At 72.2% G+C, this 57671-nt stretch carries 8 protein-coding genes (2 of these 8 only partly in view); 6 read left to right on the top strand and 2 right to left on the bottom strand.

Annotation, left to right across the window (positions count from 1 at the left end; translation table 11 throughout):
* The 6 genes from LZP97_RS12265 to LZP97_RS12240 form a co-directional block, all read left to right on the top strand.
* A protein-coding gene (locus LZP97_RS12265; RefSeq protein ID WP_234575031.1) for a non-ribosomal peptide synthase/polyketide synthase crosses the window boundary here: on the top strand, window positions 1-14583 show its 3' end. The gene continues 14964 nt to the left of window position 1, outside the view; only the last 14583 of its 29547 coding nucleotides appear in the window; the start codon falls outside the window, past its left edge; its stop codon occupies window positions 14581-14583.
* A 218-nt stretch (window positions 14584-14801) separates the two neighbouring features.
* Entirely contained in the window at window positions 14802-22190 is a 7389-nt protein-coding gene (locus LZP97_RS12260; protein ID WP_234575030.1) for a non-ribosomal peptide synthetase, read from the top strand.
* 216 nt (window positions 22191-22406) lie between these two features.
* A complete protein-coding gene (locus LZP97_RS12255) occupies window positions 22407-34502 on the top strand; it encodes a non-ribosomal peptide synthetase (RefSeq protein WP_048773492.1) in 12096 nt (4031 codons plus the stop codon).
* Window positions 34503-35098: 596 nt separating this feature from the next.
* The gene (locus tag LZP97_RS12250; RefSeq protein ID WP_412177618.1) at window positions 35099-40894 is read left to right on the top strand and encodes an amino acid adenylation domain-containing protein; all 5796 of its coding nucleotides are present in this window, start codon (window positions 35099-35101) and stop codon (window positions 40892-40894) included.
* Window positions 40895-41120: 226 nt separating this feature from the next.
* Window positions 41121-54779 (top strand): non-ribosomal peptide synthetase, encoded by a 13659-nt coding sequence (locus LZP97_RS12245; protein WP_048773489.1) that lies wholly within the window; start codon window positions 41121-41123, stop codon window positions 54777-54779.
* A 142-nt stretch (window positions 54780-54921) separates the two neighbouring features.
* Window positions 54922-55950, top strand: coding sequence for an alpha/beta hydrolase (locus LZP97_RS12240; RefSeq protein ID WP_010595609.1), 1029 nt, complete (start codon window positions 54922-54924; stop codon window positions 55948-55950).
* Window positions 55951-56032: 82 nt separating this feature from the next.
* Here the strand turns inward: LZP97_RS12240 and LZP97_RS12235 are convergent, their stop codons facing one another.
* On the bottom strand, window positions 56033-57016 hold the full coding sequence (locus LZP97_RS12235) for a lipase family alpha/beta hydrolase (protein ID WP_017681446.1): 984 nt from the start codon (window positions 57014-57016) through the stop codon (window positions 56033-56035).
* A 119-nt stretch (window positions 57017-57135) separates the two neighbouring features.
* Window positions 57136-57671 carry the 3' portion of an ABC transporter permease gene (locus LZP97_RS12230; protein WP_017681445.1) on the bottom strand. 322 nt of this gene lie beyond the right edge of the window, so only the last 536 of its 858 coding nucleotides appear in the window; its start codon lies beyond the right edge, outside the window — the gene reads right to left on this strand; it ends in the stop codon at window positions 57136-57138.

Genomic DNA, 57671 nt, shown 5'->3' with positions numbered 1-57671 from the left:
CTGACCGGCATGCTCGACGTGGACGCCATGCGGGCCGCGGTGCGCGACGTCGTCGCCCGGCACGAGGTGCTGCGCACCGTCTACCCGGAGTCCGACGGGCACGCCTACCAGGTGGTCCTGCCGGTCGCCGAGGCGGCACCCGACCTCACACCCGAACCGGTGTCCGAGGCCGACCTCGTCGCCCGGGTCACCGAGGTGGTCTCCGCGGGCTTCGACGTCACCGACGAGATCCCCTTGCGGGCCAGGCTCTTCCGCGTCGCCGACGACGATCATGTGCTGGTGTTCGTCGCGCACCACATCAGCGCCGACGGCTGGTCCATGGCACCGCTGACGCGCGATGTGATGATCGCGTACGTCGCGCGCGCGGCCGGGCACGAACCGAACCGGGCGCCGCTGCCGGTGCAGTACGCGGACTTCGCGCTGTGGCAGCGTCAGGTGCTGGGCGCGGAGGACGATCCGGACAGCCTCGTCTCCGCGCAGGCCGACTACTGGAAGCGGACGCTCGCCGGCCTGCCCGACGAGCTGAACCTGCCCACCGACCGGCCGCGACCGTCGGTGCAGGCCTTCGAGGGCGGCAAGATCGAGTTCCGCATCGATGCGGGCACCCATCGGCAGGCCGCCGACCTCGCCCGGCGCAGCGGCACGACGCTGTTCATGGTCATGCACACCGCCCTCGCGGTGTTCCTGGCGCGCATGTCCGCCGCCGACGACATCGCGATCGGCACGCCGATCGCCGGCCGCGGTGAGGCCGAACTCGACGAGATGGTCGGCATGTTCGTCAACACCCTGGTGTTGCGCAGCCACATCGACGCCGACGCCGGGTTCGCCGAGCATCTCGGGCGCATCCGCGAGAGCGATCTCGAGGCGTTCGCCCACGCGGACCTTCCGTTCGAACGGCTCGTCGAGATCCTCAACCCCGAGCGGTCCACGGCCCGGCACCCGCTGTTCCAGGTCGCCATGTCGTTCGAGAACCTGCCCGAGACCGGCCTCGAACTGCCCGACCTGAGCGTGTCCACGGTCCCGTTCGACGTCGACAGCGCCAAGTTCGACCTCGCGCTGACCCTGCGGGAGCACACCGCGGCGGACGGCGGGCCGGACGGGATCTCTGCCGAGTTCACCTACGCGCGGTCCCTGTTCGACGCCGACACCGTCGAGGGCTTCGCCGCTCGATTCGCGCACCTCCTCGACGCGGCCGTCGCCGACCCGGCACTGCCGGTCGGTGACCTGCCGCTGCTCGAGCCGCACGAACTCGAGCGGCTGACCCACGTGCGCGGTACCGACGTCGTCAGCGGCGGAACCCTCGCCGACCTCCTGACGGCCGGCGCGTCGCTCGACCCGGACGCGACCGCCGTGCGGTACGAGGGACGGTCGATCACCTACCGCGAGCTCGACGAGGACTCGTCCCGGCTCGCGCGGCTGCTGGTCGAGCGCGGCGTCGGCCCCGAGAACATCGTGGCCGTGGCGTTCCCGCGCTCCTACGACATGGTCCGGTCGGTGTGGGCGGTGGCCAAGGCCGGTGCCGCACACGTGCCGGTCGACCCGTCGTACCCGCCGGAGCGCGTGCGTTACATGCTCTCCGATTCCCGTGCCGCCCTGGGCATCACGAGAACCGCTCACCGGCCCGGCCTGCCCGACGACGCGGAGTGGCTGGTCGTCGACGAACCCGGCCTCGCCTCCGACGTCGCGACCCGGTCGGCGGCCCCGGTCACCGACGCCGACCGTGTCCGGCCGCTGCGCCCGCAGCACCCCGCCTACCTGATCTACACCTCGGGGTCGACGGGCCGGCCCAAGGGCGTCGTGGTCACCCACACCGGTCTCGGCGGCCTGCTGGACACGATCATCGACCTGTACGGCCTGACGTCCCGCTCCCGGTTCCTGCACATCATGTCGCCGAGCTTCGACCCATCGGTGATGGAGTGGATCGCGGCGTTCTCGCAGGGCGCGACGCTGGTCGTCGTGCCGTCGACGATCATCGGCGGCCCCGACCTCGCGGACCTGTTCCGCACCGAACGCCCCACCCACACCATCATCACCCCCGCGGTGATCGGCACCGTCGACCCCGACGGCCTCGACAGCCTCGAGGTGGTCGTCGTCGGCGGTGAGGCACTGCCGCCGGAGCTGGTGAACCGGTGGGCGCCCGGCCGCACGCTGCTCAACGGCTACGGCCCGACCGAGGCGACCGTCATCTCGACCTATGCGCACGTTCTGCCGGGAGACCCGATCACGATCGGCGGGCCCGTGCGCGGCACGACCGCCCTCGTCCTCGATTCCCGGCTGCGCCCCGTCCCCGTCGGCGTCGCGGGTGAGCTGTATCTGTCGGGTGCCGCCCTCGCCCGCGGCTACCACCGGCGTTCGGTGCTCACCTCGGAGCGGTTCGTCGCCGATCCGTTCGCGGCGGACGGTGCGCGGATGTACCGCACCGGCGACATGGTGCGCTGGCGTGTCATGGACGACGACCGGCTCGAGCTCGAGTTCGTCGGGCGCAGCGACTTCCAGGTCAAGGTGCGTGGATTCCGCATCGAGCTCGGCGAGATCGACTCGGCGCTGACGTCCCACGAAAGTGTGGAGTTCGCGGCCACGCTCGGCCGCACGACACCCTCCGGCGGCACCGTGCTCGTCTCGTACGTGCTGCCCAAGGCGGGCGCGACGGTCGACACCGCCGCGCTGACCGAGTTCGTCGGCCGGTCGCTGCCGGCGCACATGGTGCCGTCCGCGATCGTGGTGCTCGACAAGATCCCGCTGACCCCGGTCGGCAAGCTCGATCGCGACGCGCTGCCCGAGCCGGAGCTCGAGGAACGCGAATTCCGTTCCGCGAGTACCGACCTCGAGGAGATCATCGCCGAGGTGTTCGCCGAGGTGCTGCGCCTCGACCGGGTCGGCGTCGACGAGTCGTTCTTCGCGCTCGGCGGCGACAGCATCGTGTCGATCCAGCTGGTCTCGCGCGCCAAGGCCCGCGGTGTCGTGTTCACCCCCCGGGACGTGTTCGAGCGGCGATCCGTCGCCGGGCTCGCCGAGGTCGCGACCCGCACCACCGCGGGGGAGGGCCCGGGCGGTCTGAAGGAACTGCCCGGCGGCGGCGTCGGGGAGGTCCCGCTCACCCCGATCATGCGTGAGGTGCTCGGCTGGGGTGGCGGCTTCGACCGCTTCTCCCAGTCGGTGGCGGTGACGTTGCCGAAGGACATCGACCGGGACGTGCTGGTGCGCACCGTCGGCGCCGTCGTCGACCACCACGACGCGCTGCGGTCGATCCTCGAGCACGACGCCGACGGCGCCCCCGCGCTGCGGGTGCGGGCCGCCGGCACGGTCGACGCCGACGAACTCGTCACCCGCGTCGAGGTGCCCGCCGACATCGACGCCGCCGCGCTCACCGCGGTCGCGTCACGCGAGCTCGACGCCGCGCTCGACCGGCTCGCGCCCACCGAGGGACGCGTTCTGCGGTTCGTGTGGTTCGACTTCGGACCCGGCGACCGCGCCGGCGTGCTGCTCGTCGTCGCGCACCATCTCGTGGTCGACGGCGTCTCCTGGCGGATCCTGCTGCCCGACCTCGCCGTCGCGTGGGGTCAGACGGCCGCGGGACAGGACGTCGCGTTGCCGGCCGTGGGCACCTCGCTGCGCCGCTGGGCCCACGGTCTGGCGGACGCGGCGCGCGCGCCGGAACGCCGGGCGGAGCTCGAGCTGTGGCGGTCGGTGCTCGACGGACCCGATCCGCTGCTCGGCGCTCGTGCGTTCGACCCGGCGGTCGACGTCGCGTCGACCGTGCAACGGCTGGAGGTGACCGTCCCCGCGGCCGACACCGAGTCCCTGCTGACCTCGGTGCCCGCGCTGTTCCACGGCAGCGTCAACGACGGGCTCATCGCCGCTCTCGGCCTGGCCCTGATCCGGTGGCGACGCGACCGCGGCATCGACGCGACGTCCGCGCTGCTGAAGTTCGAGGGCCACGGCCGCGAGGAGACGGTGGTGCCGGGCGCGGACCTGTCGCGCACCGTCGGCTGGTTCACCAGCGCCCATCCGGTGCGGGTGGACCTGACCGGTATCGACGTCGACGACGCCTTCGCCGGTGGCACCGCCATGGGATCCGCCGTCAAGGCGGTCAAGGAACAGCTCCTGGCGATCCCGGACAGGGGCATGGGCTACGGCCTGCTGCGCCACCTCGACCCGGTCGGCTCGCAGGTCCTGTCCGGCTACACCACCCAGCCGCAGGTGAGCTTCAACTACCTCGGCCGGGTGTCGGCGGCGGACGTGCCCGAGGAACTCGCCGCGATCGGCTGGGTTCCGACGGACGCGCTCGGTGGGGTCGACGCCGCCCTCGACGCGGACATGCCCGCCAACGCCGTCGTCGACATCAACGCGATCGTGTCCGACGGTGCGGACGGACCGCAGCTCGCGGCCGGATTCGCCTACCCGACCGGACTTCTCGGCCCGGACGACGTCGAGTCCCTCGCCGCCTACTGGGTGGACGCGCTCGCGGCACTGGCCCGGTACGCGAGCGAGCCCGGCGCCGGCGGACTGACCCCGTCGGACGTGCCGCTCGTGTCGGTGACCCAGCAGGACCTCGAGGCGTGGGAGGCGCGCTTCCCGTCGGCGACCGACGTGTGGCCGCTGTCGCCGCTGCAGTCGGGCCTGCTCTTCCACGCCCTCATGGACGAATCCAGCGTGGACGTCTACACGATCCAGGCCGTGCTCGACCTCGACGGCGTGGTCGATCCGCAGCGGCTGCGCGGCGCGGCGCAGGCGCTGCTCGACCGGTACCCGAACCTGCGGACGGTGTTCGTCAACGACGCCGCCGGTGCCGCGGTGCAGGTGGTGCTGTCGGATGTGCGGGTGCCGTGGCGCGAGGCCGACCTGTCGCAGCTCGTCGCCGACGAGGGCGTGCGCGCGACGGTGCCGTTCTGGCGGGAGGAGCAGGCGCGCCGGTTCGCGATGGACGAGGCGCCGCTGATCCGGTTCGTCCTCGCGTCGCTCGGCGGGGGCCGCTACCAGCTCGGCGTGACCGTGCATCACATCCTCGTCGACGGCTGGTCGATGCCGCTGCTGATGCAGGACATGATGATGCTGTACGCCACCCGCGGGGACGAGTCGCCGCTGCCCCGGGCCCGCTCCTACCGGTCGTTCCTGGCGTGGGTCGCCGAGCGTGACCTCGACGCCTCCCGCGCCACGTGGGCGCGGGTGCTCGACGGGTTCGAGGAGCCGACGCTGCTCGCCCCGGCGACCGACCGGCACCCCGGTGCCGAGGGCGCCGACCGCGTACGGCTGCTGCTCGACGACGACCGCACGGCCGAGATCGCCTCGGCCGCAGCCCGGCTCGGGGTCACCGTCAACACCCTCGTCCAGGCGGCCTGGGGTGTGCTGCTCGGCCGGTCGACCGGACGCGACGACGTCGTCTTCGGCGCCACCGTGTCGGGCCGGCCGGCAGACCTGCCCGGTGTGGAGTCGATGGTGGGCCTGTTCATCAACACCCTGCCGGTGCGGGTGACGTTCGATCCGCAGGAGCCGATCGAGCGGTTCCTGCATCGTCTGCAGCGGGAACAGGCGGAGCTGCTCGAGCATCATCATCTGGGACTCACCGAGATCCAGCGGGTCGCCGGGCCGGCCGTCGCGTTCGACACCCTCACGGTGTTCGAGTCCTACCCGCTCGACGAGAAGGGGCTGGCCGAACAGGCGGCGTCGATCGACGGCATGTCGGTCACCGGTGTCGGCACGAACGACGCCACCCACTACCCGCTGAGCCTGTTCGTCCACGTCGGATCCGGCATGGAACTCGACCTGCGTTACCAGCGCCGGCTGTTCGACGCACGGCAGGTCGAGACGCTGCTGTCGCGGTTCGTGCGCGTCCTCGAGACGATCGCCGGGCAGCCGGCGCTGCCGGTCGGCGACGTCGAGCTGCTCGACCCGGCCGAACTCGAGCAGATCCTGCACGGGTGGAACGCCTCGGACCATGCTCTCGACGGCACCGAGTTGTTGCTGTCCCGGTTCGGGGCGCAGGTCCGGCGCACCCCGGATGCGGTGGCGCTGGCCTACGAGGGGGCCGAGCTGACGTACGCCGAGTTCGGCGCCCGTGTCAATCGGCTCGCGCGGCACCTGATCTCGCAGGGTGTGGGACCGGAGTCCCTGGTGGGCCTGGCGATCCGGCGGTCGTTCGACCTGCTGGTGGGCATGTACGCGATCGTCGAGGCCGGCGGCGCGTGGGTGCCGATCGATCCGGATCACCCGGTCGACCGCGTCCGGCACATCCTCGACACGGCCGATCCGGTGTGCATCGTCACGACCGCCCGCGACGAGTTCACCGTCCCCGACGGACTCACCGTCGACGCCGTCCTGGTCGACGAGCTGGACCTGTCGGCGATCTCGGATGCGCCCGTCACCGATCGGGACCGGCGGGCGCCGCTGCGCCCGGACAACACGGCCTACGCCATCTTCACGTCCGGTTCGACCGGCCGGCCCAAGGGCGTCGCCGTCACCCACCGCGCCATCGTCAACCAGACGGCGTGGATGCTCGACGAGTTCGAGATGACGGCGCGGGACGTCTACCTGCAGAAGACGGCCACGACGTTCGACGTGTCGCTGTGGGGCTTCTTCATGCCGCTGAGCGTGGGGGCGAAGCTGGTCGTGGCGACACCCGACGGGCATCGTGACCCCGTCTACGTGGCGGACGTCATCGCCCGCGAGAAGGTGACGATCACCGACTTCGTGCCGTCGATGCTCACGGTGTTCGCCGCCCACGTCGACCGCGAGTCGTGCACCACGCTGCGCCACATCTTCGTGATCGGCGAGGCACTGCCGCCGGAGACGATCGAGGGCGTGCGGCGCATCAGCACCGCCGCGATCGACAACCTCTACGGCCCGACCGAAGCGGCGGTGTCGGCGACGTTCTGGCAGGCACCGGCCGACGGACCGGTCGACGTGGTGCCGATCGGCGTCCCGGAGTGGAACGTGCGGGTGCTGGTCCTCGACGGCCGGCTGCGGCCGGTGCCGGTCGGTGTCCCGGGTGAGCTGTATCTGGCGGGCGTGCAGCTGGCACGCGGCTACGTCCGTCGCCCGGACCTGACCTCCGACAGGTTCGTCGCGAACCCGTTCGGGGCGCCGGGGGAGCGGATGTACCGCACCGGCGACCTGGTCACGTGGAACGAGGTGGGGGAGCTCGAGTACATCGGCCGCACCGATTTCCAGGTCAAGTTCCGCGGTCAGCGCATCGAGCTCGGCGAGATCGAGACGGCGTTGCTGGCGCACGAGTCGGTGAACCAGGCCGCGGTGCTGGTCGTGCCGACCCCGACCGGCGACCAGCTCGCCGGGTATGTGGTTCCCGCCCCGGGCCGCGAGGTGGATGCCGGCGAGGTGATCGAGTTCGTGTCGCGGACGCTGCCGTCGTACATGGTGCCGGCGGCGATCGTGGTGCTTGCGGAGTTCCCGCTGAACACCTCGGGCAAGCTCGATCGCAGGGCGCTGCCGGCACCGACGTTCGCCGCGCGTGAGTTCCGGGCACCGACGACCCCGATCGAGGAGATCGTCGCGGGCATCTTCGCCGAGGTGCTCGGCGTGGAACGGGTCGGTCTCGACGACGACTTCTTCGCGCTCGGCGGCAACTCCCTGATCGCCACCCAGTTGGTGGCGCGTCTGGGTGCGGCGCTGGATTCGCGGGTGCCGGTGCGGGTGCTGTTCGACGCCTCCACGGTCGAGGCGCTCGCGGCGCACGTCGAGCAGCACGCCGGCTCCGGCGGGTCGGTGCCGCTGGTGGCCGGGCCGCGGCCGGATCGGGTCCCGCTCTCGCTCGCGCAGCAGCGCATGTGGTTCCTCAACCGCTTCGATCCGGAGTCGGCGGCCTACAACCTGCCGGTGGCGCTGCGGCTGTCGGGCCGGTTGAACGTCGCCGCGCTGCAGGATGCGATCCGGGACGTGTTCGCCCGGCACGAGGTGCTGCGCACGGCGTACCCGGAGACCGAGGACGGCGCGGTCCAGGTCGTGCTGCCGGTGACGGCGGTGGTCCCGGACCTCACGCCGGTGGCCACCAGCTGGGACGAGGTGGCCGACCGGATCCGCGAGCTGGCCTACACGGGGTTCGACGTGACGTCGGAGGCCCCGATCCGGGTGCGGTTGTTCACCGTCGGCGAGGACGAGACGATCGTCGCGTTCGTCGTGCACCACATCTCGGCGGACGGCTCCTCGATGGGGCCGCTCACCCGCGATCTGGTGACGGCGTACGTGGCCCGGTCGACCGGCAACGCCCCGGACTGGATGCCGCTGCCCGTGCAGTTCGCCGACTACGCCCTGTGGCAGCGACGGGTGCTCGGCGACGAGAACGACCCGGCGTCGGTGGCCGCGAAGCAGGTGACGTACTGGAAGCAGGCCCTGGCGGATCTGCCGGACCAGCTGGATCTGCCGACCGACCGGCCGCGGCCGGCCGTGCAGTCCTTCGCGGGCGGCAAGATCGACTTCACGATCGATGCCGATCTGCACCGGAAGCTGGTCGAGCTGGCCCGCGGCCGGGGCGCGACGTTGTTCATGGCCGTGCATGCCGCGTTCGCGGTGCTGCTTGCGCGGCTGTCGGGCACCGAGGACATCGCGATCGGTACGCCGATCGCGGGTCGCGGTCAGCGTGAACTCGACGATCTGATCGGCATGTTCGTCAACACGCTGGTCTTCCGTACCCGGGTCGAGTCCGGTGCGTCCTTCGCGGACCTGCTCGATCAGGCGCGGGAGCGGGACCTGCAGGCCTTCGCACACGCCGACGTGCCGTTCGAGCGCCTGGTGGAGGTGCTCAACCCGGAGCGGTCGACGGCCCGGCACCCGCTGTTCCAGGTGGGCCTGTCGTTCCAGAACCTCGCGACGACGAGTCTCGAGTTGCCGGGACTGACCGTGTCCGGTGTGGACGCGGATCTGCAGACCTCGCAGTTCGACCTGCACCTGGTGGTCACCGACCGGTACGCCGACGACGGTGCTCCCGAGGGGATCACGAGCGTGCTCACGTACGCCACGGATCTGTTCGACGAGCCGACCGTCGTGGTGTTCGCCGAGCGGTTCGTGCGGGTGCTCGAGGCGGTCGTGGCGGATCCGTCGGTGGCGCTGGGGGATATCGAGATTCTCGAGGCGGCCGAGCGGGTGCGGGTGCTCGAGGCGTGGAACGAGACCGGTCACGAGGTGGATGCGTCGGCGACGTTGGTGGATCTGTTCGACGAGCAGGTGCGGCGGGCACCGCAGGCGCCGGCGTTGGTGTTCGAGGGGCAGGCGCTGAGTTACGGCGAGTTCGATGCGCGGGTCAATCGCCTTGCCCGGCACCTGATTTCTGTCGGGGTGGGGCCGGAGTCGACGGTGGCGCTGGCGATGCGCCGGTCGGTGGAGTTGCTGGTGGGGATGTACGCGGTGGCCAAGGCCGGCGGTGCGTATGTGCCGCTGGATCCGGATCAGCCGGCCGAGCGGACCGGGTACGTCCTCGAGGTGGCGGCGCCGGTGGTGGTGCTGACCACCGGGCGCGACGGGTTCGAGGTGCCGGGACAGACGATCCCGATGCTCAGCCTCGACACCCTCGACCTCGGTGAGCTGTCGGGTGCTCCGGTGGCCGATGCGGAGCGGCGGGCGCCGTTGCGGGCGTCGAACACGGCGTATGTGATCTTCACGTCGGGGTCGACGGGTCGGCCGAAGGGTGTGGCGGTGCCGCACGGGGCGGTCGTGAACCAGTTGGTGTGGAAGCGGGCGGAGTATGCGCTCGGTGCCGACGATGCGGTGCTGCTGAAGACGGCGGCGACGTTCGATCTGTCGGTGTGGGAGTTCTGGTCGGCGCTGGTCTGTGGTGGCCGGGTGGTGATCGCGGCGCCGGACGGGCACCGCGACCCGGGTTATCTGAACACCCTGATGGCCGAGCAGTCCGTGACGACGCTGCACGTGGTGCCCTCGATGCTCGAGACGCTCCTCGTCGACGGCGAGGACCGTCTCACCGCGTCGGTGCGACGGGTCCTCGCGATCGGTGAGGCGTTGCCGGCGGCGACGGCGGGTCGGTTCCTGGCGCACAACGCGGCCCGGTTGGACAATCTGTACGGTCCGACGGAGGCGGCGGTGTCGGTGACCTTCCACGAGGTCGACGACGCCGCGGGTGTGTCGGTGCCGATCGGTGTGCCGGAATGGAACTCGCGGGTGTTCGTGCTCGACGGGCGGCTGCGGCCGGTGCCGGTCGGGGTGTCCGGCGAGCTGTATCTGGCGGGTGCGCAGCTGGCCCGCGGTTATCACGGGCGGGCGGATCTGACGGCGGAGCGGTTCGTCGCGTCCCCGTTCGGTGCCGGTGAGCGGCTCTACCGCACCGGTGACCTGGTGCGGTGGGATGCGGCGGGCCGGCTCGAGTACGTGGGCCGCACGGATTTCCAGGTCAAGGTGCGTGGTTTCCGGATCGAGCTCGGCGAGATCGAGGCCGCGCTGCGCGGACTCGACGACGTGCGGGACGTGGCCGTCGTCGTCCGCGACGACGACCGGGTCGGACCCCAGGTGATCGCCTATGTCGTGCCGCAGCCCGGCGTCGTGCTCGACGTCGCCGACGTGAGCACCCGCCTCGGACGGGACCTGCCGTCGTACATGGTGCCGGCGGCGTTCGTGGTGCTCGAGGCGCTGCCGCTGAACGTCAACGGCAAGCTCGACCGCAAGGCGTTGCCCGCGCCGGTGTTCGAGGCGCGGGAGTTCCGGGCCCCGACCACCGTCACGGAGGAGGCCGTGGCGCGGGTGTTCGCCGAGGTCCTCGGTCTCGAGCAGGTCGGTCTCGACGACGACTTCTTCGCCCTCGGCGGCGACAGCATCGTCTCGATCCAGTTGGTCTCGCGCGCGAAGGCCCGCGGCGTGGTGTTCACCCCGCGGGACGTGTTCGAACGCAAGACCGTCGCGGGGCTGGCGGAGATCGCCACCCTCACCGGCGGTGCCGAGCGCACACTGACCGAACTGCCCGGCGGCGGCATCGGGGACGTCCCGTTGACTCCGGTGATGCGTGCAGCCCTCGAGGCTTCCGGCGACGTCGATCGGCTCGCCGTGTCGACGGCGGTGACCCTGCCCGCCGGCGTCGACGCCGACGCGCTGGCCGGTGCGGTCGGCGCGGTCGTCGATCACCACGACGCGCTACGCGCGATCGTCGAACACGACGCCGACGGTGCCGTCACCCTGCGGGTGCGGGCCCCCGGCACCGTCGACCCGGAAACCCTGCTGGCACAGGGGGAACCGGCGCCCGGCGTGCCCGACGACCTGCAGACCCGCGCCGAGCGGGCCCTCGCGGCGGCGGTCGAGCGACTCGACCCCGCCGCGGGCCGGATGGTGCAGTTCGTCCGCATCGACGACGGGCGCGGCGAGACGTTGCTGATCGTCGCCCACCGTTTCGTCGCCGACGACACGTCCCGGCGCATCCTGATCGCCGATCTGGCCGCCGCGTACGACGCTCTCGCGGCCGGGCAGCCCGTGGTGCTGCCGCCGGTCGGGACCTCCCTGCGCCGCTGGGCGCACGGGCTGGTCGAGGCGGCCGGCCGCACCGAGCGCCGAACGGAACTCGACCGGTGGCGGTCGATCCTGGACACGCCGGACTTCCCGATCGGGGACCGTCCGCTCGATCCCGCCGTCGATGTCGGCACCACGGTCGAGCACGTGCACACCACGGTGCCGGCTGCGGACGCGGAGGCACTGCTCGTCGCGGTGCCCGAGCGGTTCCACGGCACCGTCCGCGACGGTCTGGTCACCGCGCTGGGTCTGGCCCTGGTGCGGTGGCGCCGGGACCGGGGCATCGACGAGACGGCCACGCTGCTCGAGCTGGACGGGGACGGACGCGACTCCACGGTGGTCCCCGGAGCCGACCTGTCTCGGACCGTCGGATGCCTCACCATCTCCTTCCCGTTCCGTGCGGGATTCGGAGGGATCGACGTCGACGACGCGTTCTCCGGGGGACCGGCGATGGGCGCCGCCGTCAAGGCGGTCAAGGAACAGCTGCGGGCCCTGCCCGACGACGGTGCCGGCTTCGGTCTGCTGCGGTACCTCGACCCCGACTCCGCCGGGGATCTGAGCGCTCCGCGGCCGCAGGTCGCCCTCCACTTCGGCGAGCCGGTCGCGTCCGTCGAGGGCGGCGCGTGGTCCCCGACGGCGGCACCCGGCGACCGGACCGTCCGTCCCGCCGGGACGCCGGTCACCACGACCGTCGACGTCACCGCGACCGTCTCGTACGGACCGGACGGCAGGCGGCTCGAGGCGCACTTCGGCTTCCCCGCCGGGGTGGTCGAGCGCTCGGAGATCGAGGAGCTGGCCCAGCACTGGCACGAGGCGCTCTCGGCGCTGGCCCGCCACGTCCGCGGGCCGGGCGCCGGCGGCCTGACCCCGTCGGACGTGCCGCTCGTCCCGGTCGCCCAGCACGACCTCGACGTGTGGCAGTCGCGGTACCCCTCGGTGACCGACGTGTGGCCGCTGTCGCCGTTGCAGGCGGGACTGCACTTCCACGCGCTCATGACCGAGGCGAGCGTGGACGTCTACACGATGCAGGCGGTGCTCGAGCTCGGCGGGGCGGTGGATCCGCAGCGGCTGCGCGCCGCGGCGCAGGCACTGCTGGACCGGTACCCGAACCTGCGGACGGTGTTCGTCACCGACAGCGGCGACCCGGTGCAGCTGGTGCTGGGCGACGTCGAGGTGCAGTGGCGGCACGAGCACCTCGGCGACCTCGCCGAGGACGCCCGCGACGCCGAGCTGGCCCGCGTCCTGCGCGACGAGCAGGTCCGGCGCTTCGACCTCGGCCAGGCTCCGCTGATCCGGTTCCTGTTCGTCGACGTGGCCGAGGGTCGTTCGCTGCTCGCGGTGACGGTCCATCACATCCTGCTCGACGGCTGGTCCATGCCGGTCCTCATGCAGGACCTCATGGCGCTGTACGTCACACGCGGGGATGTCACCGCGCTTCCCGCCGCCCACTCCTACCGGGAGTTCCTCGAGTGGCTCACCGAACAGGACCGGGAGGCGTCGCTCGAGGTGTGGGCGAAGGCACTCGCCGGTGTCGAGGAACCGACGGTCCTCGCCCCGTCGGTGCGCCGACCGGACGCGGACGCCATCTCCTCGGTGCACGTGGTGTTCGACGAGGAACGTGCCGCGGCGGTGTCGGCCCTGGCTTCGAGCCTCGGCATCACCGTGAACACCCTGGTGCAGGCGGCCTGGGCGGTGCTCCTCGGCCGGATCGTGGGTCGTTCCGATGTGACCTTCGGTGCCACCGTCTCCGGCCGCCCGGCCGAGCTGCCCGGCGTCGAGTCGATGGTCGGTCTGTTCATCAACACCCTGCCGGTGCGGGTGGACACGGACGACGACGAGACGATCGCGCAGCTGCTGCGTCGCGTGCAGGCACAGCAGGCGGACCTGCTCGGCCACCACTACCTGGGTCTCACCGAGATCCAGCAGCGGGCCGGCGGCCGGATCGGCTTCGACACCCTGCTCGTGTTCGAGTCGTACCCGATCGACCGGGCTGCCCTGTCGGCGGCCGCGACGGACCTCGACGGGATGACCGTCAGGGACGTCCGGCTCGACGACGCGACGCACTACCCGCTGACCCTGCTCACCCTCGCGCAGTCGGAGATCGTGTTCACCTTCAAGTACCTCGAGCGGTACTTCGACGAGTCCGAGGTGAACGTGCTCTCGCAGCGGTTCGTGCGGGTCCTCGAGGCATTCGTGGCCGATCCGCAGGCCGTGGTGGGAGACATCGACCTCATGGACGCGGCGGAGCGGGCGCACCTCGTCGCCGAGGCCGAGCCCGCGGCGGCTCCGGTCACGAGCACCGGCCGCACGCTCGCCGCGGTGCTGGCGAACGTGGTCGAGGAGGATCCGGAGGCCCCGGCCGTCGCCGTCGACGGCACCGAGGTGCCGTACCGCGAACTGGACGCGCGGTCCTCGCGGCTGGCGCGGGTGCTCGTCGCGCGGGGTGTCGGTGCCGGCGACGTGGTCGCCGTCGCCGTCCCTCGGTCGGTCCGGTCCGTGGTGGCGCAGTGGGCGGTCGCCAAGACCGGGGCGGCCCTGCTGATGGTCGATCCCGCCGACCCGGCAGCCACGATGCCGGACCCGGCCCGGGTGACGCTGGGTCTGACGGTGACGGGCGTCACCGGCCTGCCCGCCGTCCCGTGGCTGCAGCTCGACGACGAGGAGCTGCGTGCCGAGCAGGCGGCGCAGGCCGCGCACCCGGTCTCCTACGCCGACCGGCTGCGCCCGGTCGAGCCCGAGAGCCCGGCCCTGGTGACCGCGACGCGCACGCTCACCCAGGCGGAGGTGATCGACCGGATCGGTGAGCTGCGCGAGCGGTACGGCCTGACGTACGAGTCGCGCAGCGCCGCGGTCGGCTCGCCGGCGGCGGAGGGCGGGGTCCTCGAGCCGCTGCTGGTCACGGCGACCGGCGCGACCGTCGTCGTGGTGCCGGAGGGCGCCGACTCGGGGGAGGCCCTCGACGCGGCCCTGTACGACGAGTGGGTCACCCACGCCCACCTGACCGCCGACGCGCTCGACACCCTCGAACCCGGGGGACTCGAGGATCTGGCGGTGGTGGTCGTCGTCGACCGCGCACCGGACGAGTTGCTCGAGCGGTGGCGCGCGGCACATCGGGTCGTCGTCGTCTGACGCCGTGCCGGCGTGGTGGGGCTCCCTTCGGTCGAGGGGAGCCCCACCACGTTCGGGCAGGTGGGGCCCGTAAAGGTAACGTCGCGGGCGTCTCGGTGGATGAACGGGTGGCGGCTACCGGCCGGTACGGTCCCGCCGAGGACGCCGGGCGCAGTGACTATGCTTGATCGTTCGCGCGTGCTGGCAACGGAATCGAAGCGAAGGATGTGGGCACCTACATGCGGTCTTCTCGACACGACGGCAGTCCGGGCGAGAGCGATCCGGCGATCGCTCCGGAGCCGTCCGCCGGGAGGCACCGCGAACGCCCTGCCCGCAGCCGCCGACCGGCGCCGGCCCGCCCCCAGCGCGGCGCGCGTGCCCGCACCCAGGTGGCACTGCTGCCCCAGCTGCTGGCGTCGACCGTGGAGGAACGCGGCGACCATCCGGCGGTCGTCACGCCCGGCGGAACGGGCCTCACGTACCGGGAGTTGGACGCGAGGTCGTCGCAGCTGGCGCGAGTGCTGATCGCCCGGGGCATCGGGCCCGGCGACGTGGTGGCCGTTGCCGTGCCGCGCTCGGTGGAGTCCGTCCTGTCCGTCTGGGCGGTCGCCAAGTCGGGCGCGACCTTCCTGCCCGTGGATCCGAAGTACCCCGCCGAGCGGGTTCAGCACATGGTGTCCGACTCGGGTGCGGCCGTCGGACTGACCCTGGCCGCCTTCGCCGGCGCTCTCCCGGGATCGACGCAGTGGACCGCGCTCGACGATCCCGCCGTGGCCGCCGACATCGCGTCCCGCCCCAGCCACCCGGTGTCGTACGCCGACCGGCTCCGCCCCCTGTCGGAGCTGCATCCGGCGTGGATGATCTACACCTCCGGGTCGACGGGCCTGCCCAAGGGCGTCTCCGTCCCGCACAGCGGCATCGGCTCGCTGATCACCGCGGAGCGTGAGCACTACCGGGTCACCGCGGACGCCCGGGTGCTGCACATCTGCTCGCCCAGCTTCGACGTGTCGATGCTCGAGCTGCTGGCCACCTTCGGCGCGGGCGCGACCCTCGTGGTCTCGCCGCCGACGATCGTCGGCGGCGCGGACCTCTCGGAGCTGCTCGCGGCCGAGCGCGTCACCCACACGTTCATCACCCCCGCCGCCCTCGGGTCGGTGGACCCTCGGGGACTCGACGACCTGCGCGTGGTCGTGGTGGCGGGGGAGAGCTTCGGACCCGATCTCGTCGAACGGTGGGCCGCACCCCACCGCGACTTCTTCAACGGCTACGGCCCGACCGAGGCGACCATCCTCGCGGTCAGCAGCGCCGCCCTGCACCCGGGTGAGCCGATCCGCATCGGCACCCCGATCCCCGGCGTGGGCGCCTACGTGCTCGACACCCACCTGCGGCCGGTCCCCGCCGGTGTCACCGGCGAGCTGTACCTGGCGGGCGCACAGCTCGCGCTCGGATACCACGCCCGGCCGGGTCTGACCGCCGACCGGTTCGTCGCCAACCCGTTCGCCGACGGCGGGGCGCGCATGTACCGCACCGGCGACCTCGTGCGCCGCGACGAGGGCGGTGCGATCGAGTACCTCGGCCGCTCCGACTTCCAGGTCAAGATCCGCGGCTACCGCATCGAACTCACCGAGATCGACGCGGTCCTCGTCCGGCACCCGGACGTCGAGTTCGCCACCACCGTGGGCCGCCCGCTGCCGTCCGGGGAGACCGCGCTCGTCTCCTACGTCGTACCGGCAGGTGCGGCCGCGGACCTCGACACCGGTGCGCTCGTCGAATTCGCGGCCGGCTTCCTGCCCGACTACATGCTGCCGGCGGCAGTCGTCCCCATCCCCGAGGTGCCGCTCAACCCCGTCGGCAAGCTCGACCGCGCGGCCCTTCCCGACCCCGTCTTCGCGGTCCGCGAGTACCGGGCGCCGCAGACCCCGACCGAGCAGGCCGTCGCCGACGTCTTCGCCGACGTCCTCGGCGTCGAGCGAGTCGGCCTCGACGATTCCTTCCTCGACCTCGGTGGCAACTCGCTCGTCGCCACCCGGCTCGTCGCCCGGCTCGGCGCCGTCCTCGACACCCGGGTGCCGGTGCCGCTGGTGTTCGAGGCCCCGACGGTGCAGGCGCTCGCCGACCGGCTCGAGGCGCAGGCCGGTTCCGGGGCCCTGCCGCTCGTCGCCCGCGACCGCCCCGAGCAGGTCCCGTTGTCGCTCGCCCAGCAGCGGATGTGGTTCCTGAACCGCTTCGCGCCCGAGTCGGCGGTCGACAACATCCCCGTCGCGATCCGGCTCGCGGGACACCTCGACGTCGATGCCCTGCAGGGGGCGGTCGCCGACCTCGTCGCCCGGCACGAGTCGCTGCGGACCGTGTATCCGGAGATCGACGGCGACGGCTACCAGGTGGTGCTGCCGGCGGCCGAGGCCGTCCCGGATCTCACGCCCGTCGACGTCGAGATCGAGGACGTTCCCGCCCGGGTCCTCGAACTGGTCGGCACCGGGTTCGACGTCACCGCCGCCGTGCCGTGGCGCGTCGCCCTGCTGCGGATCTCGGCCGAGGAGCACGTACTCGTCTTCGTCGTGCACCACATCTCCGGCGACGGCTTCTCCATGACGCCGCTGGCCCGTGACATCGTCGCCTCCTATCGGGCGCGTACCCGCAACGAGCCGAACCCGTTGCCGCCGTTGTCGGTTCAGTACGCCGACTATGCACTCTGGCAGCGGGAGGTGCTCGGTGACGAGGACGATCCCGAGTCGGTGCTGTCCCGGCAGCTCGCCTACTGGCGCGCGCAGCTCGCGGACCTGCCGGAGGAGCTCGGCCTCCCGGCCGATCGTCCCCGCCCCGCCGTCGCCTCCAATCGCGGTGCCGCCCTTCGCTTCCCGATCGACGAGGAAGTGCACGCCGCGCTCGCCGAGCTGGCCCGCACCCACAACGCGAGTGTGTTCATGGTGGTGCACACCGCGCTGGCCGTGCTGCTGGCCCGCCTGTCCGGCACCGACGACATCGCCGTCGGCACCCCCGTCGCGGGCCGCGGCGAGGCTGCTCTGGACGACGTGATCGGCATGTTCGTCAACACCCTGGTGCTGCGCACCGCCGTCGTGTCCGGTGAGTCGTTCGCCGACCTGCTCGCCCGGGTGCGGGGCACCGACCTCGAGGCATTCGCGAACGCAGACGTGCCGTTCGAATGCCTCGTCGAGGTGCTCGACCCGCCCCGCTCGCAGGCCCGGCACCCGCTGTTCCAGGTGATGCTCACGTTCCAGAACCTGCCGCAGTCCACCCTCGAGCTGCCGGATCTGCGCATCTCCGGCGTCGAATTCGACACGGCGATCGCGAAGTTCGACCTTCAGGTCACCGTCGCCGAGCAGGTCTCGGACCGCGACGCGCCGGGCGGGATGACGGTCGAACTCACCTACGCCACCGACCTTTTCGACGCCCCCACGATGACGTCCTTCGCCGACCGATTCACCCGGATCCTGCGGGGCGTCGCCACGTCCGCCGCCACCCCGATCGGCACGCTGCCGTTCCTCGGCGACGCCGAGGCCGAGCGGATCCTCACCGAGTGGAGCAGCCTCGGACCCGGCGCCCCGGTGCCTGCCGAGGCGACCCTCGTCGACCGCTTCGAGTCCGTCGTCCGCCGCAGCCCCGACGCCCCGGCCGTCACGTTCGCCGGACGCACCCTCACGTTCGCCGAGCTCGACGCGCGGGCCAACCGCCTGGCCCGGCGGCTCGTCGCGGCCGGAGCGGGCCCGGACGAGCTCGTGGCCGTCGCGCTGCCCCGGTCGGCCGACCTGATCGTGGCACTGCTGGCGGTACTCAAGTCGGGTGCCGCGTATCTGCCCATCGACACCACCTATCCCGCCGAGCGGCTGCGGTACATGCTCGAGGACTCCCGGCCGCGCTGCCTCCTCACCGACGCAGGCGGTGTCCTGCCGGACCTCGGCCTGCCACGGGTGCACGTCGAGGACGACGACCCGCACGCGCCGAGCGGGCCGGTCACCGACGCCGAGCGGATCGCGCCGCTGCGCGCGGACAACCGTGCGTACGTCATCTACACCTCCGGCTCGACGGGCCGCCCGAAAGGCGTCGCGGTCACCCACCGCAACGTGCTGACCCTGTTCGCCAACGCCGAACCGCTGTTCGGGTTCGGCTCCGACGACGTGTGGACGCTGTTCCACTCCTACGCGTTCGACTTCACGGTGTGGGAGCTGTGGGGACCGCTCCTGTACGGCGGCCGGCTCGTCGTCGTCGACTACCTCACGTCGCGCTCGCCCGAGCAGTTCCTCGAGCTGCTGCGGGCCGAGCGGGTCACCGTGCTGAACCAGACCCCCTCGGCGTTCCTCCAGCTCGACGAGGCCGACCGGGTGGCGTCGGTGGAGCGCCCCGACGCCGGTCCGCTCGCCCTGCGCTACGTCGTGTTCGGCGGCGAGGCCCTCGACCTCGGCAGGCTCGAGGGCTGGTACGGGCGCCGGCCCGTGGCCCCGACCCTGGTCAACATGTACGGCATCACCGAGACCACGGTCCACGTGTCGTTCCGGGCCCTCGACCGCGGCGACGCCCGCGCCGGTGCCGCCAGCCGGATCGGCCGCTCGCTGCCGGGTCTGCGGCTGCGGGTGCTCGACCGGCTGCTGCAGCCCGTCCCGGTGGGCGTGCCGGGCGAGGTGTACGTCTCGGGCGATCAGCTCTCGCGTGGCTACCTCGGTCGTCCGGGGCTGACCGCCGCCCGGTTCGTCGCCGACCCGTTCGGGTCGGGCCGGCTCTACCGCACCGGCGACGTCGCCCGGTGGAACGCCGACGGTGAGCTCGAGTACGCGGGGCGCAGCGACGCGCAGGTGCAGTTGCGGGGATTCCGCATCGAACTCGGCGAGGTCGAGGCGGCGCTGGTGCGTGCCGACGGGGTGGCCCAGGCGGTCGCGGTGGTCCGCGACGACGGTCTCGGCGATCGGCTGGTCGCATACGTGGTGCCCCGCGCCGGGGAGGACCTCGACGTGGCCCGCGTGCGCGAGCAGCTCGGCGCCTTCCTCACCGGCTACATGGTTCCGGACGTCGTGGTCGTTCTCGACGAGCTGCCCCTCACCGTCAACGGCAAGCTCGACCGGCGCGCCCTGCCGGTGCCCCGGGCGACCACCACCGCGGGCACGCGCCGCGAGCCGGTCACCGACGCCGAACACGTCGTCGCACAGGTCTTCGCCGACGTGCTCGGCGTCGAGGGAGCCGGGGCGGACGACTCGTTCTTCGACCTCGGCGGCAACTCGCTCATCGCGACGCGGGTGATCGCGCGGGTCAACGAGTCGCTGGGAACCGCCCTGGCGATCCGTGAGCTGTTCGAGGCGCCGACGGTGGCCGAACTCGCCGCCCGGGCCGACGCACACGCGGAATCGGTGGCCCGGCCCGCGCTGACCGCCGGGTCCCGCCCCGACCGGGTGCCGCTCTCCCTCGCCCAGCAGCGCATGTGGGTGCTCAACCAGCTCGACCCCGCCTCCGCGAGCTACAACATCCCGCTCGCGATCCGGCTGCGCGGCCGCCTCGACACCGCGGCGCTCACCGCGGCCGTGCGCGACGTGATCGACCGGCACGAGTCGCTGCGCACCCTGTACCCGCAGGACGAGACGGGGCCCTACCAGCGCATCCTCGACGCCGACGCCGTCGTGCCCGCGGTGGTGCCGGTCGAGGCCGCATCCGAGCAGGAGGCGCTCGCCGAGGTCGTCGCCCTCGCTGCCGAAGGGTTCGACGTCTCGTCGCAGGTGCCGGTGCGCGGCCGGATCGTCTCGGTCGGCGCCGACGACCACGTGCTCGCTCTCGTCGTCCACCACATCTCCGCCGACGGTGCGTCGCTGGCGCCGCTGGCGCGGGACCTGATGACCGCGTACGCGGCGCGGTTGTCCGGAGATGCTCCCGCCTGGGCGCCGCTCGAGGTGCAGTACGCCGACTATGCGCTCTGGCAACGCCGGGTCCTCGGCGACGCCGACGACGCGCAGTCCCCGGCCGGTGCCCAGCTCGCCTACTGGCGTTCCCGCCTGACGGGCGTGCCCGAGCTCCTCGATCTGCCCACGGACCGGCCGCGGCCGCCGCAGCCGTCGCTGCGCGGCGGCACGGTGGCCGTGCAGGTCGACGAGCAGATCCGGCAGCGGCTCGACGCGCTTGCGCTCGCGCACCGGGCGTCGCTGTTCATGGTGGTCCACGCGGCCCTCGCGGTGCTGCTGGCCCGCCTCAGCGGCACTCACGACATCGTCGTCGGCACGCCGGTCGCGGGCCGCGGCGACCGGCGCCTCGACGACCTGGTCGGGATGTTCGTCAACACCCTTGCGCTGCGTACGGACGTGGACCCGGCGGCGTCCTTCGCCGAGTTGCTCGACCGGGCCCGCGCGGTCGACCTCGAGGCGTTCGGTCACGCCGACGTGCCGTTCGAGCGGGTGGTCGACGACGTGGTCGCCGCGCGCTCCCCGGCCCGGCATCCGGTCTTCCAGACGGTGCTGTCGTTCCAGAACACCGAGGCAGCGCGGCTCGAACTGCCGGATCTCACCGTCGAGGCGCTCGACGGCGGCGAACTCGCCGCCAAGTTCGACCTGCAGGTGACGGTCGATCCGCGCGAGCACCCGGGCGGGACGGCCGCCGGCATGCACGTCGGGTTCACCTATGCCGTGGACCTGTTCGACGCCGGCACCGTCGCCACCTTCGCCGAACGTTTCCTGACCGTCCTGCGCGCCGTCGCGGAGAGCCCTCGGGCCGTGGTCGGAGACATCGACATCCGGACCGAGACCGAGCGCTCGGCGCCCGCCGACATCGAGCCCGAGCCGGTGGCGGCCCCCGACCGGGTCGAGCGGACCGTGCCGCAGGAGTGGCAGGTCGCGGTGGAGTCCGACCCGGAGGCCCCGGCGTTCGTCGCGGACGGTGCCGAGGTCACCTATCTCGAGCTCGAGCGCCGGTCGTCGCAGTGGGCCCGGTATCTCATCGCCCAGGGTGTCGGGCCCGGCGACGGTGTCGCGGTCGCCGCGCCGGCCGGGCCGGAACTGGTCATCGCGCTCTGGGCGATCACCAAGGCGGGCGCCGCGATCGTGCCTGCTGTCTCCGGCTCCACGGCCGCGCAGACACCCGGGCTCGGGTTGGCGACGCACGGGGCGGACGTCCGGCCCTCCGCCGCTGCGCGCTGGCTGTACCTCGACGAGCCGGCGACGGTGGCCACCGTGGCGGCGCTGTCCGCCCGTCCGGTCGACTACTCGGAGCGGGTCCGGGTCCTGCAGCCGCAGCACCCCGCGCTGTGGGTGGCCGGCCGTGTGGTCGACCACGGCGAACTGGTCGCCCTCGCCCGCGGCGGAGGGGCGGCGGGGAAGCTGGACTACGAGTCACGGTTGCTGGTGTGCGACGGTACGGCGGAGCAGTGGCGCGTCTTCGCGATCCTGGCGGCCGGGATCGCCGGTGCGGTGGTGGTGGTGCCAGAGCCGGACGCCGACCTCGCCGCCGTGGTGACCGACGAGTGGGTGACCCACGCGTTCGTCGCGTCGTCGCAGGTAGAAGCATTGAACGACGCGCCGGCCGAGGACCTTCGGGTCGTGGTCGTCACCGACCGCGACGAGGTTCCCGCGGGGTCCGCCGCAGCGGGTGACGAGTGGGCGACAGTGGCCGCCGTCGACCCGTGGAGTATGCGGAACTGAATACCGGCCGGTAGATTGCCTGCGGGCGGGACGAGTTCTCCATTCTCTTCCCGCGCGTGGAAGGAGCTGTTCCGTAGTGCAACGCAGGAGCCCGGTCCGGGCAGAGCGAGGTCCGGGCGCGTGAGGCGGGAGTCGGGGGTGCGGCGCCGGGAACCAGGCCGTTCGCGTAGCCGGGCCGCGCGCGTGGCACCGCTGCCGACTCTGCTGACGTCTGCGGTGGAACAGCGCGGCGACCACCCGGCGGTGGTGTGCGCCGCCGGGGGCGGCTCCCTGTCGTACCGGGAACTGGACGAGACGTCGTCGCGGTGGGCACGGTGGCTGATCGGTCGCGGCGTCGGGCCGGGGGATGCGGTCGCGGTGGCGATACCTCGTTCCCTGGAGTCGGTGCTCGCGCTGTGGGCGGTGGCGAAGTCGGGGGCGACGTTCGTCCCCGTCGATCCGCGCTACCCGTTCGAGCGGGTGGAGTTCATGCTGGCCGACTCCGGCGCGGCCCTGTGCCTGACGGTGAACGACTTCTCCGCCGCCGTGCCCGCCGGGGTCGAACAGGTGCGGCTCGACGACGCGGCGACGGCCGGGCAGGTCCGACAGTTGCCCGGGCATCCGATCTCGTACGCCGACCGGACACGCGCGCTCGAGGGCCTCGACATCGCGTGGATGATCTACACGTCCGGCTCCACGGGCCGCCCCAAGGGGGTGGCGGTCACGCACGCCGGCATCGCCGGCGTGATCTCCGCCGAGCGCGGGCACTACGAGGTCGATGCGGACGCGCGGGTGCTGCACGTGTGCTCGCCGAGCTTCGACGTCTCCCTGCTCGAGTTGCTGACCGGATTCTCCGCGGGTGCGACGGTCGTGGTGGCGCCGGCATCGGTGGGCGGCGGCGCCGACCTGGCCGACGTCCTGGCTGCCGCTGCGGTGACGCACGTGTTCATCACCCCGGCGGCGCTGAGCTCGGTGGATCCCGCGGGGCTGACGGACCTGCGGGTCGTGGTGGCAGCCGGGGAGGCGTTCGGACCGGAACTGGTGAACCGCTGGTCGGCTCCCGGCCGGCGGTTCTTCAACGCGTACGGGCCTACGGAGGCGACGATCCTGGCCACCAGCAGCGCGCCGCTGGTGACCGGCGAGCCGATCACGATCGGCACCCCGATCCCGGGTGTGGGAGCGTACGTCCTCGACGGCCGGTTGCGGCCGGTGCCGCCGGGGGTGGTCGGTGAGCTGTATCTGGCCGGCGCTCAGGTCGCGCGCGGCTACCACCGTCGACCGGGGCTGACGGCGGAGCGGTTCGTGGCCGATCCGTTCGGGTCGGATCCGGGAACCCGGATGTACCGGACGGGGGACCTGGTCCGCCGCGCGGCCGACGGTCCGATCGAGTACCTCGGGCGCAGCGATTTCCAGGTCAAGATCCGCGGGTTCCGGGTGGAACTGGGAGAGATCGACGCCGCGCTGACGGCGCGGCCCGACATCGAGTTCGCGGCGACCCTCGGGAAGGTGCTGCCGTCCGGGGAGGCGGCACTGGTCTCGTACGTGCTGCCGGCGGCCGGAACCCGGCTGGAGGTGCCGGCGGTGCTCGCCGGGCTGGCCGAGACGTTGCCCGCCCACATGGTGCCTGCCCTGGTGACGGTGCTCGACGCGGTGCCGCTCACGCCGGTGGGCAAGCTCGATCGGGCGGCGCTGCCCGAACCGGTGTTCGCCCAACGGGAATACCGGGCGCCGCGCACCCCGGTCGAGGAGACCGTCGCGTCGGTGTTCGCCGAGGTGCTCGGCCGCGAGCGCGTCGGACTGGACGATTCCTTCCTCGAGCTGGGTGGGAATTCCCTGCTGGCGACCCGGTTGGTGGCGCGCCTGGGCGCCGCCCTGGAGACCCGGGTGCCGGTGCCGGTGGTGTTCGCGGCGCCGACCGTGGCCGCGTTGGCGGCGCACCTGGAGTCGGGTAGCCTTGCGGCCCAGTCGGTTCCGTTGACGCCGCGGGAGCGTCCGGACCACGTGCCGCTGTCGTTCGCGCAGCAGCGGATGTGGTTCCTCAATCGGTTCGATCCGACCTCCGCGGCCGACAACATCCCGGTGGCGATCCGGCTGACGGGCCGACTCGACGTCGGTGCCCTGCGAGAGTCCGTGTACGACATCGCAACCCGGCACGAGGTCCTGCGGACCCGGTATCCGGAGCGGGACGGGCTGCCGTACCAGGCGATCGTTCCCGTCGCCGGGTACACGCCCGACTGGGTGTCGGAGTCGGTGCGGCCGACGGATCTGGCGGACCGGATCGCCGACGCGGTGGCCACCGGTTTCGACGTGACCGCCGAAGTGCCGTTCCGGGTGCGGCTGTTCCGCGTCGCGGACGACGAGCACGTGCTCGTGTTCGTGGCACACCACATCAGCGCCGACGGTTGGTCGATGGCGCCGCTGACCCGAGATCTGATGACCGCGTATGCCGCGCGTGCCGCCGGCGGGGAACCCGGATGGGAGCCGCTGCCGCTGCAGTACGCGGACTTCGCGCTGTGGCAGCGCGAGGCGCTCGGATCGGAGGGGGACGCCGGCAGTCCACTCGCGGCGCAGGCGCGGTACTGGCAGCGGGTCCTCGCGGATCTGCCCGAGGAGTTGCACCTGCCGACCGACCGCGCCCGCCCCCCGGTGCAGTCCTTCGCCGGCGGCCGGATCGCCTTCGCCATCGATGCTCCGACGCATCGGCGGGCCGCGGAACTGGCGCGGCAGAACGGGTCGACCCTGTTCATGGTCCTGCACACCGCACTCGCGGTGTTCCTCGCCCGGATGTCGTCGTCGCACGACATCGCCGTGGGTACCGCGGTCGCCGGCCGCGGTGACGCCGCGCTGGACGAGATGGTCGGCATGTTCGTCAACACCCTGGTGTTGCGGACCCGGATCGATCCCGGTTCCGGGTTCGCGGACCACCTCGCACGAGTCCGCGACAGCGACCTCGAGGCGTTCGCCCACGCGGAGATCCCCTTCGAGCGGGTGGTGGAACTGCTCGCGCCGGAGCGTTCGACCGCGCGGCACCCGCTGTTCCAGGTGGCCCTCGCACTCGAGAACCTGCCCCCGGCGGGGCTCGAGCTGCCGGGCCTGAGCCTGGCGGCGGTGCCGTTCGAGGTGACCACCGCGAAGTTCGACCTGTCGCTGACCCTGCGCGAGCACACGGACCTCGACGGGGAACCGGCGGGAATGTCGGCGGAGCTCGTCTTCGCCCGGGATCTGTTCGACGACGAGACGGTGGCCGGATTCGCGCGACGGTTCGTGCGGTTGCTGGCCGGCGCCGTGGCGGAGCCGGCCGTGCCGGTCGGCGACCTCGCGCTCCTCACCGGCGACGAGGCCGCCCGGCTCACGCGGGTCCCGGACGCCGCGCCGGGCGGTGCCCGCACGCTTGCCGAGATCCTGACGGCGGCGGTCTCCCGCAACCCCGAGGCGCCGGCCGTCCGGTACCGGGACCGGACGATCACCTACCGCGAACTCGACGAGTCGTCGTCGCGGCTCGCGCGGGAGCTGGCCGCACGCGGCATCGGCCCCGACGACGTCGTGGCCCTGGCGTTCCCGCGTTCGTACGAGATGGTGCTCGGGGTGTGGGCGGTCGCGAAGGCCGGCGCCGCGCACCTTCCGGTGGACCCGTCCTATCCGGTGGACCGGGTCCGGTACATGCTCGCCGATTCCGGTGCGGCGGTGTGCCTCACCTCCGGCGAATACGCCTCCGCGCTGCCCGGATCCGCGGTCCGGCTGGAACTGGACGATCCCGAGTTCGCGCGGGCCGTCGCGGCACGATCCGCCGCCGGGGTGCCCGAGCGCGTACGGCCGCTGTCGGCGCAGCACGCGGCATACGTCATCTACACGTCGGGGTCGACCGGGCAGCCCAAGGGAGTGGTGGTCACCCACGCCGGCCTCGACCCGCTCCTCGAGACCGCCGTGACCCTGTACGGCGTGACGTCGCGGGCGCGCTTCCTGCACGTGTGCTCGCCGAGTTTCGACCCGTCGGTGCTCGAATGGATGGTCGCGTTCTCCCAGGGTGCGACGCTGGTCGTGGTGCCGTCCACGATCGTCGGCGGGCCGGAACTGGCGGAACTGATCCGGGCCGAACGGGTCAGCCACACCATCATCACCCCGGCCGTCCTCGGGACGGTCGATCCGTCGGGCCTCGAGAGCCTCGAGGCCGTATCGGTCGGCGGGGACGTGACCTCGCCGCACCTGCTGGCACGGTGGGCGCCGGGGCGGAAGTACTTCAACGGCTACGGGCCGACCGAGACGACGATCATCTCCTCGTTCGCGCGGCTGCAGCCCGGGCGTCCGGTGACCGTCGGCCGGCCCGTCCCGGGAGTGTCCGCACTGGTGCTCGACTCCCGGCTGCGGCCGGTGCCGACCGGCGTCGTGGGCGAGCTGTACCTGGCCGGGACTGCTCTCGCTCGGGGATACCACCGGCGCAGCGGCCTGTCGGCCGCGCGGTTCGTGGCGAATCCGTTCGGGACGCCGGGCACCCGGATGTACCGGACCGGTGACCTGGTGCGATGGCGCGGCACCGGTGCGGTCGCCGAGCTGGAATACCTCGGGCGCGGCGACTCCCAGGTCAAGCTGCGTGGATTCCGGGTCGAACTCGGCGAGATCGACGCCGCGCTCGAGCGGCATCCGTCGGTCGCGCAGGCGGCGACGGTGCTGCACCCCGATCCGCACGGCGGGGACAGGCTGGTCGGTTACGTCGTCGGCGCCGCCGGCGCCGTGCCCGACCCTGCACACCTGCGCGAGTTGCTCGCCGGGAAGCTGCCGCACCACATGGTGCCCGGCCGTGTCGTCGTGCTCGACGCCCTGCCCCTCACCGGCGGAGGCAAGCTGGACAAGCGGGCACTGCCGGTGCCGCAGCCCGAGTCGACCGAGTACTGCGCCCCGGCGACGGACGACGAGCAGGCGGTCGCAGACGTGTACGGCGCCGTGCTCGGGCTCGAGCGGGTCGGCCGCGCCGACGACTTCTTCGCGCTCGGCGGCAACTCGCTGCTCGCGATGCAGGTCGTCGCGCGGCTCGATGCCGCCCTCGGCGTCCGGGTGCCGGTGCGGACGTTGTTCGAGGCGCCCACGGTGTCGGCCCTGGCGGCGCGGATGGGGGACCCCATCGCCGTCCCGTCCCGGACGCCCCTGCGGCGCCGGCAGCGCCCCGAGCGGATTCCGCTGTCGCTCGCGCAGCGGCGGATGTGGTTCTTCAACCGGTTCGACCCGGACTCCGCCGCCTTCAACATCCCGCTCGTGCTGCGACTGACCGGCGAGCTGGACGTGCCCGCCCTGCAGGCGGCACTGCGCGACCTGCTCGCCCGGCACGAGGCGCTGCGCACCGTCTTCCCCGACTCCGATGCCGGACCGTTCCAGGTGATCGTGCCGGTCGAGGACGTACCGGTCGATCCGGCGCCGCAGGACGTGACCGAGGACGAGCTGCCCTCGCGGATCGCCGCACTCGTCTCCCGCGGCTTCGACGTCACCGCCGCGGTACCCGTCCGGGCGGCCCTGCTGCGCCTCACCGACCGGGACCACGTGCTGGTCGTCGTCGTCCACCACATCGCCGGCGACGGCGGATCCCGGGCCCCGATGGCCCGGGACCTGGCCACCGCGTACCTGGCCCGGAGAGCGGGCGACGAGCCGGCGTGGGAACCCCTGCCCGTCCAGTACGCCGACTACGCACTGTGGCAACAGGATGTGCTGGGATCCGAGGACGACCCCGACTCGCTGCTCTCGCGTCAGATGCACTACTGGACCACGGCGCTGGCGGGCCTGCCGGACCTGCTGGAGCTGCCGACCGACCGCCCGCGGCCCGCCGTGCAGACCGGACGCGGCGCGAGCGTCGACTTCACACTGGACGAGTCGTCGGCCGCCCGGCTCGATCGGCTCTCGCGGGACCACGGGGTGACGTTCTTCATGCTCGTGCACGCCGCGCTCGCGGTCCTGCTGGCCCGCCTGTCCGGTACCGACGACATCCCCGTCGGGGCACAGGTCGCCGGCCGCGGCGAGGAGGCACTGGACGATCTCGTGGGGATGTTCGGCAACACCCTCGTGCTGCGTACCCGGATCGACCCGGACGCCACCTTCGCCGAGATCCTCGCCGCCGTGCGAGAGGTCGACCTCGCCGCGTTCGGCAACCCCGACGTTCCGCTCGAACGTCTCGTGGAGGTCCTCGATCCCGTCCGGTCCACCGCGCATTCGGCGCTGTTCCAGGTGCTGCTCGTGGTGCACAACTTCGCCCGCTCCGAGATCGCACTGCCGGACCTGCAGATCGCGCCGGTCGGAACGCCCCCGGGCGGCGCCAAACTCGACCTCGAGCTCCACCTGACCGAGATGCGCGACGAGCAGGGTCGCCGCGAGGGGATAGCCGGGTCCGTCGTCTACGCCTGTGACCTGTTCGACGAGGGCACCGTGCGGACGTTCGCTGCGAGGCTCGTGTCGATCCTGGAGGTGGCGGCGGCCGATCCGGGCGTTGCGGTCGGCGGCATCGACCTGTGCACGGCGGAGGAACGCGCCCGGCTCGACGAGCTGAACCGGACGGCTGCGCCGCTCGGCGACCGGTCGGTCCTGGACGCGTTCACCCGGCAGGCGCGGCGCACCCCGGACGCGACGGCAGTCGTCTTCGAGGACACCGCGCTGACCTACGCGCAGTTCGCCTCCCGGGTGGACCGGCTCGCACGGCGTCTCGTCGCGTGCGGCGTCGGTCCCGAGCGCCTGGTCGGTGTCCACATGAGCCGATCGGTCGAGATGATGGTCGGCATCTATGCGGTGCTCCGGGCCGGTGGCGGGTACGTGCCGCTCGACCCGGAGCATCCCGCCGAGCGAACGGCGTACGTCCTCGACACCGCCGAGCCGGTGCTGGTACTGACCACGACGCACGACCGGGGCACGCTCCCCGGATCCGTCCCGGTGCTCGTGGTCGACGAATCGGACGTCGCACCGACGCCGGTCACCGAGTTCGCCGACCACGAGCGGCTGGCGCCGCCGCACGAGGCGCACGTCGCCTACGTGCTCTACACCTCCGGGTCGACGGGCCGGCCCAAGGGGGTAGCCGTCACCCACGGCGCCGTCGTCAACCAGATGACCTGGATGCGCGAACGCTACGACTTCGGCGTCGGGGACACGGCTCTGCAGAAGACCCCTGTCACGTTCGACGCGTCGGTGTGGGAGCTGTTCTTCCCGTTGCAGGTCGGTGCACGCCTCGTGATCGCGGCACCGGGAGGCCATCGCGACCCGGACTACCTGGCCCGTCTCTCGCGGCAGTGGGCCGTCGGCATCCTCGAGTTCGTCCCGACGATGCTCGCCCTGTTCCTCGCGGATCCCGACCTCGAACTTCCGGCGACGCTCAGGTATCTGTCCGTCGGTGGCGAGGCGCTGCCCGCCGAGCTCGCGGCACGATTCGCGGAACGCTCGGATGCGCTGCTGGACAACACGTACGGTCCGACCGAGGCGACCGTCACCGCGACCGTGCTGCGGTGCGACGGACGTCGCGGCGATGCCGGCACCGTTCCGATCGGCCACCCGATCCGCAACACCACCGCCTACGTTCTCGACGGGCGGCTGAACCCGGTGCCGATCGGGGTGCCGGGGGAGCTGTATCTCGGTGGGGTGCAACTTGCCCGTGGCTACCACGGCCGACCGGATCTGTCCGCGGAACGGTTCGTCGCGCACCCCGGCGGGGCGCGGATGTACCGCACCGGCGACCGGGTCCGATGGTTGCCGGACGGAACCCTCGAATTCCTGGGCCGCAACGACTTCCAGGTGAAGGTGCGCGGCCTGCGAATCGAGCTGGGGGAGATCGAGGCGGCACTCCTGGCGCAGCCGGAGATCGCGCAGGCCGCCGTGACCGTCCACGACGGGACCCACGGTGCGCAGCTCACCGCGTACGTCGTGCCGGCGGACGGTGCCGCGGTCGACGGTGCCACCGTTCGTGCGGCCGTGGGACGCGTGCTGCCGCGGTACATGGTGCCCGACGTGGTGACCGTGCTCGGGACGCTCCCGCTCACCACCTCCGGGAAGGTGGATCGCCGAGCCCTGCCCGAACCCGTCCCGGCCGTCCGGGAGTTCCGCCCGCCCGCCACCGCGGTCGAAAGGACCGTCGCCTCGGTGATCGGGGAGGTGCTCGGCGCGGAGCGACTCGGTCTCGACGACGACTTCTTCGCGCTCGGCGGGAATTCGCTGATCGCCACGCGCGTCGTCGCCCGGCTCGGGGCGGCGCTGCACGCGTCGGTCCCCGTGCGCGTGATCTTCGAGGCGTCGACGATCGAGTCGCTGGCGGCAGCCGTGGAACGCCGCATCGGGTCCGGCGGCTCGCCCGCCCTGGCCGCCCGGCCGCGTCCGGAACGGATTCCGCTGTCGCCCGCCCAGCAGCGGATGTGGTTCCTCAGCCGGTTCGAGGCGACCGCCGCGGCCTACAACATTCCGATGGCTGTGCGGCTGACCGGGCGACTCGATCGGGCGGCGCTGCAGTCGGCGATCGCCGACGTCGTCGCCCGCCACGAGGTCCTCCGGACCTTCTACCCCGAGGTCGACGGGGTGCCGGTCCAGCAGATACTGCCCGCCGGCGCCGGTGCGCCCGCCCTGGACCCGACGGACGTCGACGAACCGGCACTCCGCGCCGCCGTCCGGTCGGCGGCGGCGACCCGGTTCGATGTCACCAGGTCCGTGCCGGTCCTCGTGCGGCTGTTCCGGTTGTCCCCGGCCGAACACGTCCTGCTCGTCGTGGTGCACCACATCGCAGCGGACGGATACTCCGTGGCGCCGCTCGTCCGTGATCTGGCCCACGCGTACAGCGCGCGCCAGGCGGGCCGCGAACCTGCGTGGCAGCCACTTCCCGTGCAGTACGCGGACTACACCCTGTGGCAGCGGGACCTGTTGGGCAGCGAAACCGACCCGGCGTCGCGTGTCTCCCGCCAGCTCGCCTTCTGGGCCGACGAACTGGCCGGTCTGCCCGACCAGTTGCCGGTGCCCACGACCCGGCCGCGGCCCCCGGTTCAGTCCTACCGGGGCGACCGGGTTCCCGTCACGATCGACGCGGACCTGCACGGCAGGGTGGCGGCACTCGCGGCGGCAACGAGGACGACGCCGTTCACCGTCGTGCACGCCGCCTTCGCGGTGCTGCTGGCCCGGCTGTCCGGCACCGAGGACGTCGCCGTGGGCACCCCGGTGGCCGGCCGAGGCGAGGCAGCCCTCGACGACCTGATCGGGATGTTCGTGAACACCCTCGTGTTCCGGACGCGGGTCGACCCGGCCGCCTCCTTCACTTCGCTGCTCGCGCAGGCCCGGGAGAAGAACCTCCAGGCCCTGGCCCACGCGGACGTCCCGTTCGAACAGCTCGTCGAGGCGCTGGCGCCGGCCCGGTCCATGGCGCGGCATCCGCTGTTCCAGGTGGGCCTGTCGTTCCAGAACCTCGGAGCGGTCGATTTCGAACTCCCCGGCCTGACGGCGGCCCGGGTCGACGTCACAGGGGAGATCGCCCAGTTCGACCTGCACCTGATCGTCGGTGACAGCTACGCGGCGGACGGGACGCCGGCGGGGATCGGCGGGCATCTGTCGTACGCCACCGATCTCTTCGACGGCCACGCGGCGGCGTCCGTCGCGGACCGGTTCGTCCGGATCCTGGGCGAACTGGTCTCGGCTCCCGACCGCGCGGTCGGCGACGCCGATCTCCTCGTCGACGGGGAACGACAGGCGCTGCTCGAGGCCGCGAACGACACCCGCGTCGACAGTCCGGGCGGCGACCGTGCGGGCGGCGACTGTGCGGTCGGCGACTGCTTGCCCGATCTGCTCCGGCGCCAGGTACGCGAACGCCCGGACGAGGTCGCGCTCGTCGGGGACGGGGTGCAGTTGACGTACGGTGAGCTCGGCGACCGCGTCGCCCGGCTGGCCCGCGCGCTGGTGGCGGTGGGTGTCGGGCCGGAGGTCCGGGTCGGTCTGCTGATTCCCGGATCGGTGGAGCTCGTCGTCGCGATGTACGCGGTGTCCGCCGCCGGGGGCGCGTACGTTCCGCTCGATCCGTCGCTTCCGGCCGCACGGCTGGTGCGCATGGTCGCGGCGGCGCGGCCGGCGACGGTGCTCGTGTCCGCGGCATCCGCCGGCGTCGCGAGCGAGGTGGTGCCGGAGCCGGTCCGGGTTCTCGATGTCTCGAGGGTGGATCTGTCGCAGCACTCGGCGGCCCCGGTGACCGACGCGGACAGGACTGCGCCGCTGCATCCCGCGAACCTCGCCTACATCTTGTTCACGTCGGGATCGACGGGTGTGCCCAAGGGCGTGGCGGTGGACCACGGCGCGGTGGTCAACCAGTTGCGTTGGCTGCATGCGGAGTTCGAGTTCGGTCCGGGGGAGGTGACGGTACAGCGGACCGTGGCCACGTTCGACCTGTCGGTGTGGGAGTTCTGGGGCGCCACGACATGCGGCGGCCGGCTGGTGGTTGCCGATCCCGAGTCCCGCCGCGATCCGGACCGCCTGCTCGCGCTCGTCGAACGCGAAGCCGTCACGACGCTGTACCTGGTTCCATCCCTGCTGAGCGCCCTGATCTCTGGTGCAGGCGGAGAGCTGCCCACCTCGGTGCGACGGGTGCTCTCGATCGGGGAGACGCTCCCGGGGGCTGTCGCCGGGGCGTGCCGCCGGTCGAGCCGGGCGGAACTCGTCAACCTGTACGGACCCACCGAGGCGGCCGTGTCGGTCACGGCGCACCGGGTCACGGCGGCGGACGCCGACCAGGTGCCGATCGGGGTGCCCGAGTGGAACACCCGCGTCTATGTACTCGACCGGCGGCTGCGCCCCGTGCCCACCGGAGTGACCGGTGAGCTCTATCTGGCGGGCCGGCAGCTCGCGCGGGGATACAGCGGAAGCCCCGGGGTGACCGCGGACCGGTTCGTTGCCGACCCCTTCGGGGCCGGGGGACGGCTGTACCGCACCGGCGATCTGGCCCGGTGGACCGCTGAGGGAGTCCTCGAGCACGTCGGGCGTGGCGACTCCCAGGTCAAGCTTCGCGGATTCCGGATCGAGCTCGGCGACATCGAGGCCGCGCTGCTGCGCCTGCCCATCGTGTCGGCCGCGGTCGCGACGGTGCATCAGGACGCGGCGACCGGCGCGCGGATCGTCGCGTATGTCGTTGCTGCACAGAACGAATCGGACTTCGATGCGACGTCCCTACGCAGCGAGCTCGCGGACGAACTGCCGAACTACATGGTGCCGGCTTCGATCGTGCGCCTGGACCGGCTCCCCGTCGGGGCGACGGGCAAGGTCGATCGTGGCGCGCTGCCCGTGCCGATGCCCGCGCGGGCGTCCTACCGGGCTGCGGCGACGCCGGTCGAGCGCGCGGTTGCGCAGGTGTTCGCGGACGTCCTCGCCGCGGACCGGGTCGGATCCGACGACGACTTCTTCGTTCTCGGCGGGTCGTCCCTCGTGGCCGTGCGGGTGACCCGTGAGCTCACCCGCCGACTCGATCGTCCGATCCCGCTCGAATGGGTGTTCGCTCATCCGGCGGTGGCCGACCTGGCGGCCCGGATCGAGCGGTCGGCGGACGAGGAGCCGGCGGCAAGCGGAGGCTCCGACTCGGCCCTGGCCGTGCTGCTGCCGCTGCGCGAGGGCGACGAGGGGCGCGATCCGGTGTTCTTCGTGCACCCGGTGATCGGGCTCGCCTGGAGTTTCGCATCGCTCGCCCGGTACGTCGAGCCGGGCCGCCCGGTCTACGGATTGCAGTCCCCGGCACTGTCGGGCGAGTCGGATCTCCCCGATTCGATCGCGTCCTGGGCGGGCCGGTACGTCTCGGAGGTCCGGCGGGTCCACCCGGACGGTCCCTTCCATCTGGTGGGGTGGTCCCTCGGCGGAGTGATCGCGCACGAGATGGCGGTCCAGCTCCAGCGGGCCGGACTCGAGGTCGGTTCGCTCGTGCTCCTCGACTCCTCCCTGCCCGACGCCGTGCGCTCCTCGGTCGATCCGGTCTCGGTGGCGGCAGTGGCCCTGAATGCGAGCCACGGTGGCGGACCCGGTGGGGTCGAGGACGGTCTCGAGGTGCTCGCCGACGACATCGACCCGGATCTGTCGGCGTCCGTCCTGACGAGCATCGAGCGCTCGTTCGATGCGCTCGAGGGGCATGTTCCGGGCCGGTACGAGGGGCGCATGCTGTTCGTCGGCGCCGCGTCGCAGGCCGGGCCGGACGCGGACTCGGGCCGGGACTGGGCGCCCTACGTCGCGGACGAGGTGCATCGGCACGACCTTTCCGTCTCGCACTGGGAGATGACCGGGCCGAGGGCGTGTACTCGTCTCGGACCGCTGTTGGCAGGCTGGACGTCGGACGGTTCCTGCCCGGAATGCGGGTGTGCCGCGCGCTGACTCGTAGGGGTGCGGCATTCCGCGGGCGTGGCCTGCGCGCGCCCGCTGTGTCCGAGGTCACGTCGGACGCCGAAAGTGAATTGTCCAATCGGTGGACGAACCGGGGACGGTGTCGGCACCGGCCGGGTGGCGACCGAGACTGCCGGATCGAATTGCCGGATCGACACGGGCGTCTCCCGCCGTGCGTTCCGCGTCTCTTTCCGAAACCACAGGTGACGGGTCTGCCCCGGCGGGGAGGCGGAGGCTTGCGGGCGCCGCTCACGCGTGGGGCGACTCCGGAACGGCGCTGCGGCGTGCGACGAATCGGGCATCCGCACGGGCCGCGCGGGCACGGCCGGGCGCTGTCCGGAATGCCGGTCTACCTGCCGGTAACTTAGTTACTGGACGTACGAACAGGTGGCACGGTTTGTTTTCGTGTGGAATGGTGACGAAGTGCTCTTGCGCCGGGAATCGTCGGGGTTCCGGTGCGCGAGACGACAGCGAAGCGGCGTCCGCCGGGGAGGGCGGATGTGGCGGCAGTTCGTGCTACCCCGGCGATGAGCGGACCCGGCATGCGCACGCGCACAACGGATCCGGAATTCGGAGGGGACAGCAAGGTGGTCTACCCAACCGTCCGTGGCAAGCTCCGCGCGTCCCGGCGCCGGACGCCCACGACGATGCTGCCGCACCTGCTGTCGGCCGCCGTCGAACGCGACCCCGCAGCGCCCGCCCTCACGGCGGAGGGACACACCCTCACCTACCGGGAGGCCGACGCCGAATCGTCGCGGCTCGCCCGCCTGCTCATTGCGCGGGGCATCGGCCCCGAGGACCGCGTCGCGGTGCTTCTCACCCGCTCGATCCGGTCCGTTCTCGCCGTCTGGGCGGTGGCCAAGGCGGGCGCCGCGTTCGTCCCGGTGGACCCGCTCTATCCAGCCGATCGGGTCCGGTACATGCTGTCGGACTCCGACGCCCGTCTCGCACTCACGGTGGTCGCACACCGGGGGGTCGTGCCCGAGGGGTTCGACACCCTCGTCCTGGACGAGCCCGATACCCGGAGGGAACTCGACGCCTGCCCGGCCGACCCGCTCACCTTCGTCGACCGCGTACGTCCACTGCGCCCCGACCATCCCGCATACGTCATCTACACCTCGGGCTCGACGGGACGGCCGAAAGGGGTGGTGGTCACCCAGGCCGGACTCGCGGACTTCTGTGCCGAGCAGGTCGAGCGCTACCGGCTCACCCCCGCCGCCCGGACCCTGCATTTCGCGTCCCCCAGCTTCGACGCATCGGTGCTCGAACTGTTGCTCGCCGTCGGATCCGGATCGACGATGGTCGTCGCTCCGCCGTCCGTGTACGGCGGCGACGACCTGGCCGAGCTGCTGCGGAGGGAACGGGTCACGCACGCGTTCGTGACGCCGGCCGCCCTCGCCTCGGTCGATCCCACGGGCCTGGACGATCTGGAGACGGTGGTGGTCGGCGGCGAGGCGTGCCCTCCGGACCTGGTGGCGCGCTGGGCGCCCGGCCGCCGGTTCCACAACGGGTACGGCCCCACCGAGACCACGATCATGACCAGCATCTCCGGGCCGCTCGCGCCCGGGGCACCCGTCACCATCGGCAGGCCCGTTCGCGGAGTCGCCGCCCGGATCCTCGACACCCGCCTGCGGCCCGTGCCGGCGGGCACGGCCGGCGAGCTGTACCTGACCGGATCCGGCCTCGCCCGCGGGTATCACGAGCGACCCGGACTGACGGCCACCCGTTTCGTCGCCGCTCCCGGCGGCGCCCGGCGGTACCGCACCGGCGACCTGGTACGGTCCCCGCGTTCGGCACGAGAGGGCATCACGTACCTGGGCCGCAACGACTTCCAGGTCAAGGTGCGTGGCTTCCGCATCGAGCTCGGGGAGATCGACGCGGCGTTCGCCGCGCATCCCACCGTCGACTTCGCCGCCACCGTCGGTCACCGGGGCGCGACGGGGGACACCCGTCTCGTCACGTACGTGCACGCCGCCGCCGGTTCCGCGATCGACGTCGCCGTGCTCACCGCGTCCGTCGCCGAGCGGCTGCCGGCCCACATGATCCCGTCGTCGGTGATCGCGTTGGAGACCATCCCGTTGACGCCCGTGGGCAAGCTCGACCGGGCGGCTCTGCCCGAGCCCGAGATCGCGTCGGCTCCGTACCGGGCGCCGGCCTCCGCCGCGGAGGTGGCCGTGGCGGAGGCGTTCGGCGACGTGCTCGGGGTGCAGCGGGTCTCGGTCCACGACGACTTCTTCGACCTGGGCGGCAACTCGCTGCTCGCCACGCGGGTGATCGGCCGGATCAGGGCAGCGCTCGGCGTCACCGTCTCGGCCGCCGATCTGTTCGACGCCACCACGGTCGAGGCGCTCGCAGCCCGGGCGGCGGCCGCGCCGACGGCCGCGCGCGGCCTGCTGCCGCGGCGCCCGCGCCCCGACCGGATCCCGCTCTCGCCGGCGCAGCAGCGCATGTGGTTCCTCAACCGCCTCGACCCGGACTCGGCGGTGTTCAACATCCCGCTCGCCGTCCGGTTGTCCGGCAGGCTCGACGTCGACGCGATGCGCGCCGCCGTGCGGGACGTCGTCGCGCGACACGAGACGCTCCGGACGGTGTACCCCGAGGTCGACGGCGTCGGTGAGCAGCGCATCCTCGACGTCGGCGACGTCCCGCTCGACCTCGGGCCGGAGGACGCGACCGACTCCGACGCCCCGGCCCGGCTCGCGGCCTTCGCGGGAGGGCGGTTCGACGTCACCGGCGAGGTTCCCGTGCGAGTCCGGCTCTTCCGCCTCGCCGACCACGAGCACGTGCTCGCCGTGGTCCTCCACCACATCGCGGGCGACGGCTCGTCGCTGGGTCCGCTCGTCCGGGACCTCGTCACCGCCTACACCGCGCGCTCGACGGGCCGGGAACCGGCGTGGGAACCGCTGCCCGTCCAGTACGCCGACTACACCCTGTGGCAGCTCGACGCCCTCGGCGACGAGGACGATCCCCGGTCGGGCACGGCCCGGCAGCTGGCCTACTGGCGGCGCGCCCTCGACGGCATCCCCGAACACCTCGAGCTCGCCACCGACCGGCCCCGGCCTCCCGTCGTCGGTCATGCGGGGGACCGGGTCTCGGCGCACGTCGACGAGACCACCTACGACGCGATCAGCGCACTCGCCCGCGAGCGCGGCGTGACACCCTTCATGGTGCTGCACGCCGTCCTCGCGGTGCTGCTGGCGCGCGTGTCGAACACGCACGACGTCGTCGTCGGCACGCCCGTCGCGGGGCGCACGGCCCCCGAACTCGACGGGCTGATCGGCATGTTCGTCAACATGCTCGCCCTGCGGACCGACGTCGACGCCGCCGACTCGTTCGCGACACTGCTCGAGCAGGTCCGCGACACCGACCTGCACGCGTTCGCGCACGCCGACGTCCCCTTCGAACGCCTCGTGGAGGTGCTCGATCCGGTCCGGTCCACCGCACGCCACCCGATCTTCCAGGTCGGGTTCTCCTACCAGAACTTCGCCCGGGAAGCCCTCGAGCTGCCGGGCCTGCGGATCACTCCGGTCGAGAGCGATTCGTACGCAGCGCGTTTCGATCTGCACGTCACGGTGGTCGATCACGCCGTGGGCGGCGGCCCGGGCGGTTTCGACATCGAATTCGGTTACGCCACCGACCTGTTCGACGCACCGTCGGTCCGGCGTCTGCTCGCGCGGTATCTGCGGATACTCCGGGCGGTCGTCGACGACCCCGCTGCCGTCGTCGGCGACATCGACCTGCACGACTCTGCGGAACTGGCCGAGATGATGCGGGCATGGGAAGCCGAACAGGCCGACCTCTCCGCGGGCCGGACCCTCGTCGACCTGTTCGACGAGCAGGTCGCGGCCACCCCGGACGCCCCCGCCCTCGTGTTCCGCGGCGGCACCCTCACGTATCGGGACTTCGACGCGCGCGTCAACCGGCTCGCCCGTCACCTCGTGACCCAGGGTGTGGGGCCCGAATCCACAGTGGCTCTCTGTATCCGGCGTTCGGTCGACCTCGTGGTGGCGATGTACGCCGTCGCCAAGGCCGGCGGCGCCTACCTGCCGCTGGACCCCGACCACCCCGCGGCCCGCAACCGGTACATCCTCGACGCGGCGGCCCCGCAGTGCGTGCTGTCGACCACCGCCGACCGGGTCGACGCCCTGGCGGGCCGGAGGGTGCTCGACGTCGACCGCCTCGACGTGGGCGACCTCGATCCCGCGCCGCTCGCCGACACCGACCGGCGTGCGCCGCTGCGCGCCGCGAACACGGCGTACGTCATCTACACCTCCGGATCGACCGGACGCCCGAAGGGCGTGGCCGTGCCGCACGAGGCGATCGTCAACCAGATCGCCTGGAAGCGGGCGCACTACGATCTCGGTCCCGACGACGCGGTCCTGCTCAAGACGGCCGCGACCTTCGACCTGTCGGTGTGGGAGTTCTGGTCCGCACTCACGTGCGGCGCCCGGCTGGTGATCGCCGCCCACGACGGGCACCGCGACCCGTCCTACCTCAACGACCTGATCCGCCGCGAGAAGGTCACGATCCTGCACGTGGTGCCGTCGATGCTCGAGGCGCTGCTCGAGGACTCGGCCGGCACGCTGCCCGGCACCCTGCGCCGCGTCCTCGCCATCGGCGAGGTACTGCCCGCCCCGACGGCGCGACGCACGCTCGGCGCCTCGAAGGCGGACCTGGTGAACCTGTACGGCCCGACGGAAGCCGCGGTCTCGGTGACCGCGCACGCGGTCACCGCCCCGACGCACACCTCCGTGCCCATCGGCGATCCCGTCCCCAACACCCAGACGTTCGTCCTCGACGAACGGATGCATCCCGTGCCGCCGGGCGTGGCCGGTGAGCTGTACCTCGCCGGCGTGCAGCTCGCCCGCGGATACCTGGGCCGTCCCGGCCTGACCGCCGAGCGGTTCGTCGCCAACCCCTTCGGTGCGCCCGGCACCCGCCTCTACCGCACCGGGGACGTGGTGCGCTGGCGCATCGACGGCGACGACCCCGGCCGCGGCACCCTGGAGTATCTCGAGCGCGCCGACTTCCAGGTCAAGGTGCACGGGTTCCGGATCGAGCTCGGCGAGATCGAGGCCGCGCTGCGCGCCCAGCCGTCGGTCCGCGACGCCGCGGTCGCCGTCCACGGCGGGGACCGGCTGGTGGCCTTCGTGGTTCCGGCCGCCGGGCGGATCGACGTGGCCCGCCTCCGCGCGGCGCTCGCCGAGACCCTGCCCTCCTACATGGTGCCCGCCGGCGTCGTCACCCTCGATGCGCTACCGCTGAACCCGCACGGCAAGCTCGACCGTGCGGCGCTCCCCGAGCCGGTGATCGCCCCGCGGCACCACCGCCCGCCGCGCACTCCGCTCGAGACGGAGGTCGCCGCCGCCTACCGCGAGGTTCTCGGGCCGGCGGGGGACGCCGGCGGGTTCCGAGTCGGTCTCGACGACGACTTCTTCGACCTCGGCGGCACGTCGCTGAGCGCGGTGCGGGTGATCGCCCGGCTGCGCGAACGCACGAACCTGCCGGTGTCGTTGCAGTGGATGTTCCTCACCCCGACCGTCGCAGCCCTCGCCGCCCGGATCGAGGGATCCGCCGGCGACCCGGGTGATCACACCGCCGGGTTCGACGCGGTGCTGACGTTGCGCCCGGGCGGTGCCGCCGAGCCGGTGTTCTGCATCCATCCGGTGATCGGTCTGTCGTGGAGCTTCGCGGGCCTGGCCCGCCACCTCGACCCCGAGCGGCCCCTCTACGGTCTGCAGTCGCCGGCCCTGAGCGACGACGAACCGCTGCCCGAGAGCATCGACGCGTGGGCCGCGGGGTACGTGGAGCGGATCCGGCGGATCCAGCCCGCCGGCCCCTATCATCTGGTCGGCTGGTCGCTCGGCGGCATCATCGCCCACGCCGCCGCGGTCCGGCTGCGGGCGGACGGCCACGAGGTCGCCACCCTCGCCCTGCTCGACGCGCACCCACCGGGTGCCCCCACCGAGACGGTCCCGTCCGCGGTCACCGTCGCCGACCTGCTCGGCGCGATCGGAACCGACGTCGGGGCCGGCCTCGACCCGGCGCAGTTCACTCCCGAGCAGGCACTGGAACTGGTCGCCGACCTGCCGGCCCCGTTCGACGCGCTGACCCTGCCCCGCCTCGAGCGCATCTTCGAAGGCGTGCGCCGGTCCTACCGGCTGCTCGCGGAGCACCGGCCCGCCCGCTTCGACGGGGACCTGCTGTTCTTCGCCGCGGGCGAGGACGGAACCTCGGCTGCCCGCGCCCCGCAGTGGCGGACGCATGTCGCCGGCACGCTGGCGGTCGAATCGGTCCAGGCCACCCACTGGAAGATGACGTCGCAGGAGGCCCTCGCCCGGATCGGTCCCGTGCTCGACCGCTGGATCGGGGGTGCCCGCTGACCCGTACCGCTCGTCGTCCTCCCGGTGGACGCGGAGTGTGATCCGCGCCCGACCTCCCGGTTTCGACCGTAACGAAGCCCCGGACACCCCGATGGTCTAATGGGGCTGGCGCGTGCCGCCCTGCACTGTCGTGTGCAGGGGGCGACGGCCGGGACGAAGAGGGATACGCGAGGTGGATGATGCTGGGTGTGCACGCGCAGGACGACCGGCGACGGAGCACGCGGGGATGAGTGTCGACGGTTCGGGGGACCGACGGCCGGACGACTCACGAGGCCGCCGGCCGGCCCGGCAGCGACCCAGCCGCAGGCGCGGACCCCGCGCCGCCCTTCTGCCCCAGCTCCTGGCAGCAGCAGTCGAGCGTGATCCCGCCGCGGCCGCGGTGGTGTTCGAGGACCGCACCCTGAGCTACGGCGAGCTCGACTCGGCCTCCTCCCGCCTGGCGCGACTGCTCATCCGGCGCGGGATCGGACCGGAGGACGTGGTCGCCGTCGCGTCGACCCGGTCGATCGAGTCGGTGCTGTCGGTGTGGGCCGTCGCCAAGGCCGGCGCGGCGTTCGTGCCCGTCGATCCCAACTACCCGGAGGACCGGGTCCGGCACATGATCGACGACTCGGGAGCCCGCGCCGGACTGACCCTCACCGCCTCGGTACCGGACCTGCCCGGCTCGGTGCCCTGGATCGCCCTCGATTCCACCGAGACCCGCGCCGCCCTCGCCGAACAGTCCGCGGCACCCGTCGCGCTCGACGACCGGGTCCGGACGCTGCGGGCGGAGCACCCCGCGTACGTGATCTACACCTCCGGTTCCACGGGCCGGCCCAAGGGCGTGGTCGTCACCCACACCGGACTGGAGGGCTTCTGCGCCGAACAGGTCGAGCGCTACGCGCTGACCCCGGCCTCGCGCACCCTGCACTTCGCGTCCCCCAGCTTCGACGCGTCCGTCCTCGAGTTGCTGCTCGCCGTCGGTGCGGGCTCCACCATGGTCATCGCCCCACCGTCCGTGTACGGCGGCGAGGACCTCGCGGAGCTGCTGCGCAGCCGGCAGGTCACCCACGCCTTCGTCACGCCCGCGGCGCTGGCGTCCGTCGACCCGGCCGGGCTGGACACCCTCGCGATGGTGGTCGTGGGCGGCGAGGCGTGCCCGCCGGACCTGGTCGCGCGATGGGCACCCGGCCGCCGATTCTTCAACGGCTACGGACCCACCGAGACCACCATCATGACCAACATCTCGCACGCGCTGCAGCCCGGCGAGCAGGTCACGATCGGCCGGGCAATCCGCGGAATGACCGCGCACGTGCTGGACGAGCGACTCAACCCGGTCCCGGCCGGAGTCGTGGGGGAGCTGTATCTCGAAGGCCCCGGCCTCGCCCGCGGCTACCATCGACGCGCCGCGCTGACCGCCGAGCGGTTCGTCGCCGGAGTCGGCGGCACCCGCCTGTACCGGACCGGTGACCTCGTCCGATCGGGCGAGGCCGGGCTGATCTACATGGGGCGCAACGACTTCCAGGTCAAGATCCGCGGATTCCGGATCGAGCTCGGGGAGATCGACGCCGCGCTGGCCGCGCACCCCGATGCCGACTTCGCGGTGACGGTGGGACGGGAGGCCCCCTCCGGGGAGGCCCGGCTGGTGTCGTACGTCCATCCCGTCCCGGGTGCGGACGTCGACCCCGACGCCCTGACCGAGTTCGTCTCCCACCGGCTGCCGGCCCACATGGTGCCGGCCGTGATCGTGCCGCTCGACCGGATCCCGCTGACCCCGGTCGGCAAGCTCGACCGGTCGGCCCTGCCCGAACCGGAATTGCCCACGCACGAATACCGCGCACCCCGTTCCGCCACGGAACAGGCCGTGGCAGAGGTGTTCACCGAGCTGCTCGGCGCCGAACGAGCCGGCCTCGACGACGACTTCTTCGAACTCGGCGGCAACTCCCTCGTCGCCACCCGCGCGGCCGCCCGCCTCGGGGAACGCCTCGCCACCCGGGTCCCCGCGCGGCTGTTGTTCGAGGCGTCCACCGTCGAAGGCCTCGCCGCACTCGTCGAACCCTCCGTCGGGGCGGGCGCGCAGCAACCGCTCGTCGCCGGGCCGCGCCCCGATCCGATCCCGCTGTCGCTGGCTCAGCAGCGGATGTGGTTCCTCAACCGGTTCGATCCGGCGTCGGCCGCGAACAACATCCCCGTCGCGCTGCGCGTCCGCGGGGCACTCGACGTCGATGCCCTGCGGCGGGCCCTCGCCGACGTCGTGGCACGGCACGAGGTGCTGCGCACCGTCTATCCCGAGCACGACGGCATCGGATCGCAACTGATCCTGCCGCCGGAGGAGGCGGCGCACCCGCTCGACCCGGTGCCGACGGCGCCCGACGAGATCGCCGCAGCGGTCGCCCGGCTCGCGACGGCCGGCTTCGACGTCACGTCCGAGGTGCCGCTGCGGGTCGAACTACTGCGGTCGGCCGACGACGAGCACGTCCTCGTCATGGTCGTCCACCACATCGCCGCCGACGGCGCCTCCATCGCCCCCTTCGTGCGGGACCTGGTCACCGCGTACGTCGCACGCAGCGGCGGGGCGGCCCCCGCGTGGGAACCGCTCGCGGTGCAGTACGCCGACTACGCCCTCTGGCAGCGCGCCGTGCTCGGTGACGAGTCCGACCCCGCATCACCGGCGGCGCGGGAGATCGAGTTCTGGCGGGGCGCCCTCGCCGACCTCCCCGACCGTCTCGACCTGCCGACCGACCGGCCTCGGCCGGTGGAGGCCTCGGGCCGCGGCGCCACCGTCGACTTCGAGGTCGACGCCGCCCTGCACGAGGCGGTCGAAGCCGCCGCCCAGGCGACCGGCACGTCCGCGTTCATGGTCGTCCACGCCGCGCTGGCGGTACTGCTGTCGCGCCTGTCGGGCACCGCGGACATCGCGATCGGCACACCCGTCGCCGGCCGCGGCGAGCGCGCACTCGACGATCTCGTCGGCATGTTCGTCAACACCCTCGTGCTGCGCACCCGGGTGGAGCCCGACGCCACGTTCGCCGAACTGCTCGGCCGGGTCAGGGACGTCGACCTCGCGGCATTCGACAACGCGGAGCTGCCGTTCGAGCGGCTCGTGGAGGTGCTCGATCCGGTGCGATCGGCCGGGCACCACCCGCTGTTCCAGGTGGCGCTGTTCTTCCAGAACCTCGACCGCGCCGAGGTGACCCTGCCGGACGTCGAGATCGAATCCGTCGACCTCGGTGGGGCCGTCGCCAAGTTCGATCTGCAGCTGACCGTCTCGCCCCGCGAGGAAGCCGGGAAGCCCGCCGGAATGTCGGCGCAGTTCACCTACGCGACCGACCTTTTCGACGAGTCCACGGTGCAGGGTTTCGCCGGGCGCCTGATCCGTCTGCTCGCAGCCCTCGCCGCGGGCACCGACCGCGTGGTGGGCGACCTCGACCTCCTCGACACCGCCGAGCACCGCGCCCTCGCCGCGGGCAACGACCGTGCCGTGCATCCGGTCCGGGCGGCCGGGTTGCTGGCCGCGTACCGGGACGCCGCTGCCCGTCGCCCGGACGCGGCGGCCGTCGTCTTCGGCGACGAGACGCTCACCTACGCACAGTTCGACGCGCGCGTCAACCGGCTCGCCCGGTATCTCGTCGGTCTCGGTGTCGGACCCGAAACCCTTGTGGCACTGGCTATCCGGCGTTCAATCGACCTCCCGGTCGCGATCTACGCGGTCGTCGCGGCGGGCGGCGCCTACGTCCCGCTCGATCCCGACCACCCGGCCGACCGCATCGGGCACATCCTGTCCACTGCGCAACCGGTGTGCGTCCTGAGCACCCGCGCGGACGCGGCGGACCTGCCCGGCACGGTCGCCCCCGTCCTGGTCGACGACCTCGACCTGCGGGGCTACGCGCCCGACCCGATCCGGGACGACGAGCTGGCCGGCCCGATCCGTCCCGGCACCCCCGCCTACGTGATCTTCACGTCCGGCTCCACGGGACGCCCCAAGGGTGTGTGCGTCTCACACGAGGCCATCGTCAACCAGCTCGAGTGGATGGCCCACGAGTACGAGATCGCCGCCGGCGACGTCTATCTGCAGAAGACCGCCACCACCTTCGACGTGTCGCTGTGGGGCTGGTTCCTGCCCCTGCGCGCCGGCGCCGCCCTCGTCGTCGCCACCCACGACGGTCACCGCGACCCCGTGTACGTCGCCGAGACGATCGCGCGGCACGGAGTGACGCTGACGGACTTCGTGCCGTCGATGCTGAGCGTGTTCGCCGCGCATGCGCCAGCCGGTACCTGCTCGACGCTGCGGCACGTGTTCGTGATCGGCGAAGCCCTCCCGCCCGAGACCGTCGACGCCTTCCGTCGCGTCTGCGCTGCCGCGGTGCACAATCTGTACGGCCCCACCGAGGCCGCGGTCTCGGTGACGTACTGGCCCGCCGGCGACGAGCAGCAGAGCGTGCCCATCGGCGTGCCCGAGTGGAACGTGCGCGTCTACGTCCTCGACGGCCGGCTGCATCCGGTGCCGGTCGGTGTGCCCGGCGAGCTGTACCTCGCCGGAGTGCAACTCGCGCGCGGCTACGTGGGCCGGCCGGACCTCACCGCGGATCGCTTCGTCGCCGACCCGCTCGGTGCCCCCGGCGCTCGCATGTACCGCACCGGTGACCTCGTCCGGTGGCGCCGCACCGCGAGCGGTGAGCAGGTTCTCGACTACATCGGTCGTACCGATTTCCAGGTCAAGTTCCGTGGTCAGCGGATCGAGCTGGGGGAGATCGAGTCGGCGTTGCTCGCCCAGCCCACGGTCGGCCAGGCGGTCGCACTCGTCGTCCCCACCGTCACCGGTGAGCAGTTGGTCGGGTATGTGGTCCCCGCGCCGGGTGCGACGGTCGAGACCGCACAGCTGCTCGGCGCAGTCGCCGAGACCCTCCCCGCGTACATGGTGCCCTCGGCGCTTGTCGTGCTGGATGCCTTCCCCCTCAACGCGAGCGGCAAGCTGGATCGTAAGGCGTTGCCGGAGCCGGTGTTCGAGACCCGTGGCTTCCGCGGTCCGCGCACACCCGTCGAGGAGATCGTCGCGGGCGTCTTCGCCGACGTGCTCGGCCTCGACCGCGTCGGGTTGGACGACGACTTCTTCGCGCTGGGTGGCAACTCGCTCGTCGCGACCCAGGTCGCGGCGCGGCTCGGTGCGGCACTCGACACCAAGGTGGCGGTCCGCGTGCTGTTCGAGACCCCCGGGGTGGAGGCGCTCGCGACCCGGCTCGAATCCGAGTTCGGCCGGACCCGACGCGTCGCCCTGCGCGCGCGGCCGCGGCCGGAGATCATCCCGCTGTCCCTCGCCCAGCAGCGCATGTGGTTCCTCAACCGCTTCGACCCCGATTCCGCGGTGAACAACCTTCCGCTGGCCATCCGGCTCCGGGGGAACCTCGACGTCGAGGCGTTGCGGGCGGCGATCGACGACGTGGTGTTCCGGCACGAATCGCTGCGCACGGTGTATCCGGAGGTCGACGGGGTACCGCGCCAGGTCGTACTGCCCACGGCGGATCCGGCCGCCGGACTGGAGCCGGAGCCGGTGAGCGAGACCGGCCTCGCTGCCGCGGTCGCCGCCGAGATCGGTGCCGGGTTCGACGTGACGACCGGGGTCCCGTTGCGCCTGAAGCTGTTCCGGCTGTCCAGTCGGGAACATGTGCTCGTCGTCGTGCTGCATCACATCAGCGGTGACGGATTCTCGATGGGGCCGCTGACGCGCGACGTGATGCTCGCGTATGCCGCCCGGGCCGCCGGCCGGGAACCCGACTGGGCGCCGCCGGCGATCCAGTACGCGGACTACGCGCTGTGGCAGCGGGAGGTTCTCGGCGCCGAGGACGATCCCCGCTCGGTGCTCGCGCAGCAACTCGGCTACTGGCGCGGAACGCTGTCGGGCATCCCGGACCAGCTGGACCTGCCCACGGACCGGCCCCGCCCGCCCGTCGCGTCGAATCGAGGTGCCCTGACCGGCTTCTCCATCGACGCCGGCACGCACGCGGCGCTGGCGGCGCTCGCCCGGGCGCACGGCGTCACGCTGTTCATGGTGGTCCACGCGGCGCTGGCCACCGTGCTCGCGCGGCTGTCCGGCACCGAGGACATCGTGATCGGTACGCCCGTCGCCGGGCGGGGCGAGGCCGAACTGGACGACGTCATCGGCATGTTCGTCAACACCCTGGTGCTGCGCACGCCGGTCGGGCCCGGCGACACGTTCGCCGCGCTGCTCGGGCGCGTCCGTGAGACCGACCTGGAGGCATTCGGGCATGCCGACGTGCCGTTCGAGCGCATCGTCGAGGTCCTCGATCCGGAGCGGTCCCAGGCGCGGCACCCGCTGTTCCAGATCGCGCTCAGCTTCCAGAACCTGGCGCGCACCCGCCTCGAACTGCCGGGACTGACCGTCGAACCGGTCGACTTCGACGTCGATCAGGCGAAGTTCGATCTGCAGGTGACCGTCTCGGACGTGGTCACCGAGGACGGCGAGCCGGACGGGCTGTCCGTGGCGTTGACCTATGCGACCGATCTGTTCGACGTCGGCACCATGGAGTCCTTCGCCCAGCGGTTCACCCGCGTCCTCACGGCGGTAGCCGCCGACCCGGCCACCGTGGTCGGGGACATCCCGCTCCTGCCGGACGAGGAACGCGCCACCGTGCTCGAGGCATGGAATTCGCCGGGCACTCGAGCCGCCGACGGGACTCTCGTCGGCCGGTTCCAGGCGCAGGCCCACCGGACCCCCGACGCGGTCGCCGTCACCGCCGGTGACCGCAACCTGACCTACGGGGAGCTGGCGTCGCGCGTGAACCGCCTCGCCCGCACCCTGATCGACCGGGGGGTACGACCGGACACCCTCGTGGCCGTGGCGCTCCCACGCACCGAGGAACTCGTCGTCGGGCTCCTCGCCGTGCTGCAGGCCGGCGGCGCCTACCTGCCGCTGGACCTGACGTATCCGGCCGACCGCCTCGAGTTCATGCTCCGCGACGCCGCCCCCGTCTGCGTGCTCGTCTCGGGCACCGACCGGGAAGCATTGCCCGACAGTGCTGTCGAGGCGATCGACGTGTCGGCTCTCGAGTTGTCCGCGATCTCGGACGCGCCGGTCGGCGACGACGAACGACAGGCCCCGCTACGCGGCGACAACCTCGCGTACGTCATCTACACGTCCGGTTCCACCGGCCGCCCCAAGGGCGTGCAGGTGCCGCACCGGACGGTACTGGAACTGTTCGAGAACACCTGGCCCGCATTCGAGTTCGGCGAGCACGACGTGTGGACCATGTTCCACTCCTACGCGTTCGACTTCTCCGTGTGGGAGTTGTGGGGACCGCTGCTCCACGGCGGCCGGCTCGTCGTCGTCGATCACTACACCTCGCGCTCGCCCGAGGACTTCCGCGCCCTGCTGGCCCGGGAGCAGGTGACCGTGCTCAACCAGACACCGTCGGCGTTCTACCAGCTCGCCGAGGCGGACCGCGCGGCGGCGGAAGGCGGCGGGGAGTCCGGCCTCCCGGCGCTGCGGTACGTGATCTTCGGCGGTGAGGCACTCGATCTGCGGCAGCTCGCCGGCTGGTACACCCGGCACGCCGAGGATGCGCCGCGGTTGGTCAACATGTACGGCATCACCGAGACCACCGTGCACGTCTCGCACCTCCCGCTCTCCGCGGCCGACACGACACTCGCCGCGAGCGTGATCGGCCGCGGCATCCCGGGCCTGGGCATCTATGTCCTCGACGCGCGCCTGCAGCCCGTCCCGGTCGGCGTGCCGGGGGAGATGTACGTGCGCGGGGCGCAGCTCACGCGCGGGTACCTGGGACGCGCCGACCTCACCTCCGGCCGATTCGTCGCCGATCCGTTCGGCGCTCCCGGCACCCGCATGTACCGGACCGGTGACATCGCCCGCTGGAACGCGCACGGCATGCTCGAGTACGCCGGGCGCAGCGACTCGCAAGTCCAGCTGCGCGGATTCCGCATCGAACTCGGGGAGATCGAGGCTGCTCTCACCGGGGTCGACGGTGTGGCACAGGCCGTCGCGGTCGTACGCACCGACGAGCGCACCGGCGACCGTCTCGTCGGCTACGTGGTGCCGCGCGCGGGCCGGGACCTCGATCCTGCGGCGGTGCTGGACTCGGTGGCCCGGTTCCTCACCGGCTACATGGTTCCCGACGCGATCGTGATGCTCGAGGCGTTGCCGCTCACCGCCAACGGCAAGCTCGATCGCAAAGCCCTTCCCGCTCCGGTATTCAAGGGTGACAAGAAGTTCCGTGCCCCTGGCACGGCCGCCGAGATCGCGATCGCGGAGGTCTTCGCGGAGGTCCTGGGAGTGGAACGGATCGGCGCCGACGATTCGTTCTTCGCGCTCGGAGGCGACAGCATCGTCTCGATCCAGCTGGTGTCGCGGGCGAAGGCCCGCGGTGTGGTCTTCACCCCCCGCGACGTGTTCGAACGCAAGACCGTGGCCGGGCTCGCCGAGGTCGCGCGCGTCGGTGCGGAGGCGGCGGCCCCCGCGCTGGCCGAGCTTCCCGGCGGCGGCGTCGGCGACATCCCGTTGACGCCGATCGTCCGGTACATGGTCGAACGCGGCGGCCGATTCGATCGTTACACCCAGACGCTCGCGCTGGAACTGCCGGCCGGCATCGACCGCGACGGCGTCGTGGGAACCCTCACGGCCGTCCTCGACCGTCACGACATGCTCCGGGCCCGATTGCGCCGCAACGACTCCGGTGACTGGGAGCTGTCGACCACGCCGCCGGGCAGCGTCGACGTCGATGCGCTCGTCACCCGCGTCGAGGTCGCGGCCGGGACGGACGAACAAGCGCTCGCCGACCTCGCCGCGCGGGCACTCGACGAGGCCGAGTCGCGCCTGCGACCGGCCGAGGGCGTCGTGCTGCAGTTCGTGTGGCTCGACCCGGGCGCGGCGCGCACCGGACGGCTCGTCGTCGTCGCGCACCACCTCGTCGTCGACGGCGTCTCCTGGCGCATCCTGGTCCCGGATCTCGTCACGGCGTGGGCGCAGCTGTCGAACGGTGGGCGGCCCGAGCTCCAGCCGGTCGGCACGTCGTTCCGGCGCTGGGCGCACGCCCTCGCCGAGACCGCGGTCCCGGCCCGTTCGGCCGAGCTCGGGCTGTGGCGCTCGATCGTCGAGGGCCCCGATCCGCTGCTCGGCGCGCGCCCGTTCGATCCAGCGGTCGACCTCGCCTCCACGGTGGACAAGGTGCGGATCCAGGTCGATCCCGCGACGACCGACGCGTTGCTGACGACGTTGCCCGCACGGTTCCACGGCGGCGTCAACGACGCCCTGCTCGCCGCGCTGGCGCTCGCCGTCGCCCGCTGGCGCCGCGACCGGGGCGTCGACGAGCCGTCCGCGCTGGTCCGGCTCGAGGGGCACGGTCGCGAGGAGGAGGTCGTCCCCGGCGCGGACCTCGGCCGCACCGTCGGCTGGTTCACCACCATGTACCCGGTCCGGCTCGATCTGTCCGGTGTGGATCTCGACGACGCGTTCGCCGGGGGCCGCGCCGCGGGCACCGCGATCAAGGCCGTCAAGGAGAACCTGCGCGCCGTACCGGACAAGGGCATCGGCTACGGGTTGCTGCGCTACCTCGACCCTGCCGCCGGAGCCGTGCTCGGGTCGCTGCCCGCCGGGCAGATCAGCTTCAACTATCTCGGCCGGATCGACGCCGGCGAGATCCCCGAAGGTGCTGCGGGGCTCGGCTGGCTGCCGGCCGGCGACCTCGGCGACCTGTCGGGCCGCGACGATGCCGACGCCCCCGCGATGGCCACGATCGACATCAACGCGGTCGTGATCGGCGGCCGGCTCGGAGCGAACATCGGGTATGCGAGTGGCCTCCTCGGCCGCGACGACGTCGAGAAGCTCGCCCAGTTGTGGGTGCGCGCCCTCGAAGCGCTCGCCGCACATGCTGCCCGACCCGATTCGGGCGGCCTGACCCCGTCCGACGTCCCTCTCGTGCATGTGGGCCAGAGCGACCTGGACACCTGGGAGACGCGGTACCCCACCCTGGTCGACGCGTGGCCGCTCGCCCCGCTGCAGTCCGGCCTGCTCTTCCACGCGATGCTCGCCGACGGCCGAGCCGACGTCTACACCACCCAGGTGTTGCTCCACCTCACGGGCCGGGTCGATGTGGCCCGGTTGCGCCGGGCGGCGGAGGCGCTGCTCGAGCGCCATCCCAATCTGCGCACGGCGTTCGTCGCCGGCGAGTCCGGAGAACCGGTACAGCTGGTGCTCGACGACGTCGCCCTGCCGTGGCGCGAGGTCGACTCGCTCGGGGCGGACGGCTCCGAACTGGAGTCGACGGTGCGTGCGGACCAGGACGTCCCGTTCGACATGGCCGCCCCGCCGCTGATCCGCTTCCTCGTGGTGCGGACCGCCCCGGACGCGTGGACGCTGGCCGTCAGCAGCCACCACATCCTGCTCGACGGGTGGTCGATGCCGCTGCTGCTCAAGGACCTGCTCACCCTGTATGCCACCGACGCCGACGCGACGATCCTGCCGCGGGTACCTGCGTATCGCAGCTATCTCGAGTGGTTGGCCACGCGCGACCACGTCCGGTCCCGTCAAGCCTGGGCGGACGCACTGGCGGGCCTCGAGGAGCCGGCCATGCTCGCCGAGGTGCTCGGTGACGGCGAGACGGGAGCCGCGGGCGGCGCGGAGCACCGCGTGGCAGTCGACGCCGACACCACCGCTGCACTGACCGAGTACGCGAGCCGGATCGGCGTCACCGTCAACACCGTCCTCCAGGCGGCCTGGGCCGTGCTGTTGGCGCGGTCGACCGGCCGCGACGACGTGGTGTTCGGAACCACCGTCTCCGGCCGGCCCGCCGGACTCGACGGTGTCGAATCGATGGTCGGGTTGTTCATCAACACGATTCCGGTGCGCGTCCGCCTCGACCCGGACACCACGGTCGACGCGTCGCTGCGTGCCCTGCAGGCAGAGCAGGCGGACCTGCTCGACCACCACCACATCGGGCTCGCGGAGATCCAGCAGCTCGCCGGGACCGGCGCGCTGTTCGACACCCTGCTGGTGTACGAGTCGTACCCGATCGACCGGAGCGGCCTCGAGCAGGCGAGCTCGATCGACGGCATGATCGTCGCCGGCGTGAACACTCGCGATGCGACCCACTATCCGCTCACGGTGGTGGCCACGGTCGAAGAGTCGCTGACCTTCGGGTTCAAGTACCGCAGGGACGTCTTCACGGCGTCCACCGTGCAGGTCCTCGCGCAGCGCTACCTCCGGGTGCTCGGCGGCTTCGTCGCCGGAACTGCCGGGACGACAGGACAGCTCGAGATCCTCGGCGACGCCGAGCGGGACGATCTCGTCCGGCGGACCGGAGGCCCGGCGGAACCTGCCGTGCCGTTGGCCGACCTGCTGTCCGCCGCCGCCCGCGACCCGCAGTCGCCCGCCCTGTCGTACGACGGTCGCGAACTGACCTATGCCGAGCTCGACGCCCGCTCGTCGAGGCTCGCGCGTCTGCTCATCGCGCGCGGCGTCGGACCCGAGGACGTCGTGGCCGTGGGACTGACCCGCTCCTTCGAGTCCGTCGTCTCGGTGTGGGCGGTCGCCAAGACCGGCGCAGCGTACGTTCCCGTCGATCCCAACTACCCCGCAGACCGGGTCCTGCACATGGTCACCGACTCCGGGGCGCGGACCGGCCTGACCGTGGCGGCCGAACGCACTGTCCTGCCCGACACGATCCCGTGGGTGGTGCTCGACGACGATGGGATCGAGTCCGAACTCGACGCGCTGTCGACTGCGCCGGTGACCGACCGCGACCGGCTGCGTCCGCTGCGCGTGGACAATCCCGCCTACGTCATCTACACCTCCGGTTCCACCGGGCTGCCGAAGGGCGTCGTCGTCACCCACACCGGGCTGGCGAACTTCGCCGCAGAACAGCACGAGCGTTACGCCCTCGGCCCGGCGACCCGGGCGCTGCACTTCGCGTCGCCGAGCTTCGACGCGTCGGTGCTCGAACTGCTGCTCGCGGTCGAGCCCGGGGCCACGCTGGTGATCGCGCCGCCCACCGTCTACGGCGGCGCAGACCTGGCGGACCTGCTGCGCCGCGAACGCGTCACCCATGCGTTCGTGACTCCGGCGGCTCTCGCGTCGGTCGACCCCGCGGGTCTCGACGACCTGCGGACCGTCGTGGTCGGCGGCGAGGCCTGCCCACCCGAGCTCGTCGCGCGATGGGCGCCGGGCCGGGCGTTCCACAACGGGTACGGGCCCACCGAGACCACCATCATGACCAACATCAGCGATCCGCTCACCCCCGGCGGTCCGATCACCATCGGCGGGCCGCTCCGGGGCACACGCTCGCTCGTCCTCGACGGCCGGCTCCGTCCCGTGCCGGTCGGGGTGGCGGGTGAGCTGTACCTGTCCGGCGTCCAGTTGGCCCGGGGTTACCACGCCCGGGCATCGCTGACCGCCGCCCGGTTCGTCGCCGACCCGTACGGCACCGGCAACCGTCTCTACCGCACGGGCGATGTCGTGCGATGGACCGAGTCCGGTGAGATCGAGTACGTGGGCCGGTCGGACTTCCAGGTGAAGATCCGCGGCTTCCGGATCGAACTCGGGGAGATCGACGCCGTGCTCCGTCGAGATCCGTCGGTCGACTTCGCCGTCACCGTCGGCCGGACGTCCGAGGCGGGGGTCGTGAGGTTGGTCTCCTACGTGACCGCGCGGCCGTCGGCGACCGTCGACACCGCCGCGTTGCTGGCCTCGGCGGCGAGGGCGCTGCCGGGGCACATGGTGCCGTCGTCGATCGTCGTCCTCGACGACGTGCCTCTCACCCCGGTGGGCAAGCTCGACCGTGAGGCGCTGCCGGAACCGGACACCGCCACCCGCCCGTACCGCGCCCCGGAGACCGAGGTGCAGCGGGTCGTCGCGGACATGTTCGCCGAAGTGCTCGGGCTCGACCGGGTCGGCCTCGACGACGACTTCTTCGAACTCGGGGGCAATTCCCTGGTGGCGACCCAGGTCGTCGCGCGCCTGCGGGATGTCCTCGGGGTGCAGGTGCGGGTGCCGTGGCTGCTCGCGGCACCGACGGTGGCGGCGTTCGCCGCACGTCTCGGAGGCGGCGTCGGAGAGGACGCGGCGCTCGCCGTCGTACTACCGCTGCGCGCCGGTGAGCCCGACGTGACGCCGCTGTTCTGCATCCATCCGATGATCGGCCTGGCGTGGCCCTATGCGGCCCTTGCCGCGCGGCTCGCTCCCGGCCGCCCGGTCTTCGGGCTGCAGACGCCGGCGCTCACGGACCCGGGATTCGTGCCGACGTCGATCGAGGCGCTCGCGCGGCGATATGCCGACGAGATCGTGCGGGTCCGACCCGGCGGCCCCTACCGGCTGGCAGGCTGGTCGCTCGGGGGTGTGCTCGCCCACGCGGTGGCGGTGGAGTTGCAGGCCCGAGGCCTGCGAGTCGAACACCTCGCGATGCTCGACTGCATTCCGCGGATCGACACGGACCGCTTCGGCACGGAATTCGCCGAGAATCTCCGCAGCCTCGGAGTGGACGTGGATCCGGAGGCGCTCCGCGACGGTCTGCCGCCGGAGGCGGCGAGCGCCGTGGCTGCCGCGGTGCCCGCCGAACTGATCGACCTCGACGCGCAGCGAGTACAGCGCATCTTCGCTACCGCGGTGCTCTCCCCGGAGTTGATCAACCGGCACGAGCCGGGACTGTTCGCCGGCGACGTCGCCTTCTTCAGTGCGCGTGACGAACACCCGAGCGAAGCGGATGCGGCGAACCTGTGGGCCCCGCACGTGACCGGCCGGGTCCGGAACCGGTTCGTACCGGGGGCGCACGGCGCGATGATGGATCCCCCCGCACTCGACGTGATCGTGCCGGAGTTGGATCGTGACTCGATCGATGTGACGGATGTGATCGGTGAGGTTTATGACCCGCCGTCCGCAAGGTAACGTTCGTCCGCGTGCTGTCGATTCAGTACATGCTGCGCCGCAGGGCGCACCCCGGTCCGCCGGGGTTCGGGGACGCCCGCCTGCCGGGCCTGAGGAGGTTGACGGAATGAGTGTTGTCGAGTCGCGGAGCCGCGCTCGGAGGATGGGAGCAGCCGCGATCTCGGCGGCGGTACTTGCGCTGCCGCTGTTCACGGGCGCCTCGTTCGCCTCGGCCGACCCGGTGGCCGACACGCTGCAGCCCATCACGGCCGTCACGTCCGAGAACGGGTCGTACATCACCAAGATCGAGAACTACGGTGAGCAGCAGCTGCTCGTCTGGGTGTACTCGGCGTCGATGGACGAGGAGATCCTGCTGGACGTGTGGCGCCCGGCCGACACCAGCAAGCCCGCGCCGACGCTGTACCTGCTCAACGGCGCCGGCGGCGGCGAGGACATGGCCACGTGGCGGGGCCGTACCGACGCGATCGAGTTCTTCAAGGACAAGCACGTCAACGTCGTCTCGCCCGTCGGCGGCATGTTCAGCTACTACACCGACTGGAAGAACCCCGATCCGCAGCTCGGTGTGAACAAGTGGGAGACCTTCCTGACCAAGGAGATTCCGCCGCTGGTCGACGGGGCCCTCGGTACCACCGGAGTCAACGCCGTCGCCGGCATCTCCACCTCGGGCACCTCGGTGTTCCAGCTGCCCATGGCCGCGCCGGGGCTGTACCGGGGTGTCGCTGCCTACAGCGGATGCGCACAGACGTCCGACCCGATCGGCCAGCAGTTCGTCAAGATCACGGTCGAGACGTGGGGCAGCGGCGACACCGAGAACATGTGGGGACCGACGAACGACCCGATGTGGGCGGAGAAGGACCCGTACGTCAACGCCGAGAAGTTGCGCGGGCTCGAGATGTACATTTCCAACGGCAGCGGCCTGCCCGGTCCGCACGACACGCTGACCGGCCCGGAGATCGACGGTGACGCGGGAGTGCTGGCCAACCAGATCGTGGTCGGCGGCGTGATCGAGGCCGCAACCAACTACTGCACCCACAACCTGAAGAACCGGCTCGACAGCCTGGGCATCCCCGCGACCTACAACTTCCGCGAGTCCGGAACCCACTCGTGGGGCTACTGGCAGGACGACCTGAAGGACTCGTGGCCGGTGCTGCAGCGAGCCCTCGGCATCTGATCTCCGGTCCTCGGATCACTCGTACACGCGAACGGCCCCTCCCGGCGGGAGGGGCCGTTCGCGTGCCGCGACTGTCGAGTGTCTAGCCGGTGGGAGGCGCCGTGCACGGGGCCGGCACGGTCTCGGCGTACTGCGGATCGAGAGCCGACTTCACCAGGTGCAGCGACTCGGGCAGTTCGAGCAGGGCGAGGTGATCGGCCGGGCTGGTCGGACACGCGTCCTCGAGCCACACGTTGTGCACCACGCTGTTCTCGCTGGGCTGCAGGAAGGCATTCTCCGGTGGCGTGGCGACCGTGTCCTGACGGGTGGCGATCGAGGTGTACTCGATTCCCGGCAAGGTCTCGGCCCCGGAGTTGAGCCGGGCCAACACGCGCGATCCGATCAGCTGCTGACGTCCCGCGATACCGAAGACCATCTGCGCGAGGCGTTCGGTGGCCCATTCCTCGTTCCCCAGCCCGAGACGGGCGAACAGGGAGTACAGCTGCTGCATGCCATTGAACGTGGTTCCGTGGTTGGTGGCGCCGAGCATCACCAGTTTGTCGACCTTGTTGCGGTCCGGGTCCACCGGGTCCGCGCCACCCTCGAACCGCAGGTACTGGCGGGAGACCGGTCCACCCTGCGAGTGCCCCACGAGGTCGACCTGGTCCGCTCCGGTGTGAGTGAGCACCGCATCGACGAACTCGCCGACCTGCTTCGCGGAGTCCTCGATGCTCCCGACCCCCCAGACCATCAGCTCCGGGTCGACCAGCGAGCGGATGCCGCCGTAGTTCAGGGCGTAGACGCAGTAGCCGAGATCGGCGAGCTGCGGGGCTGCAACGGCCCACGTGCCGGTCATGTCCATCCTCGTCCCGTGGACGAGAACAACCGGCCGGGGATGCTCGGGGGAGGGCACACAGTCGAGGTCGTTCGCTCCGGCGGGACTCGGCCCCATCGAGTCGAGCAGCGCCGGCAAGGACGTGGGCTCCGCGGCAGTCGTGGGCTCCGCGGCAGCCGTGGGCAGTGCCGGCCCGGCGGCGGCCAGGGCGGCCGCCATCACGGCGACGGTGATCCGGCGGGCATACTTCATCGGCATTCCTCCGTGGGCCGCACTGGGTGACAGTGCCTCGGCTGCTTGCTGCAGCCGTTGTGCGGCCGCGGTCGGCGGACAGGATAACAGCCGGGGGTGGCCGCTCGGGGTCGCCGCGATCAGCCCTCCTCGGCCGCGCGCCGATAGCCCCGGATGGCCGGCACCGTGAACAAGGCGACGGCGAGGAAGAACCACAGCAGTGTCTTGACGAGCGGTTCGGCGAGCGGACCGCCCATCGCCAGCGCCTTCATCGCGTCGATCGCACACGACATCGGCTGGTTCTCCACGATCGGTTGCAGCCACCTCGGGTAGGCCATCACCGGGACGAACCCGGAGTTGAAGAACATCAGCAGGGTGCACCCGATCGACACCAGTTCCACGAGAGGCAGCTTGCTCGACATGGTGGCGAGGACGGTGACCATGAGGGCGAACCCGATCCCGAAGAGGATCGGGATCACCAGAATCCCGAGCACGGCGAGGTATCCCTGCGTGAACCGGAACCCCAGAGCCACCCCGGCCGCCAGGATGACGATGGTGGTGGCCAGCACCCGGACCGCCTCGGCGAACATCCGGCCCAACAGCCCGGCCGCCCGGTGGATCGGCAGGGTGTAGAAGCGGCCGAGCAGTCCCGTCTGCCGCTCCGTACGCAGACCCA

Source organism: Rhodococcus sp. DMF-1 (genome assembly GCF_021441945.1).
GTDB classification, from domain to species: domain Bacteria; phylum Actinomycetota; class Actinomycetes; order Mycobacteriales; family Mycobacteriaceae; genus Rhodococcus; species Rhodococcus ruber.
This window is presented reverse-complemented; position numbering and strand designations above follow the sequence as displayed.

What these genes read in the sequence shown, in the direction of transcription:
- LZP97_RS12260 (WP_234575030.1), top strand. Translation starts at nt 14,802, where the DNA reads ATGCGGTCTTCTCGACACGACGGCAGTCCGGGCGAGAGCGATCCGGCG.
- LZP97_RS12245 (WP_048773489.1), top strand. Translation starts at nt 41,121, where the DNA reads ATGAGTGTCGACGGTTCGGGGGACCGACGGCCGGACGACTCACGAGGC.
- LZP97_RS12240 (WP_010595609.1), top strand. Translation starts at nt 54,922, where the DNA reads ATGGGAGCAGCCGCGATCTCGGCGGCGGTACTTGCGCTGCCGCTGTTC.
- LZP97_RS12235 (WP_017681446.1), bottom strand. Translation starts at nt 57,016, where the DNA reads ATGAAGTATGCCCGCCGGATCACCGTCGCCGTGATGGCGGCCGCCCTG.